Origin of the sequence: Rhizobium sp. EC-SD404 (assembly GCF_902498825.1) — a bacterium.
GTDB lineage: Bacteria > Pseudomonadota > Alphaproteobacteria > Rhizobiales > Rhizobiaceae > Georhizobium.
Map to the genome: position 1 here is coordinate 57,672 of NZ_LR701459.1, position 57,332 is coordinate 115,003.

Annotated in this window: 53 protein-coding genes and 1 tRNA gene (2 of these 54 cut by a window edge); 34 read left to right on the top strand and 20 right to left on the bottom strand. The window is 63.2% G+C overall.

What is annotated here, in order from left to right:
- Positions 1–496 carry the 3' portion of a DUF1028 domain-containing protein gene (locus GC125_RS01360; RefSeq protein WP_151983415.1) on the top strand. It extends 254 nt beyond the left edge of the window, so the window shows 496 of its 750 coding nt (coding positions 255–750); its start codon lies beyond the left edge, outside the window; its stop codon occupies positions 494–496.
- A gap of 41 nt (positions 497–537) precedes the next feature.
- On the opposite strand, the gene GC125_RS01365 is transcribed toward GC125_RS01360, so the two are convergent.
- Both GC125_RS01365 and GC125_RS01370 read right to left on the bottom strand, forming a co-directional pair.
- Positions 538–2,106, bottom strand: a complete 1,569-nt coding sequence (locus GC125_RS01365; RefSeq protein WP_151983417.1) for a phytoene desaturase family protein — start codon at positions 2,104–2,106, stop codon at positions 538–540.
- 6 nt (positions 2,107–2,112) lie between these two features.
- Positions 2,113–2,904, bottom strand: coding sequence for a cyclase family protein (locus GC125_RS01370; RefSeq protein WP_151983419.1), 792 nt, complete (start codon positions 2,902–2,904; stop codon positions 2,113–2,115).
- Positions 2,905–3,046: 142 nt separating this feature from the next.
- Between GC125_RS01370 and GC125_RS01375 the strand changes: the two genes are divergently transcribed.
- The 12 genes from GC125_RS01375 to trhA all read left to right on the top strand — a co-directional run bounded on the left by GC125_RS01375 (position 3,047) and on the right by trhA (position 14,431).
- A complete protein-coding gene (locus GC125_RS01375; RefSeq protein ID WP_151983421.1) occupies positions 3,047–4,615 on the top strand; it encodes a phytoene desaturase family protein in 1,569 nt (522 codons plus the stop codon).
- Between the two features lie 53 nt (positions 4,616–4,668).
- Complete coding sequence (locus GC125_RS01380) at positions 4,669–6,204, top strand: ABC transporter substrate-binding protein (RefSeq protein ID WP_151983423.1); 1,536 nt, start codon at positions 4,669–4,671, stop codon at positions 6,202–6,204.
- Positions 6,205–6,251: 47 nt separating this feature from the next.
- Positions 6,252–7,259, top strand: a complete 1,008-nt coding sequence (locus tag GC125_RS01385) for an ABC transporter permease (RefSeq protein ID WP_199864663.1) — start codon at positions 6,252–6,254, stop codon at positions 7,257–7,259.
- Positions 7,252–8,103 carry an ABC transporter permease gene (locus GC125_RS01390; protein ID WP_151983427.1) on the top strand — a complete coding sequence of 284 codons (852 nt, stop codon included), beginning with the start codon at positions 7,252–7,254 and terminating at the stop codon, positions 8,101–8,103. The genes GC125_RS01385 and GC125_RS01390 overlap by 8 nt, the downstream gene beginning before the upstream one ends.
- A complete protein-coding gene (locus GC125_RS01395) occupies positions 8,100–8,981 on the top strand; it encodes an ABC transporter ATP-binding protein (protein ID WP_151983429.1) in 882 nt (293 codons plus the stop codon). Before GC125_RS01390 ends, GC125_RS01395 begins: the two co-directional genes overlap by 4 nt.
- Positions 8,974–9,765: an ATP-binding cassette domain-containing protein gene (locus GC125_RS01400; protein ID WP_151983431.1), complete on the top strand. Its 792-nt coding sequence runs from the start codon at positions 8,974–8,976 to the stop codon at positions 9,763–9,765. Before GC125_RS01395 ends, GC125_RS01400 begins: the two co-directional genes overlap by 8 nt.
- 163 nt (positions 9,766–9,928) lie before the next feature.
- The gene (locus GC125_RS01405) at positions 9,929–10,729 is read left to right on the top strand and encodes a helix-turn-helix transcriptional regulator (protein ID WP_286165319.1); all 801 of its coding nucleotides are present in this window, start codon (positions 9,929–9,931) and stop codon (positions 10,727–10,729) included.
- Between the two features lie 108 nt (positions 10,730–10,837).
- Positions 10,838–11,482: an acyl-homoserine-lactone synthase gene (locus GC125_RS01410; protein WP_151983433.1), complete on the top strand. Its 645-nt coding sequence runs from the start codon at positions 10,838–10,840 to the stop codon at positions 11,480–11,482.
- Positions 11,483–11,588: 106 nt separating this feature from the next.
- Positions 11,589–11,978 (top strand): hypothetical protein, encoded by a 390-nt coding sequence (locus tag GC125_RS01415; RefSeq protein WP_151983435.1) that lies wholly within the window; start codon positions 11,589–11,591, stop codon positions 11,976–11,978.
- A 66-nt stretch (positions 11,979–12,044) separates the two neighbouring features.
- The gene (locus GC125_RS01420) at positions 12,045–12,281 is read left to right on the top strand and encodes a hypothetical protein (protein WP_151983437.1); all 237 of its coding nucleotides are present in this window, start codon (positions 12,045–12,047) and stop codon (positions 12,279–12,281) included.
- Between the two features lie 12 nt (positions 12,282–12,293).
- Positions 12,294–13,661, top strand: coding sequence for a PepSY-associated TM helix domain-containing protein (locus GC125_RS01425; protein ID WP_151983439.1), 1,368 nt, complete (start codon positions 12,294–12,296; stop codon positions 13,659–13,661).
- A gap of 116 nt (positions 13,662–13,777) precedes the next feature.
- Positions 13,778–14,431 (top strand): PAQR family membrane homeostasis protein TrhA, encoded by a 654-nt coding sequence (gene trhA / locus GC125_RS01430; protein ID WP_151983441.1) that lies wholly within the window; start codon positions 13,778–13,780, stop codon positions 14,429–14,431.
- 8 nt (positions 14,432–14,439) lie between these two features.
- On the opposite strand, the gene GC125_RS01435 is transcribed toward trhA, so the two are convergent.
- The 7 genes from GC125_RS01435 to GC125_RS01465 all read right to left on the bottom strand — a co-directional run bounded on the left by GC125_RS01435 (position 14,440) and on the right by GC125_RS01465 (position 22,211).
- The gene (locus GC125_RS01435; RefSeq protein WP_151983443.1) at positions 14,440–15,150 is read right to left on the bottom strand and encodes an FCD domain-containing protein; all 711 of its coding nucleotides are present in this window, start codon (positions 15,148–15,150) and stop codon (positions 14,440–14,442) included.
- Positions 15,151–15,231: 81 nt separating this feature from the next.
- On the bottom strand, positions 15,232–16,290 hold the full coding sequence (locus tag GC125_RS01440; RefSeq protein WP_151983445.1) for a tartrate dehydrogenase: 1,059 nt from the start codon (positions 16,288–16,290) through the stop codon (positions 15,232–15,234).
- The gene (locus GC125_RS01445) at positions 16,277–17,380 is read right to left on the bottom strand and encodes an isocitrate/isopropylmalate dehydrogenase family protein (protein WP_286165320.1); all 1,104 of its coding nucleotides are present in this window, start codon (positions 17,378–17,380) and stop codon (positions 16,277–16,279) included. The genes GC125_RS01440 and GC125_RS01445 overlap by 14 nt, the downstream gene beginning before the upstream one ends.
- Entirely contained in the window at positions 17,377–18,777 is a 1,401-nt protein-coding gene (locus tag GC125_RS01450) for an MmgE/PrpD family protein (protein WP_151983447.1), read from the bottom strand. Before GC125_RS01450 ends, GC125_RS01445 begins: the two co-directional genes overlap by 4 nt.
- Before the next feature lie 75 nt (positions 18,778–18,852).
- Positions 18,853–19,644 (bottom strand): SDR family NAD(P)-dependent oxidoreductase, encoded by a 792-nt coding sequence (locus GC125_RS01455; protein ID WP_151983449.1) that lies wholly within the window; start codon positions 19,642–19,644, stop codon positions 18,853–18,855.
- Positions 19,628–20,755 carry an AbrB family transcriptional regulator gene (locus GC125_RS01460; protein ID WP_286165321.1) on the bottom strand — a complete coding sequence of 376 codons (1,128 nt, stop codon included), beginning with the start codon at positions 20,753–20,755 and terminating at the stop codon, positions 19,628–19,630. The genes GC125_RS01455 and GC125_RS01460 overlap by 17 nt, the downstream gene beginning before the upstream one ends.
- Positions 20,756–20,786: 31 nt before the next feature.
- Positions 20,787–22,211 carry an MmgE/PrpD family protein gene (locus GC125_RS01465; RefSeq protein WP_151983453.1) on the bottom strand — a complete coding sequence of 475 codons (1,425 nt, stop codon included), beginning with the start codon at positions 22,209–22,211 and terminating at the stop codon, positions 20,787–20,789.
- 362 nt (positions 22,212–22,573) lie between these two features.
- Between GC125_RS01465 and GC125_RS01470 the strand changes: the two genes are divergently transcribed.
- The 3 genes from GC125_RS01470 (at position 22,574) to GC125_RS01480 (ending at position 25,661) form a co-directional block, all read left to right on the top strand.
- Positions 22,574–23,575: a Bug family tripartite tricarboxylate transporter substrate binding protein gene (locus GC125_RS01470; RefSeq protein ID WP_151983455.1), complete on the top strand. Its 1,002-nt coding sequence runs from the start codon at positions 22,574–22,576 to the stop codon at positions 23,573–23,575.
- Between the two features lie 69 nt (positions 23,576–23,644).
- Entirely contained in the window at positions 23,645–24,112 is a 468-nt protein-coding gene (locus GC125_RS01475) for a tripartite tricarboxylate transporter TctB family protein (protein ID WP_151983457.1), read from the top strand.
- A 10-nt stretch (positions 24,113–24,122) separates the two neighbouring features.
- Positions 24,123–25,661, top strand: coding sequence for a tripartite tricarboxylate transporter permease (locus GC125_RS01480; protein ID WP_151983459.1), 1,539 nt, complete (start codon positions 24,123–24,125; stop codon positions 25,659–25,661).
- A 157-nt stretch (positions 25,662–25,818) separates the two neighbouring features.
- Here GC125_RS01480 and GC125_RS01485 read toward each other — a convergent pair whose 3' ends face one another.
- Together GC125_RS01485 and GC125_RS01490 are read right to left on the bottom strand one after the other, a co-directional pair.
- Entirely contained in the window at positions 25,819–27,441 is a 1,623-nt protein-coding gene (locus GC125_RS01485; RefSeq protein ID WP_151983461.1) for a rhodanese-like domain-containing protein, read from the bottom strand.
- The gene (locus tag GC125_RS01490) at positions 27,438–28,385 is read right to left on the bottom strand and encodes an alpha/beta fold hydrolase (protein WP_286165322.1); all 948 of its coding nucleotides are present in this window, start codon (positions 28,383–28,385) and stop codon (positions 27,438–27,440) included. The genes GC125_RS01485 and GC125_RS01490 overlap by 4 nt, the downstream gene beginning before the upstream one ends.
- A gap of 82 nt (positions 28,386–28,467) precedes the next feature.
- Between GC125_RS01490 and GC125_RS01495 the strand changes: the two genes are divergently transcribed.
- The 12 genes from GC125_RS01495 (at position 28,468) to GC125_RS01550 (ending at position 43,860) form a co-directional block, all read left to right on the top strand.
- Positions 28,468–29,583, top strand: a complete 1,116-nt coding sequence (locus tag GC125_RS01495; RefSeq protein ID WP_151983463.1) for a mandelate racemase/muconate lactonizing enzyme family protein — start codon at positions 28,468–28,470, stop codon at positions 29,581–29,583.
- A gap of 154 nt (positions 29,584–29,737) precedes the next feature.
- Positions 29,738–30,688, top strand: coding sequence for a Bug family tripartite tricarboxylate transporter substrate binding protein (locus GC125_RS01500; RefSeq protein ID WP_151983465.1), 951 nt, complete (start codon positions 29,738–29,740; stop codon positions 30,686–30,688).
- A 78-nt stretch (positions 30,689–30,766) separates the two neighbouring features.
- Entirely contained in the window at positions 30,767–31,258 is a 492-nt protein-coding gene (locus GC125_RS01505) for a tripartite tricarboxylate transporter TctB family protein (protein ID WP_151983467.1), read from the top strand.
- Positions 31,259–31,280: 22 nt separating this feature from the next.
- Positions 31,281–32,783, top strand: a complete 1,503-nt coding sequence (locus GC125_RS01510) for a tripartite tricarboxylate transporter permease (RefSeq protein WP_151983469.1) — start codon at positions 31,281–31,283, stop codon at positions 32,781–32,783.
- Positions 32,784–32,788: 5 nt separating this feature from the next.
- Positions 32,789–34,162, top strand: coding sequence for an MmgE/PrpD family protein (locus GC125_RS01515; protein ID WP_151983471.1), 1,374 nt, complete (start codon positions 32,789–32,791; stop codon positions 34,160–34,162).
- Positions 34,159–34,914: an SDR family NAD(P)-dependent oxidoreductase gene (locus GC125_RS01520; RefSeq protein ID WP_151983473.1), complete on the top strand. Its 756-nt coding sequence runs from the start codon at positions 34,159–34,161 to the stop codon at positions 34,912–34,914. The genes GC125_RS01515 and GC125_RS01520 overlap by 4 nt, the downstream gene beginning before the upstream one ends.
- Positions 34,911–35,954 carry an AbrB family transcriptional regulator gene (locus tag GC125_RS01525; RefSeq protein WP_151983475.1) on the top strand — a complete coding sequence of 348 codons (1,044 nt, stop codon included), beginning with the start codon at positions 34,911–34,913 and terminating at the stop codon, positions 35,952–35,954. Before GC125_RS01520 ends, GC125_RS01525 begins: the two co-directional genes overlap by 4 nt.
- On the top strand, positions 35,951–37,120 hold the full coding sequence (locus GC125_RS01530; RefSeq protein WP_151983477.1) for a mandelate racemase/muconate lactonizing enzyme family protein: 1,170 nt from the start codon (positions 35,951–35,953) through the stop codon (positions 37,118–37,120). Before GC125_RS01525 ends, GC125_RS01530 begins: the two co-directional genes overlap by 4 nt.
- Positions 37,121–37,172: 52 nt before the next feature.
- Positions 37,173–38,654, top strand: a complete 1,482-nt coding sequence (locus tag GC125_RS01535; protein WP_151983479.1) for an MmgE/PrpD family protein — start codon at positions 37,173–37,175, stop codon at positions 38,652–38,654.
- Between the two features lie 369 nt (positions 38,655–39,023).
- Positions 39,024–40,424 carry an HlyD family secretion protein gene (locus GC125_RS01540; protein ID WP_151983481.1) on the top strand — a complete coding sequence of 467 codons (1,401 nt, stop codon included), beginning with the start codon at positions 39,024–39,026 and terminating at the stop codon, positions 40,422–40,424.
- 11 nt (positions 40,425–40,435) lie between these two features.
- Complete coding sequence (locus GC125_RS01545) at positions 40,436–41,815, top strand: hypothetical protein (RefSeq protein ID WP_151983483.1); 1,380 nt, start codon at positions 40,436–40,438, stop codon at positions 41,813–41,815.
- Positions 41,797–43,860, top strand: a complete 2,064-nt coding sequence (locus GC125_RS01550) for a glycosyltransferase family 2 protein (RefSeq protein WP_151983485.1) — start codon at positions 41,797–41,799, stop codon at positions 43,858–43,860. The genes GC125_RS01545 and GC125_RS01550 overlap by 19 nt, the downstream gene beginning before the upstream one ends.
- A 5-nt stretch (positions 43,861–43,865) precedes the next feature.
- On the opposite strand, the gene GC125_RS01555 is transcribed toward GC125_RS01550, so the two are convergent.
- Genes GC125_RS01555 through GC125_RS01570 form a run of 4 tightly spaced genes read right to left on the bottom strand, consistent with a single transcriptional unit; the run spans position 43,866 to position 48,416 of the window.
- The gene (locus GC125_RS01555) at positions 43,866–44,705 is read right to left on the bottom strand and encodes an HTD2 family dehydratase (RefSeq protein ID WP_151983487.1); all 840 of its coding nucleotides are present in this window, start codon (positions 44,703–44,705) and stop codon (positions 43,866–43,868) included.
- On the bottom strand, positions 44,702–45,823 hold the full coding sequence (locus tag GC125_RS01560; RefSeq protein ID WP_151983489.1) for a CaiB/BaiF CoA transferase family protein: 1,122 nt from the start codon (positions 45,821–45,823) through the stop codon (positions 44,702–44,704). The genes GC125_RS01555 and GC125_RS01560 overlap by 4 nt, the downstream gene beginning before the upstream one ends.
- A 17-nt stretch (positions 45,824–45,840) precedes the next feature.
- A complete protein-coding gene (locus GC125_RS01565) occupies positions 45,841–47,013 on the bottom strand; it encodes an acyl-CoA dehydrogenase family protein (protein ID WP_151983491.1) in 1,173 nt (390 codons plus the stop codon).
- A 14-nt stretch (positions 47,014–47,027) separates the two neighbouring features.
- Positions 47,028–48,416, bottom strand: a complete 1,389-nt coding sequence (locus tag GC125_RS01570) for an MmgE/PrpD family protein (RefSeq protein WP_286165323.1) — start codon at positions 48,414–48,416, stop codon at positions 47,028–47,030.
- A gap of 127 nt (positions 48,417–48,543) precedes the next feature.
- Here GC125_RS01570 and GC125_RS01575 point away from each other — a divergent pair, with 127 nt between their 5' ends.
- The 3 genes from GC125_RS01575 (at position 48,544) to GC125_RS01585 (ending at position 50,779) form a co-directional block, all read left to right on the top strand.
- Positions 48,544–49,461 (top strand): LysR family transcriptional regulator, encoded by a 918-nt coding sequence (locus GC125_RS01575; RefSeq protein ID WP_151983493.1) that lies wholly within the window; start codon positions 48,544–48,546, stop codon positions 49,459–49,461.
- 82 nt (positions 49,462–49,543) lie between these two features.
- Positions 49,544–50,170 carry a ribonuclease D gene (locus GC125_RS01580; RefSeq protein ID WP_151983495.1) on the top strand — a complete coding sequence of 209 codons (627 nt, stop codon included), beginning with the start codon at positions 49,544–49,546 and terminating at the stop codon, positions 50,168–50,170.
- 21 nt (positions 50,171–50,191) lie between these two features.
- Positions 50,192–50,779, top strand: a complete 588-nt coding sequence (locus tag GC125_RS01585; RefSeq protein WP_151983497.1) for a deaminase — start codon at positions 50,192–50,194, stop codon at positions 50,777–50,779.
- A gap of 90 nt (positions 50,780–50,869) precedes the next feature.
- Here GC125_RS01585 and rpsA read toward each other — a convergent pair whose 3' ends face one another.
- From rpsA to aroA, 3 genes are all read right to left on the bottom strand, one after another.
- Positions 50,870–52,576 (bottom strand): 30S ribosomal protein S1, encoded by a 1,707-nt coding sequence (rpsA, locus tag GC125_RS01590; protein WP_151983499.1) that lies wholly within the window; start codon positions 52,574–52,576, stop codon positions 50,870–50,872.
- A 147-nt stretch (positions 52,577–52,723) separates the two neighbouring features.
- Complete coding sequence (gene cmk, locus GC125_RS01595; protein WP_151983501.1) at positions 52,724–53,368, bottom strand: (d)CMP kinase; 645 nt, start codon at positions 53,366–53,368, stop codon at positions 52,724–52,726.
- On the bottom strand, positions 53,368–54,738 hold the full coding sequence (gene aroA, locus GC125_RS01600; RefSeq protein WP_151983503.1) for a 3-phosphoshikimate 1-carboxyvinyltransferase: 1,371 nt from the start codon (positions 54,736–54,738) through the stop codon (positions 53,368–53,370). The genes cmk and aroA overlap by 1 nt, the downstream gene beginning before the upstream one ends.
- A 231-nt stretch (positions 54,739–54,969) precedes the next feature.
- Between aroA and GC125_RS01605 the strand changes: the two genes are divergently transcribed.
- From GC125_RS01605 to GC125_RS01615, 3 genes are all read left to right on the top strand, one after another.
- Entirely contained in the window at positions 54,970–55,368 is a 399-nt protein-coding gene (locus GC125_RS01605; RefSeq protein WP_151983505.1) for a TIGR02300 family protein, read from the top strand.
- Positions 55,369–55,487: 119 nt separating this feature from the next.
- A tRNA-Ala gene (locus GC125_RS01610) sits at positions 55,488–55,563 on the top strand.
- A 196-nt stretch (positions 55,564–55,759) separates the two neighbouring features.
- Positions 55,760–56,062, top strand: a complete 303-nt coding sequence (locus GC125_RS01615) for a hypothetical protein (protein ID WP_151983507.1) — start codon at positions 55,760–55,762, stop codon at positions 56,060–56,062.
- Between the two features lie 75 nt (positions 56,063–56,137).
- Here GC125_RS01615 and GC125_RS01620 read toward each other — a convergent pair whose 3' ends face one another.
- On the bottom strand, positions 56,138–56,893 hold the full coding sequence (locus GC125_RS01620; protein ID WP_151983509.1) for an SDR family NAD(P)-dependent oxidoreductase: 756 nt from the start codon (positions 56,891–56,893) through the stop codon (positions 56,138–56,140).
- Positions 56,894–56,973: 80 nt separating this feature from the next.
- Positions 56,974–57,332 carry the 3' portion of a FadR/GntR family transcriptional regulator gene (locus GC125_RS01625; RefSeq protein ID WP_286165324.1) on the bottom strand. The gene runs 358 nt beyond the window's last position, so only the last 359 of its 717 coding nucleotides appear in the window; the start codon falls outside the window, past its right edge; the stop codon is at positions 56,974–56,976.

The following is a 57,332-nucleotide window of genomic DNA, read 5'->3' on the forward strand; positions in this document are numbered from 1 at the left end:
CATCGACGCTCAAGGGCGCAATGCGGCTTTCACCGGATCGAAATGCATCCACTGGGCAGGACATCGCGTTGCCGAGAATGTGTCCGTGGCGGGCAACATGCTGACGGGTCCGGCGGTCGTCGATGATACGCTGAAAGCCTATCAGGCTGCTGCCGACAGGCCGTTCGCCGAGCGGCTCCTGATCGCCATGCAGGCGGGAGAAGATGCGGGCGGGGACAAGCGCGGACGCCAGGCGGCGGCGCTCGTGATTTATCGCGACCAGGACTATTCCTGGCTCGATATCCGCGCCGACGACCAAGCCGATCCGTTGAGCGAATTGAGACGGCTTTATGCGGTGGCGCAGGAACGCTATCTACACGTTGCCGAAACGATGGCGACGCGCGAGAACCCGCACGGCATGGTGGATCGCAGCGAGATCGACAGAAAGATCGCGGAACTCGAAGAGACCCGCCTGCGCGAAGGCCGCGCGTCCGCCTCGTACCAGACGACAGCGTGAGCCTCCAATACTGCAACGGATTTACGTAAGTCTTTTCTTACCTATTTGGCGATGCGGTTAGCGACCAGGAAGCCTGAGCCGCCCGAGAGACCCGGTCCCGGGTGGGTGGACGCGCCGATGTGGTGCAAATCCTTGATGCCAGTGGCGTGATTGACCGATCCGGGCAGCGGGCGCCATGCAAAGAACTGGTCGATCGTCGCCGCGCCGCCATAGGGATCGCCGCCGACGAGGTTGACGTTGATCGCTTCCAGATCGGCCGGCGAATAGGCGCGGCGCTTCAGCACGATCTCTTCGAAATTCGAAATGTGGTTCTTCAGGATCGCCTCGATCCGGTCGGCGAAGGCCTCTCTCGTTGCCTCGTTCCAGGTGCCGTCAGTCGCGATCTCACCGGCCGCATCGCCCTTGATGGTACGCGGTGCGTCGGGGATCTGGACCCACAGGATCGCCTTGCCCTCCGGCGCACGGGATGGATCGAGGGCTGCGGGCTGGCCGACGCAGATCGTGGGCGTTTCCGGCAGCATGCCGCGCAGCGCCTCGTTGTGCGACTTGGAAACGGCATCGATGCCGTCGGTCAAATGAACCAGCGCCACCTTGTCGAAGCCATCGGTGGTCCAGCGCGGCGCCGCGTCGAGCGCGTAGTTCAGTTGGAAGTTTCCCCGTCCGTGGGTGTAACTGCCGACGGCTTCGCGCGCGGACTGAGGCGCATCATTGCCGAGCAGCTTGCCGTAAAGCCTGGCCGGCGCGACGGACGCAATGACGGACCGAGTGGCGCGGATTTCCTCGCCGCCTGCCAGGCGAACGCCGACCGCACGGCCGTTTTCGACAAGGATGCGCTCCACATCTGCGTCGGTGCGGACAGTGCCGCCGCGTTCCTCGATCAGCCCACGGAAGGCTAAGGCCGCTTTGCCGGCCCCGCCCTTGACGATCGGCGCGCCTGCCGCCTCGAGCGCGAAGGCGACGATCTTGCCCATCTGGCCGGAATAAGTGTCATCCGGGGAAAGACCGCAATGGAGCGTCCATGGTGCGAAAAGCGCCTGTAGTTCGGGCGCGCGATAGGTCGAGCCGAGCCAACGGCGGGCCGGCATCAGCGCTTCGCCGAGATAGGCGAGAAGGGCGCGCGGGCCGCGCTTCCACGCTTCGCGCGCGATCAGTGTCGCGGTCTGCCGGCTCCACACTTCCCCGCCGAGAAGCCCGAAGAGCAAGGGCGCGTTGGCTTCGATGCCGGTCACGTCGGCCTTGTAGGCGGCGCCGTCACCGGGAGACAACCGGTCGAAGGCCGCAGCGTTTTGCGCGCGGTCAGTCGTGAGGACCGCGCCCGACCCATCCGGACGGATCACGCCCGTCGGGTGCGGCGCATGGCAGAATTCAAGCCCGTGGCGGGCGAGATCCTGACCGAGCGCGGCATGCGCCGGACCGGTCAGGAAGAGAACGAAGGTGGCCGCCATCACATCGTGGGTAAAGCCCGGCAGCGTGGCTTCCGTAGACAGCATGCAGCCGCCGACATGGTCCGCTCGCTCCAGGACGAGGACCTTGTGGCCCTTGCCCGAGAGCATGGCGGCGGCCGTAAGCGCATTGATGCCGCTGCCGATGATGATGTGATCGGCCACCATCGTCGTTCAGTGCTTCGCGACGAGCGCCAGGGCCCGTATCGGGCTGCCGGTGCCTTCAGCGATCTTCAGCGGTGCGGCGATCAGGACGGCGCCCTTCGGCGGGAGCTTGTCGAGATTGCAGAGGCTGGCGAGACCGTACTTGTTGGCCTTGTGCAGGAAGTTGTGCGCCGGAAATGGCGGCTCCATGCCGCCGGCACCGCCCGCATCCGTGCCGATGCACTGTGTGCCCCAGCCGATCGCGCCCTTTTCCAGGATATAGGCGATGCAGTCGGGTGTCGGTCCAGGAGAATGCGGGCCATTCTCGTCCATGTTCAGGAAGGTGTCTTCCGACCCGTTGCGCTTGTCCCAGTCGGTGCGCATCACAACCCATTCGCCCGGCTTGATCTCGCCGTGCTTGGCTTCCCATGCCTTCACGCCTTCGGCGGTCAGCAGGAAGTCGTTGTCGGCTTCGGTTTCAGCCGAGCAATCGATGACGTTGACGGGGGCGACGAAGTTCTGCGGCTTGATCGTGTCGGTATAGCCGTCGGTAAAGTCCTTGCCGGTGATCCAGTGATGCGGCGCATCGAAATGGGTTCCGGAATGCTCGCCGATCTTCAGCCAGTTCCAGGCCCAGAACGGGCCGTTCTGGTCGTATTCGGAGATCTTGTGGATTTCGATCTTCGGCGTGTCCTTCGCGAAGTCCGGCGGCAGCTTCAAGAGCGGGGTATCGGGTCCGAGCGGTGCGGAGAGGTCGACCACCTCAACCTTGCCACTCAGGAGAAGCCCGGCCAGTTCGCCCAATGTATCGGCAGCAGACATCTTCACTGTTCTCCTCTTTGTCAGCGACGGCAGTGACCATCGCCTCATTTTCCAAAGCGCGAAACAAATTTTGCAGGCGCTCCGGCGAGACTAGACGGAAGTAAATGCATCTGCAAATATCTTGATCGGGGATGGTGCCGACATGACTGATGCTGATGCCCTTATCATAGGGGCTGGACATAACGGGCTGGCCTGCGCGGCGCACCTCGCCGCAAAGGGTTGGAAGGTTGCCGTTTTCGAGACGGCAGATCGGCCCGGCGGAGCCGTGAAAACCGAAGAGCTGACCGCGCCCGGCTTCAAGCACGACATCGCGGCGATGAATCTCAGCCTTTTTGCCGGCTCGGCCTTTCACAGAGCCTATGGCAGCGAGCTTGCGGTGCATGGTCTCGAGTTCGCTCCCGTTTCGCGACCCTTCGCGTCCATTTTCCGCGACGGCAGTTGGCTCGGTGTTTCGACCGACATGGACGAGACGCTCGGCTGGATCCAGGCGCGATCCCTGAAAGATGCAGAGACATGGAAGACGCTCGTCGCGGGCTTTCCCAAGCGCGCCGACAGTCTGTTTTCCCTGCTTGGCAGTCCGATGAAGAAACGTGCAATTGCACGTAATTTTCTTGCTGCCTTCCGTCGGGAAGGTGTCGGCGGCGGTCGCGAGCTGCTTCGTTTTCTCCTGATGTCGCCCCGCGCCTGGCTCGACGAGACCTTCGAGAGCGCGGACATGCGCACGATGCTCGCCGCCTGGGGCATGCATCTCGACTTCGCGCCCGATGTCGCGGGCGGGGCGCTCTTTCCCTATCTCGAGGGCATGGCCAACCAGAGCTTCGGCATGGTGATCGGCAAGGGCGGCGCCGAAACCATGATCGCGGCGCTGATCCGGATGATCGAGACGCGCGGCGGATCGATCGAATGCAACGCCCGGGTCGACCGCATCGAGACGAGCGGCGGCAAGGCGACCGGCGTGGTGCTCGCGGACGGTCGGCGGTTTGCCGCCAAGCGTGCGGTAATCGGGTCGGTGGCGCCGAAGGCGCTCGCCCATCTGCTGCCCGAGGGCAGTGGCGACCGCAGCTTCGACGCCAGGATGACCGCGTTCCGCCATGCACCCGGCACGATGATGCTGCATCTCGCGCTCGACGGGCTGCCGGATTGGCCGGATGCCGAACTGCAGCGCTTTGCCTATGTGCACGTGGCGCCGGACATGGACATGATGGCGCGCGCCTATGCGGATGCGACCGCCGGACTTCTTCCGCGCGAGCCGGTGCTCGTCGTTGGCCAGCCGACAACCGTCGACCCGAGCCGCGCGCCGGAAGGCAAGCATGTGCTCTGGGTGCAGGTGCGCATGGTGCCGGCCATCATCGCAGGCGATGCGGCCGGCGAGATCGAGGCGCGCGACTGGGAAAGCGTGCGCGAGCTTTATGCCGAACGCGTGCTCGACATTCTGGAACGCTATGCGCCGGGCCTGCGCGGCAAGATCATCGGCCAAACGGCCGTGTCGCCGCTCGATCTCGAACGCGGCAACGCCAATCTCGTCGGCGGCGACCAGATCTGCGGCAGCCACCATCTGGCGCAGAATTTCATCTTTCGTCCGGCTCCGGGCTTTGCCGACTGGCACACGCCGGTCGGCAATCTGCACCTCGTCGGCGCCGCCACATGGCCGGGCGCGGGCGTCGGCGCCGGGTCCGGCTACATGCTCGCCTGCCAATTGGCAGGTCAATGAGTGACAAACAATGCCGCGCAAACAAGCGGCCGAACACAGGGGAACTTGAAACCATGATCGCCCATCCGAACAGACGAACATTGCTGAAGCTTGCCGGCGCCAGTGCCGCGCTCGCCGGCTTCAACCTGCCGCTCTCGGCCTTTGCACAGGACGCGAACGAGCTTGTCATCGCCTATAACGTCAACCTGCCCTCCTGGGACCCGACGGTCGGACCCTCGGCGGTCAACCCGACGATCCAGGGCTTCTACCAGTCCGTCTTCGACATGTTCATCCACCAGGATCCGGACTTGAGCTTCAAGCCCGGCCTGATCACCGAGTGGGGCTGGAACGACGACAATTCCAAGATCTTCATGGTCGTGCGCGAAGGCGTGAAATGGCACGACGGCAGCGACTTCAGCGCCGAGGACGTCGTCTGGTCGCTGGAACGCGCCGGCAAGGCGGAGACCGGCAACCCGATCCAGTTCACCTGGTCCAAGATCGGCAATTTCACGATCGACGGAAACCGCATCGAAGCCGACGTGCTGGAATTCGATCCGACCATCTTCAAGTGGATGTCGTTCCTGACGGGATACGTTCTGCCTAAGGCCTATTACGAAGAGGTCGGCGCGGATGGCTTCGAGGAAAAGCCGATCGGCACCGGTCCCTATATGGTCGAAAGCTACGAGCGGAACGCCTTCGTGCGCCTCAAGGCCAATCCCGATTACTGGAACGGCGCGCCGGCGTTTGAAGCCGTGACGATCAAGTTCGTGACCGATGCGGCGAGCCGCGTTGCGGAAATCGAATCCGGCAACTCCGACGTGACGCTCGAAATTCCCTACGAGGAATATGACCGCCTGACGGGCGGCGAGTTTGAAGGCGTGGCCGAGCCGATCTCCGACATCGCCATGATCTTCCTGAACGACGTCGAACCGATGCTCGACAAGAACGTGCGGCTTGCCGCGCACATGGCGATCGACAAGCAGCTTCTCATCGATCGGCTCCTGAGCGGCTATGGCGTACCGATCAGCACGCTGCAGACGCCCGAATACATCGCCTATGACGCCTCCATCGAAGTGGCCCATGACGAGGAAGGGGCCAAGGCGCTGCTCGCGGAATCCGGCTTCTCGCCCGAGAATCCGGTGCGCTTCAAGATCCAGACGACGCGCGGCTTCAAGCCCAAGGATTACGAGATGATCCAGGCGATCGTCGGGATGTGGCGTCGCGTCGGCATCGAGGCGGAGATCGAGGTGTACGAGATCGCGCAGCATTTCGAATTGCGCGCCGCCGATCAGCTCGCTCCTGCAGCCTTCTACAATTGGGGCAATGCGGTGGGCGATCCGACGACATCGACCGGCTTCGCCATGTTCGGCCCGAGCCCGCACTCGGTGTGGGACGGACAGGACCTGATGGACCGCATCATCCCGCTCTGGGGCGAGGCGGACGAAGAGGCCCGCATCCAGGGCTGGAAGGATGTCGACCGCTTCATCGCAGAGGAAGGCCTCGTCATTCCGCTTATCCAGTATGTCCAGCCGATCGTCTATCGCCCCGGCCTGACTGTGACGGCGCACGCTTCCGGCGCGCTTCTGCCGCATCTGATCGGGCAGGCGTGAGCGGTTCTCTGCCGACATTGAAGGCCGACGCGTCGGGCTGATCCATGCTGCTTCTTCGCGTCGTCCTTTCGCGCATCCTGACCACGCTGATCACACTGATCGGCGTGGCCATCATCGTTTTCGTCGTGGTGCGCGTCGTGCCCGGCAACCCCATCGCCATGATGCTGCCGCCGGGGGCGAGCGCTGCCGATATCGAGCGGCTGAGCGCACTCTACGGTCTCGACAAGTCGATCTTCGAACAGTTCGTGATCTGGTTCGGCAATGTGCTTCAAGGCGATTTCGGGACCTCGATCTCCACGCGCCAGCCGGTGCTCGACCTCGTTCTCGGCCGGCTTCCGGCAACGCTCGAACTCAGCCTGATGGCGCTGGTCATCGCCGTGATCCTCGGCATGGGCGCCGCGATCATCGGCACGCGCTACCGCGGCCGCCGCACGGAAACGGGCGTCGATCTCGCCAATGGCGTTGGCCTTTCTGTGCCGGATTTCCTTTGGGGCCTGCTGCTGATCATCCTGCTCGGTGTGCTGTGGCCGCTCTTTCCGATCTCCGGCCGCGTTTCGCCGCGCCTCGACCTGCCTTTCTCGACCCAATTCTACCTGATCGAGAGCATCCTCAGGCTGCGCTTCGATCTGACCGGCAATCTGCTGCGCCACATGTTCATGCCGGCGCTCGCGCTTGCGCTGCCGCTCGCGGCCATCATCGCGCAGCTGCTGAAACAATCGCTGAAGGAAACCGTCAATCTCGACTACGCGGTGCTTGCCCGCACGAAGGGCTATTCGGAAACGCGGGTGATCCTTTCGGAAGCGCTGCCCAATGCGCTGTTGCCGACGCTGACGCTGATCGGCGTGCAGTTCACCTTCCTCATCGGCGGCACGGTGATCATCGAGCGGCTGTTCTCCTATGAAGGACTCGGCAACATGGCGGTCGATGCGGTGATCAACCGAGACCTGCCGCTGATCCAGGGCATCGTCATCCTGTTCGCGCTCATCTTCACGACGATCAATCTTCTCGTCGACATGACCTATGCGTTCCTGAACCCGAGGCTCCGACATGCTTGACGGGCGCGGCGCGGTCAAAAGGCGGGCAGGCGCGCGGCTCTGGCTTTCAAGCGGGTGGCTGGCCATCGTTGCGCTCGCGGCAATTCTTGCGCCGGTCATCGCACCGCACGATCCGCTGATGCAGGATCTTCTCTACGGAAGGCTGCCGCCTTTCTGGATGGCGGGCGCGGAACCGGGCTACCTGCTCGGCACCGACAGTCTCGGCCGGGACGTGCTGTCCCGGCTGATCCACGGTGCGCGCATCGCGCTGATCGTCGCCCTCATCGCCGGTATCGGCACCTGCATCGTCGGCTCTGCTCTCGGGCTGATCGCAGGCTATTACCGCGGCTGGGCGGATCGGATCATCAGCCGGCTGGTCGATATCTGGATGGCCTTTCCGCCGCTTCTCTTCGCCATCCTGTTGATCGCCGTCATCGGCACCGGGCTCACCTCGGTCATCATCGCGATCGTCGTCATCGACTGGACGCGCTTTTGCCGGGTGGTGCGCGCCGAGACGCTGAACCAGTCGCAGATGGACTACGTGCACAGCGCCCGCATCGCCGGTTTCACGCGAATGAAGACGATGCTTTCGGAGATCCTGCCCAACGTGCTGCCGACCATCATCGCGCTGCTCAGCCTGGAGATGGGGATCGCGGTCATCGTCGAGGCGATCCTCTCTTTCGTCAATCTGTCGATCTCGACCGACCAGCCCACCTGGGGCGGCATGATCGCGGAGGGCCGGTTGAGCATTCACCAGGCGTGGTGGGTGCTGGTCTTTCCGCTGATTGCGCTTTTCCTCACCGTTCTCTCCTTCGCGCAGTTCGGCGAGGGACTGAAGGACCGCTTCGATCCGGTGCTGCGATGAGTGGCGGCTTTCTCATCATCCGCAATTTGTCCGCCGTTCTGCGCGATACGGGCGAGCGCGTGCTGCGGTCCGTCGACATCGATCTTCAGCCGGGTACGATCCGCGGGCTCGTCGGGGAGAGTGGCGCAGGCAAGAGCATGATCGGCAAGGCGGTGCTCAGCGTGCTGCCGAAAGCGCTCAAGGTCGTCGAAGGCGAAATCCTCATCGACGGGCAGGATCTGCTGAAGTTGAAGGACGCGGACAGGCGGCGGCTGATCGGCGCATCGACCGCGCTCATTCCTCAAGACCCGCTGACCGCGCTCAATCCCTCGCGCCGGATCGGGCCGCAGATCACCAATCGGCTCGTCGACATTCTCGGCTGGACGCGCCGCGCCGCCGAAGCGCGCGCGCTCGAAGTGTTGGAAGAAGTCCAGATCGTCGACCCGCGGCGCGTCATGCGGCAATATCCGCACGAGCTCTCAGGTGGCATGCGCCAGCGCATCCTGATCGCCTCTGCTTTCGCGGCGGAACCGAAGCTGATCATCGCCGACGAACCAACGACGGCGCTCGATGTGACGGTCCAGAAGCAGATCCTGAAGCTGATCTCCAACCTGCAGGCCCGACATGGCACGGCACTGCTTTTCGTGACGCATGATCTCGGCGTAGTGGCGAAGATCTGCGACAGCCTGAGCGTGCTCTACGGTGGCAAGGTCGTGGAAGATACCGACGTAGCGTCGTTCTTCGAAGGTCCGCGCCATGCCTATGGCCGCGCGCTTCTGGCAGCAACGCCGCGGCACACGGACCCGGACGCATCGCTCCTGCCCGTGCCTGACGACGTGATCGCGGCTGTCAGAGCGGAAATCGCGGATGCCGATCGCCAATGGGTGCGCCATGACTGATGCGCTCTACAGGATCAACGGGCTGACGGTCGAAGTGGCCGACCAGACGCGCAAACCGCTCTTCGGCGCAGCACCCGGCCTGCGCATTCTCGACGATCTCTCGTTTTCGATCGAGCACCGCAGCGTGCTCGGCATCGTCGGCGGATCGGGCTCGGGAAAGACCACGCTCGGACGCACGCTGGTGCGGCTCGTCGAGCCAACGGCGGGAACGCTGACCTTCGACGGGCAGGATGTGACCCATCTGTCGGACGACGCGATGCGACCGCTCAGGCAACGCATTCAGCTCATTTTCCAGGATCCGATGTCGGCGCTCAATCCGCGGCTGACCATCGGTCGCATCATCGCGGCGCCTCTGCGCGCCAAGACGAGCGATCCGCGCGTTGCAGAAGCGCTCGACCATGTGGGATTGCCGCGCGGTTTCGCCGGGCGCTATCCGCACGAACTTTCGGGTGGTCAGCGCCAGCGCGTCGGCATTGCCCGCGCGATTGCGATGCGTCCGGATTTCATCGTGGCTGACGAGATCGTTTCCGGCCTCGACGTCTCGTCGCAGGCACAGGTGCTTTCGCTGCTGGCAAACCTGGTGAAGGACCTCGGGCTGACGCTTGCCTTCATCAGCCACGATTTGTCGGTTATCCGGAGGCTCTGCGACCGGGTGATCGTGCTGCAGACCGGCAGGATCGTCGAGGATCAGCCGGTGGCACAGCTCTTTACGTCACCCACGCACGATTATACGCGCCAGCTTCTCGGCTCCATCCCAGAACCGGATCCGTCCGAACGCTGGTAGCTGTCGGCATCGCCTCGAGCAATTTCTGGTCGCCGTCACGCAAGAAGGGCACTGACCACGGCTGACGGTGACCTTCAACGCGATCTTCGATCTCGGCAGCGGAGTTGCAACCAGTATCGCCTCCTGATTGCAAACGATACGGCGGTGAAATCTCCGATCGATCGTGGCTCGACTCGGCCCCGCCGATACGTACAATTGTACGTATCGAGATCCATCCAAGCTGTGGGGCATGGTGGCCGGAGCTGAAAGTGCGCTATCGGTGCGCGCGGCACATGCCGTGCGCATTGCAGAAACGGTCGATGACGCGGTGCGGGCGGTGCGCAGCCATTTCGGCTTCGACCACGCCACATATCATCTCGGATACACGATCGATGCAGCGATCGACGCGCCCTTCGTCAAAAGCACCTATTCGGACGCTTGGATGGGGCGCTACATCCTGAAGCGCTACGTCAATGTCGATCCGGTCGTGCAGCACGGGTTTCGCCGGCAGTTGCCGTTCTTCTGGAGCGAGCTGCCGATGGCGCCTCAAGCGATGGAGCTGATGCAGGACGCCATTGCGCACGGGGTCGGCACGGAAGGCTACACGATCCCGATCATCGATCGGGTGCGCCGATGGGCGCTGCTGTCGCTGACGACGACGCAACTCGATACCGCTCCCTTCCGGCGAATGGTCGAGGCTGAACGTATCGCACTGGCGGAGCTCGCCTTCCTGATCCACGAAAAGGCGATCGGCGAACTGCACGGCACGGACCCCTTGCCCGCACTCGCTGCCCGTGAGCTCGAATGCCTGACCTGGAGCGCGGAGGGCCGGACGTACAAGGAGATCGCACGCCTCCTCGACATCTCGGAACACACCGCACGCGCCTATCTGCGTTCGGCGCGGTTGAAGCTTGGTTGCGGCAGCATCGCAGAAGCGGTCGCCAAGGCAATCCGCTTCAATCTGATCGAAGACCAGAACAGGTAAGACGATACGTACATCGGTACGGACCGCAGCTGGCGGCACGGTCTGTGCGGATTTTCCGACCCGCAATCGAATGCCAACCTCGTTTCAAATTGAAACAGGGGGCAGCGCATGTTTCGGGTACTTCAGGCACCATACCGATCTTCAGATGCAGACAATCTCGATCAGATGTACCGCCTGCGCAAACGGGTGTTCATCGATCAGCTCGACTGGTCGCTGCAGCACTGCCCCGCCGGATTGGAGCGCGATCGATACGATGCGATGGATCCGGTCTATATCGTTTGGACCGACGACCGGACCGGCACCCTGCTCGGCTCGACGCGCCTGATGCCGACGACGGGCCCGACGCTTCTCTACGACGTGTTCGGCGAGACGTTTCCCGATGCCGCGTGCCTGGCCTCGCCGGGCATCTGGGAGGCGACGAGGACATGCGTGGACTGCAAGGCGATCGCCGCCCTGCGGCCAGACATATCGGCCAGCGACGCCTTCGCCACGCTCTGCCTCGCCATCATCGAATGCGGTCGCGCGCACGGGATCCACACGATCGTTTCGAACTACGAGCCGCATATGAAGCGGGTCTACCGGCGGGCGGGGCTGAAGTTGGACGAGGTGGGCCGTGCCGACGGCTACGGCAGGTTGCCGGTCTGCTGTGGAATTTTCGACATCTCACCACCGGTGGAAGCCGCGGTGCGGGAGAAGCTCGGGCTGGCGGGGCCGCTCTTTGCCCCCATTTTTTCAGAGCGCGCAGCCGCTTAAGCCCGCACGCTCGCATCACTTCGGCAACAGCGGCGACGCATTCCACGCGAAGCGAACGGGTCGCAGTGACTGCCACGGGGCTTTGTGGCAGGACGCGTTCATGGGGATGAACTGGAAACGCGTGGAGAGAACCGCGAGGCGGCTGATCGGCAGTCTGCTTCTCGCCTATCTTCTGTTCTTCCAGGGTCTCGTCACGAGCTACGCTCAGGCGACGATGCTCGGTGGGCCCGACCCGGCCACCGTCATCTGTTCGGTGCACGACGCAGTCGTCGACGGCGAGCCACATCCGCTGCAGGATCTAGACCGAGACTGCTGTTCGACGCTTTGCCAAGCTGCATGCGCGACCGGCGCGGCACTTCCCGGCGCCGACGTGGTCGCCTTTGCGCTTCCAGTTCTGGCGGGGCAGACCCATGCCCTGATCGCAGCGCCGCGGGCGCCGCCCAGCCGCTACGGCCTCGTTTCAAAAGCCCGGGCACCTCCTTCACTCTCCGTGTGATCTTTCCAGGTCGCTGGCTGCTCTAGCAGCCGGCTGCTTCTTTCCTGCACATCCTCGGAGAATTCCATGAAACCGACCCTTCTCGGGCAGGCGGCACTGCGTGTCCGCCATTCGATCACCCGTACCAACCTTCTCATCACCTCCGGCGCAACGGCAGGCGCAATCGTGCTCGCGCTTGTCGGCGCCATCATCGCGCACCAGCCGGCTCTGCCACCCATGCAGGCCCGCAGCATCGTCGATGAGAGCACAATCGCACCCGATGCGATGACGATGATCCCCGCCCCCGCGGCCAGCCGCATCTGACGGGAGAGATCGATGACCGACACGACCCTCAGCGCGGCCACGCAGCCGTCGCGCTCTGCCGATCTCTATCGCGCAGTCTGGCGCTGGCACTTCTACGCAGGACTTCTCGTCCTGTTTTTCATGATCACGCTCGCCGTCACCGGCGCGCTCTATCTCTTCCGCGACGAACTGGATGCGATCATCCATGCCGACATGAAGCAGGTCGCGGTCGCGGAAGCAGTCGACCTCACCGCGCCATCGACGATGATCGATGCGGCGCTGGACGCCTATCCCGGCACTGCGGTGAAATTCACCGATCCGGCACGCCCTGATCAGTCCGCCGAAATCACCGTCAACTCCGACGCCGGTCAACGCCTGGCGGTTTACGTGAATCCCTATTCCGCCGAAGTGCTCGGCGCGATGTCGGACCGGGGCACGGTCATGTGGACCGTGCGCTATCTGCACGGTCTGCGCTATTTCGGGCCGATTGCGCGCGGCATCATTGAGATCGTCGGTGGCTGGACGATTCTGCTCGTCGGGACCGGTATCTTTCTCTGGTGGCCCCGCGGGAAAGCCAAAGGGGGTGTCGTCACCGTTCGGGGCAAGCCGAAATCGCGTACATTCTGGCGCGACACCCATGCGGTGACCGGGATCTTCGTCGGCGCCTTCATCGTGTTCCTAGCCCTCACCGGCATGCCCTGGTCGAATGTCTGGGGCGGGACGATCAATGAATGGGCGAACGGCAACAATTTCGGATTCCCGGCGGGTGTGCGTGTCGCCGTTCCGATGTCGGATGAACATCTGCACCATATGGGCCAGACGAGCTGGTCGCTGGAACAGGGGCAGGTGCCGGAAACCGAAGTGCCGGCCGACCGCGCCGTCCCGATCGGTGTCGACCGCGCGGTCGAGACCTTCGAGCGCCTCGGGCTCCATGCCGGCTATGCGGTGAACATTCCCGCCACGTCGACAGGCGTGTTCACCGGTTCGGTCTATCCGGACGATCTCTCGCAGCAGCGCGTCGTCCACCTCGACCAGTACACCGGCGAGCCGCTGATCGACATGAGCTATGCGGATTACGGTCCACTCGGCAAATGGCTGGAGTTCGGGATCAACGTGCATATGGGCCAGCAATTCGGCCTCGCAAACCGGATCCTGCTGCTTGCCGTTTGCTTCGGCATCGTCGCCATGGCGATCTCGGCCGGCGTGATGTGGTGGAAGCGTCGCCCGAGCGGCGGGATCGGCATTCCGCCCATGCCGGCCGACAGGCGGGTATTTCGCGGGCTGATCGCCATTCTCGCGGTCGGCGGCATTCTTTTTCCGCTGACTGGACTGTCGCTGCTGGTGATGCTCGCTCTGGACTGGACGTTCATGCGCATGAGACGGCGGCCCTCAACGCGCTGAACCAGCACGGCCGGGGGTAGGCGTCGCAACCTTCCGGCCGATAGCCTGTTCAAGGTGGCGGCTTGACGTTCAGGAAAAAACGGGGCACCCGGGACATCAAACTGCGGAGGGAGTTCATGTCGGCCAGCCACGAGAACGATCGCGATCACGCAGCCTACCTGGCGGATGGCGCCGTCCATGCAGTCGGTCTCGCTGCTGGCCTGATCGGTGGTGTCGCGCTGGTGGTCATCGCGCTTCAGCACGCCGACGCCCTCCATACGGCAGGCGCCATCATCTATGTGGCGAGCCTGCTTGCCTCTTTTGCCGCATCGGCCGCCTACAACATGTGGCCGAACTCTCCGGTAAAGGGGCAACTGCGCAAGCTCGATCACGCGGCGATCTATGCGTTGATCGCCGGCACCTACACCCCGTTCGCGCTGCAGATCGATACGGTGGGCAACTGGTTGCTTTTGTGGATCTGGGGGCTCGCAGGACTCGGCATCCTGTTGAAGTTTTTCCCCATCGGCCGTTTCGAAAAGCTGTCGGTGCTGCTCTATCTCGCGCTCGCCTGGAGCGGCGTGCTGATCTTCGACGACATGATGGCGATGCTCGGTGCGCAGGTCGTTTCGTTGATCGTGATCGGCGGCCTCATCTATTCGGCCGGCGTCATCCTCTATCTCTGGCGGGGCCTGCGCTTCCAACGCGCGCTCTGGCATCTCTGCGTGCTGGTCGCGGCGGGCTTCCATTTCTCGGCCGTCACGGTGGCGATCGCTGGCCTTAGCAGCACGTAGCCTTCAGATCAGCTGTCGACTTCCACGGTCGCGTCCAACGCTTCCAGCGTCGAGCGGAAACGGATCTTCGAACGCTCCACATGGCGGAAGAAAGCTTCCTGGGCGCGTTCGCGGTTGCCGGAAGCAAGCGCGTCGACCATTTCGCGATGCTCGCGATTGGACACCGACAAGCCGCCCGCCTGGACGAGGCCACGAGCGCGGGCGAGGTGGAGCTTGTTCACGAAGCTCTTGTACTCCTTGACGAGCGTCTCGTTGCCGGTCGAGGTCACCAGATAGTCGTGGAATGCAAGATTGACCGGATAGTACTCGTCGAAATCCTTGCCGGCAGCGATTTCATCCATCTGATCGAGAAACGCGTTCAGCCGCGTCAGCATCTGATCGGTGACGAGATCTGCAAGCAGACGACCCGCCAGACCGAAGACCGCGGCGCGGACATCATAAATTTCCAGCGCTTCCTTGGCGGAAACCGAGCGCACGAAGACACCGCGGTTGCGGATGATGTCGACCAGACCCTTGGCCTGGAGACTGCGCGTTGCCTCGCGCAGCGGGCCGCGGCTTGTACCGAAGCGCGTCGAGATCTGAATTTCGTTCAGCCGTTCGCCTGGCTTCAGCTCTCCAGTGAGGATGAGATGCTCGAGCTCACGTTCGAGCACTCCCGTCAGCGAAGACGTGCGCAAAACCATCAGGTCGCTTCTGTCCGTCTTCATCTGCTGATACATGATCGTTGCCCTGTGACCGATGCTGGATTGTAGGCAATAAACAACGGTCGCGTAAGCTGCAACTGATATCGCAGTCGAGTGTCAGCCAAGGACCTCCAGTAACGCTTCCGTGACCGCCTGCGTATTGGCCTGTCCGCCCATATCCGGCGTGAACGGTCCCGACGCACTGATGGTCTCGATCGCCGCCATCAACTTGTCCGCGGCGGCTTTCTCGCCCAGATGCTCGAGCATCATCGCGCCGGTCCAGAAAGCGCCGATCGGATTGGCGATACCCTTACCCATGATGTCGAAGGCCGAGCCATGGATCGGTTCGAACATGGATGGGCTCTTGGCGGACGGGTCGATGTTTCCCGTCGCCCCGTTGCCGAGACTGCCGGTAAGAGCCGAGGCAAGATCGGACAGAATGTCGGCATGGAGGTTCGTGGCAAGGATCGTGTCGAAATTGCCGGGCTTCGTCACCATCATGGCGGCCATGGCATCGACGAGCTTCCAGTCGACGTCGAGCTCCGGGAATTCCTTCAGGACATCGCGGCAAACCTCGTCCCACAGCACCATGCCGTGGCGCTGTGCGTTCGATTTGGTGACGACCGTGAGCCGCTTTCGCGGCCTGGCCATAGCCGTCTCGCAGGCGAAGCGGCAGATGCGTTCGACGCCGGCGCGGGTGAAGATCGCGACATCCATCGCAACTTCGATCGGGAGGCCCGAATGGGCACGACCGCCAACGCCGGCATATTCGCCTTCGGAGTTTTCGCGCACGATCACCCAGTCGATCTGCTGCCCAAGTTCCTTGCGCAGCGGCCCGACGGTGCCGCCGAGCAGCTTCGTCGGCCGCACATTGGCGTATTGGTCGAGACCCTGACAGATGGCGAGCCGCAGTTCCCAGAGCGTGATGTGGTCGGGAATGTTGGGGTCGCCAACGGCCCCGAAATAGATGGTGTCGAATGCTTTAAGCTGCTCGACGCCATCCTTCGGCATCATCTCGCCGGTACGGCGATAGTAATCCGAGCCCCAGTCGAAGCGGGTGACTTCGACCGAGAACCCTTCGTTTGCGGCCAGCTTCTCGATGACGGCGACACCGGCTTCGATGACTTCCGGGCCGACGCCGTCGCCGCCGATCGCTGCGATCTTATGCGTGCGCATGCGCCTGCTCCATGCCCTTCAGGATGCCGTCGATCATCTGGCGCTGGGTGCCCGTACCGCGAATGTCGGGCGTGCGGGTCGCGGGATCGGAGAGCGCCTGGTCGATGCCGGCCTTCATGATGCGCGACATTTCGAGCGCGGCACCGATGTTGTGGTGGTGGCCCATCCAGTCGAACAGCATGCGTGTTGATTCGATCATCGCGAAGGGGTTGGCGATGCCCTTGCCGGCAATGTCCGGCGCGGAGCCGTGCGTCGCCTGGGCCATCGCGATCGAGCCGCGACCGATGCAGAGGCCCGGCGCCATGCCGAGACCGCCGACGAGGCCTGCCGCTTCGTCCGTCAGGATGTCGCCGAACATGTTGGTGGTGACCACCGTGTCGAAGCTCTGCGGATCGCGAACGAGGCGCATGGCCATCGTGTCGACGATGACTTCGTTGACCTCGACGTCCGGGAAATCCTTGGCGACTTCGTAGCAGCTGTCGACGAACATGCCGCAGCCGAGCTTGTAGACCGTATTCTTGTGAACGAGCGTCAGCTTCTTGCGGCGCGAGCGGGCGATTTCGAAGGCAGCACGTGCGACCTTGGAGGAGCCTTCGACCGTGATGACGCGCACCGAGATGGTGACGTCGTGCGTCGGGCGGAACTCGCCGGAGCCCATCACGACGTTGCGGTCGGGCTGGAAGCCTTCGTTGTTCTCGCGCACGATCACCATGTCGATGTCGTCATGCAGGCAGCCGATGCCCGGGAAGGACCGCGTCGGGCGGACGTTCGCGAACAGATCGAAGCGCTTGCGCAGGATCGGATGCGGATTGATGGCTTCCGGGACCTTCGGATATTCGCGGTGGCCGATCGGGCCGAGAATGAAGCCGTCGAGCTGGCCCAGTGTTTCCAGCGTGCCTTCCGGCATCGTGTGACCATGCGTGTCGAGCGCGCGGCGCCCGATCGGCACGTCGACCCACTCGATCTGCATGCCGGAGGCGGCAGCGGCGGCCTTGGCGATTTCGACCGAGGCCGGCACCACTTCATGGCCGATATCGTCGCCTTCGAGGATGCCGATGCGGAGGGATGACTTCTTCTGCACGTCACTCATTCTGCTGCTGCCTTTGTTTCAGCCGAGCCCGGCACGCTGGCGCGTGCGACTTCGGCGGCATCCTTCAGCTCTTCCAGCTTCCAGGATGTTTCGAGGAGTTTCTTGGTAACCGCGTCGCCGACAACGAGCGCCGACTGGACCGTGAACTTGTGATCGATCTGCTGATCCGTAAGCGGCACTTCCATGGATCCAATGGTGCGTTCCACATGCTTCGAGACGGTCGAGCCGTCTTCGAAGGTGACGAGGATATCGACCGATGCCTCGTGGCAGCTCTTGTCGGCGGTCGCCTTGGTCTTGTCGCGCAGCGCGATGATCTCCGGGTCGCGCACGAGCTCGTCGGTAAAGGCCGTCGGAGCGCCATCACCCTTGAGCAGGGCAGCGGCGGCGGCGTGATAGACGGAGAACTTGCCTTCCAGGCCCGTCTTCGGATCGGTCTTGCCGGTCAGTTCGAGCACCAGCGGATGCGTCGTCAATGCGACCGATTTGATCTGACGGATCTTCTCGTCGCCAAGCTCCTCGCGCAGCTGCACGCAGCCGTCGATCGTCGGGTGGATGACGATGCCGCAGGCGAAAGGCTTGTAGCTGTTGAGCGCCGATTCCCAGCGGGTGCCGAGGTCGTCGACGATCTCGGAATAATCCTGCTTATCGGACATGACGCTGGCGAAGCCGCGCGGCGCTTCGATGGCGCGCTCGGAGCTGTCGTAATTTGCTTCGGCGAGCAGCGCAGCAAACATGCCGTTCTGCGCAGCGCGGCCCGGGTGGAAGCTCTTGGTCATCGTGCCGAACATTTCGCGGAAGCCTGAGGACTGCGTCGCTGCGAGACCGAATGCCCAGCGCATCTGCTGCGCGTTGAGGCCGATGACCTTGCCGACCGCTGCCGCTGCGCCGAAGACACCGGCCGTGCCGGTGATGTGCCAGCCGCGATCATAGTGATGCGGATAGACCGAGTTGCCGATGCGGCACTCGACTTCGACGCCGATGATGAGCGCCGTCAGAAGATCGTAGCCGGAAATCTCGCGCGTTTCGGCAAGGGCGAGAAGCGCCGAGGCGACGGGGCCGGCGGGATGGATGATCGTCTTCAGGTGTGTGTCGTCATAGTCGAGCACGTGCGAGGTGATGCCGTTGACGAGCGCGGCGTGCAGCGCATCGAGCTTTTCCGTGCGGCCGATGACCGTCGAGGTCGCCTTGCCCGAAAATGGCGCGATGGCGGCAAGCGCACGGTCGGCCGTCTCGTGGCTCGCACCGCCGACGGCGCAGCCGACCCAGTTGACGAAAGTGCGCAGGCCTTCGCGGCGCACTTCCGGCTGGATGTCGGATCCTTTGATGTTGACGACCCAATCGGCGAGGATCTGGGTGACCTTCGGGGTGCCGGGAGCAGCTTCCTGATGCAGGCTCATTGTTGTTTCTCCTTAACTTTATTCGTACGCGCTTCCGGGCGGCGAACCGGTGTCCACTTCGCCTGAAGGCGCCTGTTAGAGCAGACCGCGAGCGATGCCGCCGTCCACGTTGATCGTTTGCCCGGTGACGTAGCTGGCGCGTGGGCTGGCAAGCCAGACGACCATGGTGGCTACCTCTTCGGCGGTTGCGAACCGGCCGAGCGGAATGTCTTTCGAAAAGTCTTTCAGGACCTCTTCGCGCGAGCGGCCCTCGTCGGCCGACATCTTGTCGGCGCGCTTGGTCCAGAGCGGCGTCAGCGTACGGCCGGGCGCGACGCAGTTCACGCGAATCTTGCGGTCGGCGAGTTCGGCGGCAAGCGTCTTCGTCAGGCCGAGCAGGCCGGCCTTGTGGACGTTCGAGACGATCTGGTGCTGGTACGGCATCTTGGAAGCCGCAGCACCGAGCGTCACGATTGCCGGGTTCTCGCCCTTTTGCAGGATGGGCAGAAGAGCGCGGATGGCGCGCACCGTCGAGAGGATGTTGAAAGTGTAGTTGCTGAGCCAATCCTCGTCGGTCAGGTCCTCGAAGGACGACCGGATGGAACCGCCGACGGCGGTGACCAGGACGTCGAGCGCATCCCAGCGCTGGCTGACAGCGGAAGCGAGTTCGTCGCCGGCGCCGCTCTGCGTCACGTCGCAGACAAGCGTTGCCGGTTTTCCGCCGACTGCGGTTTCGATTGCCGATGCCGCTTCGGAGAGATTGTCTGCGCTGCGCGATGCGATGACGACATCGGCGCCCTCGCCCACCATGAGGGATGCGGATGCCTGGCCGATGCCGTAGCTGCCACCGACGATGAGTGTGCGACGGCCGTTATACTGAAGGTCCAACGGTCCCTCCCTTCAATTTGAGATAGAGCTTGAAAACGAGAAGCACGGTCGACGACACGACGGCGATCCTCAAGACGTGGAATGCGGTGACGACCTCGGCTTCCAGGTGCATCACCTGCGCCGTCAGAACCATTTCGGTCACGGCGGCAGGGGCAAGTGACAGGAAGCTCGTCGTGAACGGCAGATCGGTCATCAGCGTCAGGACGAAGGCCCCGAACGCGGCGCAGCCGATCATGAATATGGAAACGAGAACAGCGGCGAAGGTGACGCGCGGCAACGCGGCCAGAAGGTCGCGCCGGAACTGGCAGCCGAGCCAGGTGCCGAGCATGATCTGCGCGATGATGATCAATGTCGGCGGAATGGAGACCGTGTAGAGGCCAAGCACGCCGATGATGATGCCCATCAGGATCGGTCCAACCAGCCACGGGTTTGGCAATGGCGTGGGCTTCAGCAGCCGTGCCATCAAATAGCCGAGCAGCAGCGACAGGCCGACCAACAGCCAATTGGAACCGGCCGAGGCCGCATCCGGTGCCGAGCCCTGCTCGCCGAAAATCACAACGAGGAACGGCACGATGGCCACGACGCCGGAGACGCGCAGCGCATGGACGACGGCGACCGAGCCGGCTGCCCCGCCATATTCCTTGGCGACAGTCGCCATGTCGGCGACGCCGCCGGCTGCAGTGGCAAAGAATGCGGTGACGTTGTCGACCTTGGCGAGCGGCTTGAACAGAAACGCCGCCACCATGGTGAAGGCGATGACGTAGAGGGTGCCGGCGACCATCGCCGGCAGCAGGCCCGCCATGGTGGCGAGAACCGCCGGCGTAAAGCGCATGCCGACGGCGACACCGATCGCCACTTGCCCGAGCTCGCGCCCCATCGGCACCAACGCTGATTCGAAGCCCATGATGGAGAAGGCGGCGAGCGCGAAGAACGGCCCGAGCATGAACGGCAGGGGCATGTTCACGACGTCTGCCAGAAACCCGGCAGCCGTCGCGATCGCATAGGTCAGTACGAGCAGGCCCCACCAGCGCGGCTGGCGATAGCGCTTGACCGCGCCGGGCTTGCCGCCCGGCACGGAACGCGGTGCCGCTTCTTTGCTGGCATCGGCCACGTGATGCATCCTGTCCGTTCGAGCGGCAGCGTCAGTTGCTGACGAGGGCCATCAGTCCGCGGATATCGGAAAGCTTTTCGAAATCCGCGACGACGCCGATGACTTCCTTCGCCTTGGCCTGATCCCAACGGGCGAACTCTGCGCATTCGAGGAACTTGGTCGCGACTTCGTCGTAGCTCATCGGGTTGGCCGGGCTGCCTTTGCCGAAATCCGCAAGGCCGGAAATCGTGCGGCCGTCCTTGAGCTTGATGTCGATATAGGTCGTCATCAGGTGGTAGCCTGCGGCTTCGGCGCGGTCGTCGACCACGAACTCGACCTTCTGGATCATCGCCTTGGCGTCGTCACGCAGGACGACTTCGTCGGTGAACTCGTTCAGGCCGGCACGGCCTTCGAGCAGCAGGATCGCCATGCAGAATTCCATGGAGAACTTGGCCTGCAGTTCGTTCTGCGGACGGTGGTGGATGAGCGCGTTCGGCATGTTGTGATTGGTGCCGATGCGGACGTGTTCGACGTCCGCCGCCTTGATGCCGTGCTCCTTGATGAGGCGCAGCATCTCGGTCATGCCCGGATGGGTGAGCGAGCCCGACGGATGCGGCTTGATCGACACGCCGGGGCTGTCGAACGTCCAGGGGTTTCCGAGCTTGCCGGAAATCGCGTTGTGATCGTAGCCGCCGCCCGCTGCGGAGAAGAAGCCGCGCGGCGCTTCGAGGATCGTCGGAGCCGCCGTCCAGCCATAAGAGGCGAACTGCGCGGCGACGATGCCGCTTTCCGACGAACGGCCGGCATGGAAAGGCTTCGTCATCGTGCCGAAGTTTTCGCGAAGGCCTGCGGACTGGCTGCCGGCGATCGAAAGCGCGCGCAGGAGCTGGTCGAGATCGAGGCCCATCAGGCGGCCGGCGGCCGATGCGGATGCATAGGTGCCGCAGGTTGCGGTGGCATGGAAGCCAGTCTGATAATGGCGCGGGTTGATCGCTTCAGCGATCTTGCACTCGACTTCGACGCCGATGTGGTAGGCGAGCATGACGTCGGCGCCCGACGAGCCGAGCGTCTCGCCCATGGCGAGCGCGGACGGAAGAGCCGGGGCGGTCGGGTGCGTCAAAAGACCGTAAACGCGGTCCTTGGCGACGGCGAGCTGCGTGTCGTCGTAGTCATCGGCATGGATACCGACGCCGTTGGCGAATGCGGCAAACCGCGGCGCGACCTTGCGGTTGGAACCGATGACGGTTGCCGAGCCGCTTCCGGCACCGAGATCGTCGAGATGCTGGCGGACATATTCGCCCGACTTCGCAACCGAACCGGAGAGCGCGAGACCGAGACCGTCGAGAATGGATTTCTTGCCGTTTTCGATAACGACGGCCGGCAGGTCCGAAAACTTCACGCTCTGGACGAACTCAGCGACTTCACGGGTGAGCGACGGGCTCTCGATCGGAGCGTTCTTGGCGGCTGCTGCAGTCATCTTCAGATGTCCTCCCTTGCAATTTGCTGGATGAACCGGGAGCTCGCGACACTGCCGCCAAGCCCCACCCGGTCTCGGCCGGCAACAAACGTGAGTTTCTGTCGATTGTCAACAACTTGAGGCGTCGAGCGAGCGGTTCACGAACAACCGTGTGGCCCGGGGCTCGCGGTTCCCTACAATCATGGGGGAGAAATGCCGTTATCGACCAATATTGCGCTGCATCACAGCCATATTGCAGCGCAATCTGAAATATTGTTGACAGTCGACTAACGCGGCCATAGCTTCTCGGACGGCTTTGGGAGGATGACCGTAAGGCCCGAGCCAGAAGAAGGCAAAGAGCTGAAATAGCTCAGGAGGACACAATGAATTCAAAAATTTCACGCCGTAAGGTTCTGCAAGTTGCGGGCGGTGGCGTCGCGATGGCAGCTTTTGGCATGCCCGCGATCCTGCGCGCTCAGAGCGCTTTCCCTGACCGTCCGATCAACATCGTCGTGCCGTTCGATACGGGCGGCTACAACGACCGACTGGCCCGTGCTTTTGCGCCCTATCTGCAGGAAGCTCTCGGCCAGCCGCTGACGATCATCAACCGCGGCGGCGCCGGTGCGTTGCTCGGTCACACCTTCTTCCTGCAGCAGCCGGACGATGGCTACACCATCCTGTGCACGTCTGCTGCTCCCTACATTCCGCTGAACATACTGACGCAAAACGCCGAGTTCACGCTGGAAGACTTCTACATGGTCAACCTGCCGTCGCAGGATTACACGCTGCTCGCGACCAATGCTGAATCCGATATCCAGACGATCGACGACGTCATCGCTCGCCTCAAGGAAGATCCGGGCAGCATGTCGGTCGGTCTTCAGCCTGCGTCTGCAGACCTCGTCAATTTCAGCATTCTTTGCGAAGCAAACGATATCGATTTCAATGCGACGCGCATGGTCACCTATGATGGTGGCGGACCTGCTCGTAACGCCGTAGCCGGTGGCGTCGTGGACATTGGTCTCGTCGGTGGTGAGGGCTTCCTGCCGCTTGCAGACCAGATCCGTCCGCTTCTGACATTCGACAGCCGCCAGCGCGACAATTGGGAAGGCGCGATCGTGACCGACGTTCTCGGCGCCGAAGCCGATTTCGTGGTCGGTTCGCAGCGTGGTTGGGGCCTGCACGGCTCGATGCAGGAATCGAACCCGGATGCATTCCGCATTCTGGTCGAAGCCATCGAGACGGCTTCCAAGAATCCCGCAGCGATCGAGGCTCTCACGACGCAGCAGCTCGCGACCGACTGGTACGGCCCGGAGGAGTCCAACCAAATGCTCGCACGCACCTCTGCTGTCATGGAGCAGTACATCGACCTGCTCCAGGGTCAGTAATCATCTGCAACTTCATCGAGAGCCGTCCGCATCTGCGGACGGCTCAGTCGTATCAGGGAGAGGACTCCGATGAGCACCAAACCGGGACGGAGGGTCGTGTGGGGTCACCTGCTGCTCTTGACCGTCATCGTGGGCGTGGTGATTGCCTACCTGCTTGACGCACGCGGCGTATCCACGCGCGTCAACAACCTGCTGCTCGTGCAGCCAGCCGCTATTCTCGCACTCATCCTGGCAGCTCTGGTGCTGCCCGGCATCTTCCCCAAAAGAGGTTCTCCGGAAGAGGACGAGCTGCCCAAGGAAACGAAGGGCGATCTTCTGCGCGTCTTCGCCTTGATTGGCGCCTTGGCCTTTCTGGCATTCTCGCTCGAAACCATCGGCTTCGACATCGCGACATTCATCTTCATGGTGGTCGCTTTGGCCATCTGCGGCGAACGACGTATCTGGGTGAACCTGCTGTTCAGCGTGGTCTTCACCGTTTTCCTGATCTACGGATACGGCACGATCACGCCGTTCCCATTCCCGCTGACCATCCTGTGAGTATGGCGCCATGATCGAAATGTCCTCAGTCTATGGAGCGTTCGCGCTCCTCTCGTCCGACATCAACGCCTGGCTCTACCTGTTGCCGGGACTGGTCATCGGTCTGGTGTTCGGCGCAATGCCAGGCATCTCCATCACGATGGCCATGGCATTCGCACTTCCGGCCACGCTGTACATGGATTTCCTGCCGGCGATCGTGTTCCTGACCGCCATCTATACCGGCGCCGGCTTCGGCGGATCCGTTCCCGCGGTGCTCATGGGCATTCCGGGTACGTCTTCGGCCGTCGCGACGACGTTCGATGGTTACCCGATGGCTCGCAAGGGCCAGCACAACCAGGCGCTCGGCGTTGCGCTCGCGTCATCCGTCTTCGGCTGCCTGCTCAGCTACGTCTTGCTCTTCTTCCTGATCGCCCCGGTGTCCAGCGTCGTGCTCAAGCTCGGTCCACTGGAAATGTTCGCCGTGGCTGTCTGGGGCATGCTGCTTCTCGGCTCGCTGGCGGGCGCACATATGAGCCGTGGTCTGCTGGCCGGCGTGTTCGGCGTTCTTATGGGAACGGTTGGCATGAACACGGCGGGCTTCATCCGTGGCACCATGGGCGTTCCATGGTTGCTGGACGGCGTGCCTCAAATCCCTGCGATGATGGGTCTCCTGGCCGCCAGCCAGCTCATCGGATTGATCAACACGACCTATCTCATCGAAGACGAAGCCTCGCGGAAGATCAGCTTCGCGAAGATCGTCGAGGGCCTGAAGCTCACCTTCACCTACCCGACGATCATCCTTCGCGGTTCGGTGATCGGTGTCGTCATCGGCGCCATTCCCGGTGTCGGCTCGTCGATTTCCAACCTTCTTTCCTATTCGGAAACGAAGCGGAACGCCCCCGACGGGGATACGTTCGGCCAGGGCAATCCGAAAGGCGTCATCGCAGCGGAATCGGCCAACTCGTCGTCGGAAGGCGGCGCGATGGCAACGATGCTTGCGCTCGGTATTCCCGGCGGCGGCGCGACGGCGATTCTGCTTGCCGCCTTCGCGATGCACAACATCGTCGGCGGTCCGAGCTTCATCGCCAACAACAAGGACATCGTCTACGCGGTCATCTTCTCGAACTTTGCCCAGGCCATTCTTCTTCTCTTCGTCGGCCTCGGCTTCGTTTACTTTGCAAGCTACGTCGTGCGTGTTCCTCTGCGGTTCCTCATCCCGAGCGTGCTCGTGGTCTCGACCTTCGGCGCCTATGCGATCGAAGGAAGTTCGGCGGGTCCGATCACCTTGTGGATCTTCTCGGTGCTTGGCTGGGCGATGGTGCGCTACGGCTATCCGGTCGCGGCAGCCGTCGTGGGGCTTCTGCTCGGGAGCCTGCTTGAAGGCAACCTGCTGCGCACGAACCAGATCAGCGGAGGCGACTTCATCAGCTACGGGCTTGAGCGACCGTGGGCGCTTCTGATCTTCGCGCTGATGATCGGGTCGATCGTCATGCAGGCGATTTCCAAACGGAAAAAGCTGAAGCAGGCCGCTGAGAACTCCGAGTCCCGGTCAGCGTCCGAAGCAAGCTGACCACATCTCTGCCGGCGCGCCTGACCCCGGCGCGCCCTTCTCCACCCGGCCGTTGCGACGGCCGGGTTTTTTGCATCCGCTTGTCAAAACAGCCCGCAAAAAACCCGCCGCGGACGCATGTCCGAGCAGCGGGTTGGAAGGTTCTGGAGTGGTGGGGTTAGGCGTTTGGCGCCGTGATGCGGTAGTCTGCCTTTTCCACCGCGTCCATCTGCGCGATCAGGCCGGTCTCCCATTCGAGATAGCGGCGTGACGCTTCGAGATTGTCGTCGTGGCGATCGTGCACGAAGAAGAGATGGTCGATGGCATCGGCATCCGACGGTTCGCCGGGTGTTTCGACGATCGGCGAACCGGCTTTCGCCAGAGCCGCATGACCGCCTTCGACGACGCGGATGTCCTTTACACCTGCCTTGCGCAGATCCTCTGCGGCCCAAGCGGCCGCATCGATGTCATCCGCGACAAGATAGACGCTTTTGCCGGCGATCGCTGCCGCCAGGTGTTCGGCGCGTGGACGAACCAGCCAGTGCGCGCCTTCCACATGGGCCTTGCGGTAGTCGAGCGACCCGCGCATGTCGACGAAGACCGCCTCTCCGAGAGCGACGCAATATCGGGCGCGCACCGGATCGATCGTTTCGAGCGGCTTCGGCTTCGGGAGCGTCGGACGTGTCCCTGCAGCTCCCTGAGCATGGAGGCGCTTAAGCGTTGCGCGCACTGCTTCGTCGAGGATGCAAACATAGGGCTGGTACCCAAGCTGGTGCAGCCAGAAGGCCGCAAGTGCGGCGCGCATGCCGCCATCGTCCAGAAGGACGATGCGCGCATTGCGGACGGCAACCCATTGATCGGTCGCCTGGACCAATTGACCCGAGAGAGCATGGACGGCGCCGGGGATCGGATCGCCTGCCGCCTCCTCGGTCGAGCGGACATCGAGGAGATAGGTCGTCGCGTCGGGTTCAGCGAGAAGCGCTTCGACGCGCGCGGGATCGGCGGTCTCCAGACCGTACTTGCGGACGAGCGTCATGGCCGTGTCGCGGCTTTCGTCCCGCTGCGCCTCGCTTAGAACGGGATAAGGGGCCGCGCGGTTTCCTCGCTCCAGCTTGCCACCGGACAAGGCCCAGCCCTGGGTTCCGTTTTCGAGCGCCATGACGGGTCCCGCATGGCCCGCAAGCATCACGCCGATCGCGCCGATGATGCCGCGCGTGCGGCCGGCGCAGGTGATGACGATCGGCGTTTCACCGTCGGCGAGCGCGGGAAGCCGGTGCGCGAGTTCACCGTTCGGCAGGCACTCGGCGCCCGGCACGCGCATCTTCGCGTATTCCGAAGGGGGTCGGGCATCGTAGAATTGAAACGAGCGATCCTGCGCCTTCCAGGCTGCCAGTTCTTCGGGCGTGATCATTTTGGGATGCCAAATGCCCTCGGCGATTTCGCCGAGCACCTTGGATGGGACATTGACGCCCTTGTAGACCGGGAAGCCTGCCGCGGCCCAAGCCGGCATGCCGCCGTCGATCAGCGCGACGTCGCTGTAGCCCATATCCACGAGCCGCGCGCCGGCGCGCTCGGCGATGCCGTCACCGTCATCGACAAGAAGCACGGGCACGGTGAGGCGCGGGATGAGATCGGGCACGCGGGCTTCAAGACGGGAATAGGCGCAGGGGATGGCGAAAAGCGCGTGCCCTTCGCCGAATTGCCCTGCTTCGCGCACATCGAGAAAGGCGATCTCGCCCGAGCCGTGAACCTGCCGGCGCGCTTCTTCAGCGCCGACGCGCTTGACGCTGCCTGCCCTCATGCCGCGCTGTCCGCTTCGTAATGCGGCTTGCGACCCGTGAAGAAGTCGAAGAACAGCGGATAGATGATGTCCGGGCGATGCTCCGCCGGATAGTGGCCCGTCGGCACGCCAAAGCCGGCGACATCATCGGCCCACTCGCTCCAGGCTTCGACCGGCTTGAAGTGGCGGCCGCAATGGCTGTTCGTGCCCCAGATCACCATCACCGGGCATTCGATCTTGCGCTTGCCGTAGTCGGCGGTGTCCATCGCAAGGTCGAGCGTCACCGTCGCGCGGTAATCCTCGCAAACCGAATGGATCTGCTCGGGCGTCGTGCAACGCACATATTCATCCATTGCTTCCTTGGTGAATATCTCCAGGCCGACGCCCTTCTTGTTGAGTTTGTAATGGATGTAGTAGTCGAGATCGGCGCAGATCAGCCGCTCCGGGAACGGCGCCTTCTGCGCCATGAAGAACCAGTGATAACTCTCCAGGCCCCAGCCGAGCGACACGTTGTTCAAAACGTGATGCGTCGGCACGATGTCGAGCGCGCAGAGGCGTTCCACGCGTTGCGGCTGGTCGAGCGCCATGCGGAAGCCCACGCGGGCGCCACGGTCGTGGCCTGCGATCTGGAACCGGTCGAACCCGAAATGATCCATCACGTCGAAATTGTCTTCGCCCATGGCGCGGAACGTGTAGCCCGCGTGGTCGTCGCCGCCATCGGGCTTGGAGCTGTCGCCGTAGCCTCGCAGATCGGGCGCGATCACCGTGAAGGACTTGGCCAGCGTCGGCGCGACTTTGTGCCAGCTGACATGTGTCAGGGGATTGCCGTGGATCAGAAGCAACGGCGGTCCTTCGCCGCCGATCGCGACGTGGATTTCGGCGCCGCGCGTCTTGACGGTCTCGGTGCGGAATCCGTCCATCAGCCGGTTTGACTGGACGAGCGTCGGCAAAGCTTCCTGATTCATGATCACATCCTCCCATTTTGTCGATTGTCTACAATAATGAAGTCCGCTAGACAATGGCGCAGATGACAAGGGGAGGTGCGTCGTGATCATTCAAGACATCAAAGCCAGCCTGCACGGATTCTCGATCGAGATTCCGCTTCTCGAGGGTCGCGTCCAAGGCTACGGACGCGAAGAGCAGACGCATTTCGTTTTCTGCCAGGTCGAGACCGACGAAGGCATCGTCGGTTACGGCTTGACGGGACATTTCCTGTCGCGAGCGGTGATCGTGGCGCTGGAGAAACACATCCTGCCTTGCGTGAAAGGCATGGACGTCCGCGATCTCGAAAAGATCCACCAGCGTGTCTGGCAGAAGCTCAACCCCCGCGCCATGAGCGGCACGATCTCGATGGCGCTTTCCTGCCTCGACATCGCATTGTGGGACATCATCGGCAAAAAGGAAGGCCGCTCGATCGCAGCAATGCTCGGCGGCGCGCGCACCGAGGTGCCCTGCTACGTCACTTTCGGCTTTCCGCAATACGACATCGACCTGCTCGGCGAAGCGGCGAAACTGCATGTTGCGAACGGCTTCAAGGCCCTGAAATCGGTCGTTGCGGTCGACAAGGGTGGCTGGCGCGAGGATGCGCGCCGCGTGAAGGCGATCCGCGATGCGGTCGGCTCAGAGATCGACCTGATGATCGATGCCAACTATCTCTTCAATCCGGTCGAGGCCAAATATCTCTGCCGCGAGATCGAGGATTGCGGCATCACCTGGTTCGAAGAGCCGCTAACGCAGAACGATGCGCGCGCGCTCGGCGACCTGCGCCGTCACACGAAGATCCCGATCGCAGCCGGCCAGATGGAAGGCCATCGCTGGCGCGTGCGCGAATTCGTCGAGCACCAGTCGCTCGATATCCTGCAGCCGAACGTGACCTATTGCGGCGGATATACCGAGGCACGCAAGATCGCCCACCTCGCGCAGATCTACAACATGCCGATCGCCAATGGCGGCGGCTGGCCGCTGTTCAACATGCACCTGCTCGCTGGCATGATGAATGGCTGGATCGTCGAGTGGCATCTGGGCATGGTCGCCGTGGGCGAAATGATGTTCACGGATGCGCCGAAGCCGGTCAACGGCATGATCAAGATCCCCGAGCGGCCGGGCCTCGGCCTCACGCTCAACCAGGATGCGTTCCGCGAAACGCGGGTGGCGCTCGACTGAGCGTCACAGGCAAATATATTGTTGACACTTTACAATTGCGGGGCCTAGTCTCCGCCAGGCTTTGGGCGACTGTAAAAGCTGATCCCGAAGACCTGCCAAGAACGGCTTCGTCCGACGGACGATCAATGTCCGTCGGCACTCTGGGAGGATTGCTATGACACGACTGCCACTTTATGCGGCGGCCAGCGCCGCGTTCATCCTGAGCGGCACAGCCGTTCAGGCTCAGGAGTATCCCGTCGAGACGGTCACGCTCATCACCCATTCCAGCCCCGGCGGCGGCAGCGACGTTTTCCTGCGGGAACTGTCGCGCTATCTCGCCCCCTATCTCGGCGCGAACGTGATCGTCGAGAACGTCAGCGGCGGTTCGGGCGCATCGGCCATGGCGCGCCTCGCGCAGGCCCCGGCGGACGGCTCGATCTTCTATGCCACGACGCCGACCTTCATCTACACGTCGCTGCTTTCAGATCCGGAATACAAGTACACGGATCTGGAGCCGCTGGTGAACTTCTTCATCGATCCGGAAGTCATCTACACGGCTGCCGACAGCGAATTCGAAACGCTCGAAGACGTCATCCAGTTTGCGCGCGACGGTCGCGGCCAGTGGGGCGCTGCGAACCCGGCATCGCTGGAGCGCCAGGCCCTGGAGCAGCTTAAGACAGCCGCCGAGGTCGACGCTGCGGTCGTGACGCATGAAGGCGGCGGCGATCTGATGATCAATGTGCTGAACGGCACGCTGCAGATCGGCGTCGGCGAAGTGCAGGAAATCCAGTCACAGCTCGAAGCCGGCGAACTTCGCCTGCTCGCCACGTTCAGCGACGAGCGGCTCGACTCGTTCCCGGACCTCCCGACGGTGGCCGAAAGCGGCTACGACGTCGTGGTGCGCAAGTTCCGCGGTCTTGCAGGCCCGCAGGGTCTGCCGGACGACGTGATCGCAGCCTGGGAAGCAGCCACGCAGGCCGTTCTCGAAGATGAAGAGTACAAGGCCGCATATGAAGCGAACAACCTTCGCGCCGAATTCATCGGCCATGACGACTATGTCGCGTTCATCGAGCAATTCGGTACCGAGACGTCGACGTTCCTGAAAGATACAGGCGTCATTGAATAAGCCAATTGGCTTTCGGAGCGGCGCCTTTCGGGGCGCCGTTCCTTTTTCCAGTTCCTGCTTCCAGGGTGTGAGACCGTCATGTTGACCCGAGATTTCGTCGGTGGTGTCGCGACCATCGTGATCGGTGCCGTTTACCTGTACTTCGCCTATCAGCTGCGCGTCAGCGCGCTGGACGACAGCATGGGTCCCGGTGGCCTGCCGCGCATCTACGGATGGCTGCTCGTCGGCCTGGGAGCGGTCCTGATCATACAAGGCGTTTTCGCGCGAAGGCTCGCCGCACCGGCTGGATCCGAGCCCGTCAAAGGCGAGTGGGAAGGACAGGGGCGTAAGATCGCCTATGCGTTCGGACTGCTCGTGATCGCGATGGGCTATATCTTCATCGTTGAAAGCGTCGGCTATCTGATGTCCATCGGACTTTTGATCATCACGACCGCGCTTTATCTCGGCGCCGGCTTCTCGGGCCGCCTGATCGGCATCGGCCTCTTCGGAGCCGTCTTCCTCTACGCGATGTTCGTCACCCTGCTGGGCGTGCGCATGCCGGCCGGCGTGCTCGCGCCGCTTGGGCTTTGAGAGCGATTAAGGACGACTGACCATGGAAACGATCGCACTCACGGCTGCCTATCTTCTGGATTGGCACATTCTTCTCGCCGCGCTGGCAGGCGTCACCTGGGGCATCATGGGCGGTGCGCTGCCGGGGATCTCGCCATCCATCACGATGGCCCTGCTCCTGCCCTTCACCTACACGATGGATCCGACCGGCGCGATCGTGCTGCTCGCCTCCACCTATATCGGCGCGGAATATGGCGGCTCGGTGCCTGCCATCCTCATCCGCACGCCCGGCACCAACGCGGCCGCGGCGACCGTCATCGACGGTTACGAGATGAACCTTCAAGGGAAGGCGGGCCTCGCACTCGGCATCTCGCTCACCTCCGGTTTCTACGGCAGCATGTTCGGCCTGGTCATGCTGATGGCGCTTTCCGGCCCGCTGGCCCTCGTTGCGCTCAACTTCACGCCGATGGCGTATTTCGCACTCGGCATTCTCGGTCTTTCGGTCATCGCGACGCTGTCGGGTGAAAACCTCGTTAAGGGCTTCATCGCTGCCATTCTCGGCCTGATGATCGCGACCATCGGCAGCGATCCGGTCACGGGCGGTACGCGGTTCACCTTCGGTTCGTCCGAGCTGCTCGGTGGCATCGAGCCGGTGATGATCATGGTCGGTCTCTTCGCCATGAGCGAACTTTTGATCCAGGCCAGCAAGCGTGGCGCCGACGAACGCGTGACGTCCCGCCCGCGGATTCAATTCCCGGACTGGAAGCTCACGAAGCGCTTGATCCCGGCGCAGATGATCGGCAACGGCATCGGAACGTTCGAGGGCGTCATGCCCGGTGCCGGCGGCACGATCGCCTCCTTCATGGCTTACAACGAAGCGCGTCGCTGGTCGAAATATCCGGAGGAATTCGGCAAGGGTTCGCCCGAGGGCATCGCCGCGCCGGAGACCGCGAACAACACCGTTGCAGAAACCGCGCTGGTGCCGCTGCTCTCCTTCGGCATTCCGGGTTCGAACTCCACCGCCATCCTGCTCGGCGGCTTCCTCATCCACGGCATCGTGCCGGGACCGATGCTCTTCGAGCGCTCCGGCGAAGTGGTCTACGGGCTCTATGCCGGCCTGTTTGCGGCGACGATCGGCATGGTCATCATGGGCTTCCTGATGCTGCCGGTCTGCATCTGGCTGGTGAACCGGCCGCGCCCCTATCTCAATGCGTTCATCCTGGCGCTGATCCTCTCGGGCATCTACTCGATCCACAACGAGACCTTCGATCTCGGCATCATGCTCGCGGCCGGCGTGCTCGGCTTCTTCATGCGCATGCTGCGCTTCCCGTTCCTGCCGACGGTGCTTGGCCTCGTGCTCGGCTACCTCGTGGAAAGCAACTTCCGACGCTCGCTGGTGCTGTCGGGAGACGACTACATGATCTTCGTGGACGACCGGATTTCGCTCAGCCTTTTGCTGCTCGCCTTCCTGTTCATCGCCGGTTCGATCGGCAAGCACGTCTACGACGCCTTCTTCCGCAAGCCCAAGCCTGTTTCCGAAAGCTGACACCCATGAAGCACGACACACCGACCCAATCCGTCTCCGAACGGCTGGCCGCCTGGGGCGTTTCGATGAGCCCCGAGAGCCTATCGGACGCAACGCGCACCAAGAGCCGGGACATTCTCGTCGACATCGTCGGGCTCTGCGTCGCCGCACGGCATACGGACTACGTTGCAGCGACCAAGGCGGCGTCGGAGCCGGGCGACCACATCGTGATCGGCCATGCGGAGCGCGTCTCGGCATCGAGCGCAGCGCTCATCAACGGCACGGCCGCGCATGGCGAGGATTTCGACGACACGTTCGAAGGCGGACCGGTGCATTCGGGCGTCGTCATCGTGCCTGCACTGCTGGCGGCTGCGCAGAAATACAAGCTCTCCAACGACCGGGTGATGCTCGGCATTGCGGCCGGTACGGAACTGCTCTGCCGCTTGGCGCTGACGCTGCCGAAGGCCGTACACAAGGCAGGCTTCCACCCGACCGCGGTTCTCGGCACCTTCGCCGCGACCTTCGGAATCGCGGTTGCGCGTGGCGCCGACGAGAAGACGATCGTCAACGCTCTCGGCATCGCCGGCTCCACCGCGTCCGGCATCATCGAATATCTCGGCGACGGCAGCTGGACCAAGCGCATGCATCCGGGCTGGTCGGCGCAATCGGCGCTGCGCTCCTTCGCGATGGCCGAAGCCGGCTTCTTCGGCCCGCGCATGGTGTTCGAGGGCACGCATGGCGCATTCAAGACCTTCGCGCCGTCGATCGAGCCGAAGACCGACAAGCTGTTCGAAGCGCTCGGCGAGACCTTCGTCATGGATACGATCACCTTCAAGCCCTACCCATGCGGTACGATGGTGCAACCCTATATCGACGCGGCCATGAAGCTGCGCGCCAAGACCGTGAGGCTCGACGGCATCAAGCGCATCGTCTGCAAGACGGCGGAAGGCATCGTGCACCGCCTGTGGGAGCCGATCGAACTGAAGCGCCGCCCGCCCACCGCCTATGCGGCGAAGTTCTCGACCCCATTCGGCGTCGCGCTCGGCCTTACGCGCGGCCATGCCGATCTCGGCGATTTCACCGATGATGCGATCGAGGATGCCGAATTGCTGCGGCTTTGCGCGCTCGTCGATTTCGAGATCGATCCGAATAACCCCTATCCGGCGGCTTACACCGGCCATGTGCGCATCGAGTACGAGGACGGCAGCATCGAGGAGGCCGATCAGGGTCACATGCGCGGCGGCTCGGAAGAGCCCCTGACGCGGGAGGAGATCGACACGAAGTTCCGCGCCAACGTCGCCTTCGGTGGCCATGACAATGCCGATGCCCTGTTGACCGCCTGCAACGAGATCGGAGCGATGAAGGGTGGATACGAACTGATTGCGGAGCTTGCGAAATGACCAGTGAAGACCTTAAAGGCCGCGTCGCGCTCGTCACCGGCGCCTCGCGCAACATCGGCCGCGCGATCGCGGTCGCGCTTGCCTCCCGTGGTGCCGACATCGTCGTGCATGTTGCGCGCGACACGAATGCCGGCGCCGAAACCGTCGCGGCGGTGGAAGCGCTCGGCCGCAAGGCGGAACTGCTTTCGGGCGACCTTTCGGATCCGGAAACGGCGCGCGGCGTCGTCGCCGACGCGGCGGCTGCCTTCGGCCGGCTGGACATCGTCGTCAACAACGCAGCGATCCGGCCGGAAGCGGCTTTCGGCGACATCACCTTTGCCGATTGGCGCCAAGTGATGGGCGTTGCGCTCGACGCGGTCTTCCTCGTCAGCCAGGCAGCGCTGCCGCATCTTGAAGCGAGCGACCAGGCGGCAATCATCAATCTCGGCGGTCTCACCGGACACACCGGTGCTGCGCACCGCGCCCATGTCATCACCGCGAAAGCCGGTGTCGTCGGGCTTACCAAGGCGATGGCGCACGAGCTGTCGCCGAAGGGCATCACCGCCAACTGCGTGGCGCCGGGCCTGATCGACACCAAGCGCGTCTCCAACGAAGGCGCCGCACCGAAGCATCACGATACGCGCAAGACCCTGGTCGGTCGCCGCGGCACACCGGAAGACGTGGCCGAAGCGGTCGCCTATCTCGCGGGCAGCGCCGGACGCTACATCACCGGAGAGACGCTGCATGTGAATGGTGGCACCTACCTTTCATGACCCTTTCCGCCAACCTGCAGCTTGCGGGGGGCATCCTCGCCTCGGCCATCTGCGGGTGGCTCGCGTCGCTCACGGGGATCCCGCTGGCCTGGATCCTCGGTGCGATGGCGGGAAGCGCGATCTACGCGAACACCATCGGGCTTGGCGGCAAAACCAAATATGTGCGGCGGCTCGGACAGCTCCTGATCGGTGCTGCAACGGCCGCCGTCCTCACACCGAACATCCTCGGCGAGCTTCTCTCCTATTTCCCGGCAATGGTGGCGGCCGCCATCGTCGCCAACGCTCTCGGCGTGCTGCTGGCGTTTCCGCTGGCGAAGATCGCCAATGTCGATCGCAAGAGCGCGCTTCTGTCGACACTGCCGGCCGGCATGTCCGAGATGGCGTCGCTCGCCCGCGAAACCGGCGCGCAGGCCGATGTGGTCATGGTCGTCCACACGTTGCGCGTGGTGATGATCGTGGTGCTGGTGCCGTTTCTCTTCGGGATCGACCGCAGCGCCGTGCAGGCAACGATCGATCCATCGGCGAGCATTATCGCGCTTTTCGCCTGCCTCGTCGGCGGGCTTGTCCTGTCGATCGTCACGTCGAAGCTCGGCGTCCTCAATCCCTGGGTGATCATGCCCATGGCCGTCGGCATCGTGCTCGTCTCCTTCGAAGTCTCGATCGCCCAGATGCCCTGGGGTGTGCTGGTCGTTGCGCAGATCCTCATCGGCTTCTCGCTCGGCGCGCGGCTGAAGAAGGAAGATTTCGCCCGGGTGCCGCGCGCAGCGCTTGCCGCGGTCATCTGCAGCGGCGGGCTGATCGCGATCATGATCTTTGGTTTCGTGCCGATCCTGCAGCTCTTCGTCGATGAGAGCCCTATATCTCTTGCCCTCGGCGTCGCGCCCGGCGGTCTGGGCGAGATGATCGCTTCGGCCAAGGCACTCGGCGCTGCCTCGGCCATAGTCGCCGGTTTCCAATTCACGCGATCCTTTCTCACCAATGTGATCGCGCCACCCCTCCTCATTCGTTTCGCCGCCAACACGAAAGGCCCCAAGACATGAAAATCGTCGACATCCGCGAAGCGGTCGTCTCGATCTCCTCGCCCATCCGCAATTCGTTCATCGACTTCTCCAAGATGACGGCGAGCGTCGTGGCGGTGGTGACGGACCAGGTGAAGGACGGCAAGCCGGTCGTCGGCTACGGCTTCAATTCCAACGGCCGTTACGCGGCAAGCGGGCTGTTGAACGAACGCTTCCTGCCGCGCCTGCGCGAAGCCAATCCGGAAAGCCTCATCCGCGACGACGGCACCAATCTCGACCCGCACAAGATCTGGGCGACGATGATGGTCAACGAGAAGCCCGGCGGCCACGGCGAGCGGTCGGTTGCCGTCGGCGTCGTCGACATGGCGGTGTGGGACGCGGTGGCCAAGATCAACGGCGTGCCGCTCTACAAGCATCTGGCCGACACGTATGGCGACGGCACGCATGACGACTCGGTCTTCGTCTATGCCGCCGGCGGCTACTATTATCCCGGCAAGGACGACACCCAGCTGCAGGACGAGATGCGGCGCTACCGCGCCATGGGCTACGAAGTGGTGAAGATGAAGATCGGCGGCGCGCCGCTCGACGAGGACATCCGCCGCATCGAGGCCGTGCTGGAAGTGGTTGGCGAAGGCAAGTATCTCGCCGTCGACGCCAATGGCCGCTTCGACCTGGAAACCGCGCTCGCCTACGGCGAAGCGATGAAACCCTACAACCTCTTCTGGTACGAGGAAGCCGGCGACCCGCTCGACTATCACATCCAGAACGAGCTTTCGAAGATCTATCCGGGTCCGATGGCGACCGGCGAGAACCTCTTCTCGCATCAGGATGCCCGCAACCTCGCGCGCTATGGCGGCATGCGGCCCGATCGCGACTGGCTGCAGTTCGACTGCGCGCTGTCCTACGGTCTCGTCGAATATATGCGGACGCTGGAAGCGATCGGCAAGGAAGGTTTCTCCAACCGCAATTGCGTGCCGCATGGCGGGCACCAGCTGTCGCTGAACATAGCAGCCGGCCTGAAGCTCGGTGGCAATGAAAGCTATCCGGAGGTCTTCAAGCCGTTCTGCGGCTTTGCCGACGGCATCAAGGTCGAGAACGGCCGTGTCGGCCTGCCGGACGCACCAGGTATCGGCTTCGAGCAGAACTCGGCGCTGATCAAGGCCATGCGCGACGCGACCAACACATAAGCGGGCGGCTTACCCGCTTGCCGAAAGACTTCAGAATGAGGGAGGAAACCCCATGAGCAACCCCGCGCGCCAGCCTGACACGCAAGCTGCCACGAACACCGACCCCCACGCCCATCTCGCCGGCCTCACCAAGGCCGCCGCGTCGTTCGTCGCCAACCACCGTTTCGAGGACCTCAACGACGAGACCTTGCGCATCGCGCGGCGCTGCGTCCTCGACGGCCTGGCCGTTGCGCTCGCCGGATCCGAACAGCCGGGCATGGCGCCCCTTGGCGCCTATATCGACAGCCTTGGCGGCACGCCGCAGGCGCGGTTGATCGGGTATGCGTCGCGCAATGTGCCCGCCCATCTCGCCGCGCTCTGGAGCGCGACCGCTGGCCACGCGATGGACTGGGATGACACGCAGCTCGCCGAAGGTCCGGGCCGGCCCTATGGCCTGCTGATGCATCCGACCATGCCGCCGCTGGTCGCCGCACTGACCATGGCCGACCTGGTCGCCGGCGAAACGGGCAAGCCCGTCGACGGCAAGACGCTTTTGACATCGTTCACGGCCGGCTTCGAAGTGGGTTGCAAGATCGCCGAGGCGATCAACCCGGATCACTACATGCGCGGCTTCCACACATCCGGCACGATCGGCACGTTTGCGGCCGCTGCGGCGGCGGCCAAGATGCTCGGCATGGACGAAGAAGACGTGGCGAAGACGCTCGGCGTCGCGGCTTCCATGGCTTCCGGCATTCGCGCGGGCTTCGGCACGATGACCAAGCCGATGCATGTCGGTCGCGCCGCCGAAAACGGCATCACAGCGGCTCTTCTCGTGCGGCACGGCTTTTCGGCCAATCCGGAAGCGCTCGATGGCCGCTGGGGCTATCTCGCAATTGCCGGGCCCGGCGGCGAACCGGCACTGGTGAACGACAAGTTCGGCAAGCCGCACACGATGGAAAGCCCCGGCGTCTCGATCAAGCCATACCCTTCGGGCGTGCTCACCCACCCGAGCATGGACGCCCTGCTTTTCCTGATGCGCGAGAACGGGCTTGAGGCGAAAGACGTCCATTCCGTGAAACTCAAGGCCGGCAGCAACGTGCTCGGCCCGATCCGCTTCCGCATTGCCCGCACCGAACTGGAGGGCAAGTTCTCCTTCGCCTTCCTGCTGACCGCGATCATTCTCGCCGGGCGCGCCGGCAAGGCGGAATTTACCGACGAGTTCGTGTCTTCGGCCGCATCGCAGGACATGCAGTCCCGAATCGAGACGGAATTCGACCAGTCGATCGAGGACATGGGATGGGATCGCATCCGTTCGAAGATCGAAGTAACGACGACCGACGGCCGCATCATCGAGCGTTGGGCAGACGAGAACTACCGAGGTAGCCCACACAATCCCCTCTCCGATGCGGAGCTGGAAGGCAAGTTCCGCGACTGCGCAGAAGGCTTGATCGACAACGCGCGCATGCAGCAGGTCTTCGACATGGTCTGGACGCTAGAGAAGAGCGCGGATGTGGGCGCTATCTTCGACTTGCTCGACTGGAACGGCGCGCGTTGATGCAGCAACCCGCTTGCGACATTACGCGTGGCAGGTACCCCATATGCCACGCGTACTGACGTTATGTTTAGACGAAAACCCTGCAAGATGCTTAATCGCATATTAATTAGTCAGATCCTGCCCGATATAGAAACAAAGCGCACTTTTTGCGCTCATAAATATCGCATCAGTACATAGGATCACGTCTAATACCAATCGAAGATTGTACGATTTGATTGTATAGTCGGACCTTGGTCCGCTTTACCCCAAGTTAAAAAAGGATTAATAGCTCGCCTTAAGCGGAGCGCTGCTGCTCAGACCCGCCAAGAGGTCCCGCTTGGAAACGCCTTTCAATTGGCCTCGGATGATTCGAGACGGAGATTGAAAGTTATGACGAGTTCTAAAATCGGCGGCACGTCCGACCATCGTGTCCTGGGCATCGCGCGCGCATTCGGCTTCATCTTTGCTGCAGCGTTGGTTTCGACCATGGCCTTCGCCATGATCCCGAACCAGTTCTTCATCGTCTCCGAAAAAGCGGTGGTGAACGCACCCGTGCATCTCATCACATCTCCTATCTACGGGCGGATCGACGACATCCGGCTGGAAGTCGGCGCTGCCGTCGAACCAGGCTTCGTGGCCGCCGTGATGTCGAACCCGAACCAGGACCAGACCTCCGTGGTCGGCCTGCGATTGGAGAAGCTCGATATCGAGGAGCGGCTGAACAACGAGCTGGCCGCGCTCGACCAACGCCGTGACCGGTTGACGCTGATCGACATCCAGATCACCGACGTCAAGCGTGGCGCGTTGGAAGAACTCGCCTCCATCGTCGAGGGTGCCAGCTCGAACGTTCAATATTTCCAGGCAAAGGCGAGCGAGCAGCAGGCGCTGGTCGAACGCCAGCAGATCCTGCTGGAACGCGGTGTCATTAAGGCCGAGAGCATGGAACCATTGCTCCAGCAGCGGGCGGCGGCCGAGTTCGAATTGCAGGGTGCCGAAGGCGAACTGAAACGGCAGCAATTGCTGCGCTCGCTTTTCGAGCAAGGCATCTTCACCGGCGGCCAGAGCGCCACCAACATTTTATCGCTGGAACTGCAGCGGAAGACCCTTGCGGTGGACGTGGAAGAAGCCGAAACCGAAATCAGCCAGATGGAGCGCCGGCTGACCGAACTGACCCAGTTGCTCGATGGCGAACAGAACCGTCTCGGTGGCATCGGCGCAGCCGAAGTCATGGTCGAAGCATCCGGCCAAGTGGTCAGCGTCGAAGCCGCCTATGGCAACTTCCTGACCCAGGGCCAGCCGATCGCCCGGTCGCTCGATTGCAACGAAGCCTTCGTCGCCGCCGTCTATTCGAGCCGTGATGTGGCCGACATCGAAATCGGGACGCCGTCGCTGGTCAACATCCGCAGCATCGGGCAGCAACGCCAGGGCCGCGTCTCAAAGATCGTGCGCTATTTCGGCAAGGGCGGCGAAGACCGCTACTTCGAAGAGCTTCCCGAAGCCGAGGGACATGAGGTGTATGTCCTCGTCGAGCTCGACAGCGAAGCCGGAGACGGCGAAGGCTCCGGGCTGGTCGAGGACGATCAGTCGAAGTTCTTCGGGTGCCATGTCGGCGAGGATGTCGTGGTTTCGCTCGGCGAGCCGATGATCGAAAAGCTGGTGCGCTATTCCACCGACGTCGCGGCGGTCGTCGGTCCCTATCTTCGGCTGGACGGCGTTCTCGGCTTTGCCCAGGCGGCGGCCGACAGCGACCAAGAAGCTGTTGCCGCAACGGTTGCGCGCGTCAACTATTGAGGCGCGCTCCAATGTCGACGGCTAAGCAGGATCGTCGCGGCTCGGCGCGCTTGATGGGGAGATCGGACGCTGGTCGCCTTCATCCATCGGTGGCAGCTGCTTTGTCGTGCCTGCTTGGGGCGAGCACGGCGCTCGCTCAAGACGCACCCGGTGACGACACCACTTCCATGCGCGAAAGCGTCGCCTGCTCGGCCTGCGCTGCGCTCGACGCGCTGATGCCGGATGGCGAGGGCCCGTATTTCTACCGCAGCTTCGAAGCGGCGAATGCCGGCTCGCGGCTGCATCCCTCGCTGGAAAACACTGCGTTCACCTACGACAACGCGCTGGCCGCAATTGCGCTTTATGCATGCGACAAGCCGGAAAAAGCGCGGCGTGTCGCCGACGCGCTGATCGTCGCGCATGCCACCGACCGGCATTATCACGACGGGCGACTGCGCAATGCCTATCGGTCGGGTCCCGTGTCGCAGGCGGAGGAAAGCGTGCTGCTTCCCGGGTACTGGGACGCGAACGCCAATCTTTGGATCGAGGACGGCTACCAGGTCGGCTCGGCAACCGGCAGCACGGCATGGGGCGCGCTGGCTCTGATGACGGCCAATGCGGAAGAGGGCGAACCGATCTTCCTGCAGACTGCGATGGACGTCATGGATTTCATCAACGCTCAGACGCGCGATCCGGCGGGCAAAGGCTATTTCGGTGGCTTCTTCGGCCATGAACCCGCGCCGCAGTTGCAGACCTGGAAATCGACCGAACACAATATCGACGTCTACGCCGCCAATCGCTGGCTCGAAAGCCTCGACGGCGGCGCCGGTTGGGCGGGGGCCGCAGAAGGCGCCGATGCGCTTCTCGAAGCAATGTGGCGGCCCGACACCGGCAGCCTCCATATCGGAACTCTGCCCGACAGCGACACGCCGAACCTGACGAGCTCCGGCCTCGACGCACAGCTCTGGGCGCCGATCGCGACTTCCCGCTTCGCCGATCGCGCCGACGAGATCATGGCCTGGACCGAAGAAAATCACGGCATTGGAGGGCCAGCTGTCACGGGCTTCGACTTCAACGACGATCGCGACGGCATCTGGCTGGAGGGCACGGCGCAGGCGGCGCTCACCTACCGGTTGACCGGCGCTGCAGACAAGGCGGAGCCGCTGTTCGCGACGATCGCGGAGAATTTCGCAACCAGCGGCCTCGTCTACGCCACCGCCGACGAGGAACTCACGACAGGCCTGAGCGTGGGGCCGGCGTCCCAACCGGGCGATTTCAAATATTACCGCTTGCCGCATGTCGGCGCGACCGCGTGGGCGGCGCTGGCCGCGCTCGACTGGAACCCCTTCACCGGGCGCAGGGAGAGCGCCGCAACACCCCTGGAGCCACCTTCATGTCGCCCGAAACCGTAACGCTCAGCGACGCGGGCCTTTTCTCCCTTATCGCGGCTGTGCTCGTCCTCGCCTGTGCTTTTCTCCTCGACAGCAACAAGACGCTCGATCGCGTCGTCTTCGGCACAATCGTCATCGTGATGATCGGTAATTATCTGCTGTTCCGCCTCTCCGATACGCTGCCCCAGTTCGAGTGGAGCGCGTATGCGATCTGGCCGCGCATCTATCTCGCCTTCGAGACGATCATCGTTTTCTACACGATCCTCTCCATCGTGTTCTTCTTCAAACGAAGCGACCGGACGGCGGAGGCGAATGAAAGCCAGCGCGCTTTGGAAGAAGCCGCCGGGCGCGGCGAGGCGGTGCCGGGCGTCGACGTCTTCATCTGCACATACAACGAAGACCTTCTCATCCTCGAACGCACAATCCTTGCGGCAAAGGCAATCGATTACCCGAATTTTACCGTCTACGTGCTCGACGACGGCAATCGCGCCTGGCTCGGCGAATTCTGCGCCAAGGTCGGGGTGCATCACATCACGCGGGCCGACAACAAGGGCGCCAAGGGCGGCAATCTCAATAATGGCCTTGCGCGATCGGCCGAGATTTCCAATGCGCCCTTCGTGCTCATCCTCGATGCCGACTTCGCGCCGCAGTCGCCCATTCTCAAGCGGACCGTCGGCCAGTTCTCCGACGAGACGATCGGCGTCGTACAGACACCGCAGTTCTATTACAACGCCGATCCGGTCCAGCATAATCTCCTCGCCAAGGATGCGTGGGTCGACGACCAGCGCATCTTCTTCGACGTGATGCAGCCTTCGAAAGATGCGTGGGGCGCAGCGTTCTGCGTCGGCACGTCCTGCGTCGTGCGGCGCGGCGCGCTCGATCTCATCGGCGGCATGCCGCATGAGACCGTCACGGAGGATATCCACCTCACCTACCGGCTGCTTCAGAAGGGCTTCAAAACGCGGTGGCTGAACGAGCGCCTGTCGGTGGGCCTTTCTGCCGAAAGTCTCTCGGGCTATATCACGCAGCGCTGCCGCTGGTGCCTCGGCACGATCCAGGGGGCGCTTCTGAAGGATGGGCCGTTCCGTGGCTCAGGCTACAACTTCACCGCCAGGCTGCACTATTTCCACGGCCTGCTCTTCTGGTTCTGCCGGCCGTTCATCCTGATGCTGCTCGCCGCGCCGATCCTTTATTACTTCATGGGGCTGCCGGCTATTTTGATGGAGCCGGCCGCTTTCTTCCTCTATGCGCTGCCGACGGTCGCAGGGATGTGGATCTTCCATGCGTGGGTGTCTGGACGGCGCTCGCTGCCGCTCTTCACCGAAGTCTCGCAGATGGTGGTCGCCCTGCCGATCACGGTGGCCATCGCCCACGCGATCGTCAGGCCCTTCGGCCGGCCGTTCAAGGTGACGGCCAAGGGCGAGGACCGCAGCAAAGTGCAGGTGATTTACCCGCTGGCGCTGACCTTCTTCGCGATCATCGTTCTCACCTTCATAGGCATGGTGCGCGGGCCGATCCTCAACACCCACAACGATCTCGACGCCTTCTCCATCGCCTGGGGACTTATCGTCATGGTCTACGCGTTCGTCTCGCTGCTCGTCTGCATCGAGTTGCCTCGCCCGGCAGCCGAGGACGTGCGATTTCCGCTCAACCGCGCGACGAGAATTGCGATCCCCGGCATCACCGAGATGGGCCGCGTCGTGACCATATCGCCCTTCGACGCTGAACTCGTGCTCGAACGGGGCGCCCTTTCTGCCAAATCGAAGGTGGGGGATACGATGTGGTTCTCGCCCTTCGATGGGCTGATCCTGGCGGGGCGGGTGCTGGACCGTGCCGTCGACGCCAATATGGTGAGGGTGGAGATCGTCGCCGCCTGCGAGCGAAACGGCGCAGTCACCTACGATGCGGCCGATGTTCGCCACATCGTGATCGGTTGGCTCTTCAGCAAGACGCCGATCAATGTCGCGCCGACGGCCTCGCTCGGACGGGCGTTGGCAAGCCTGCTGCGGCGCATGTTCGGTCGCGCCGCAACGCTGATCAAGACGGCTGCGCCATCGACGCCGTGAGGCGGTCAGAAAGTCGCCTGCGCCTGCATCGTGGTGCGCCCCTGGCGGTCGGCGCACCAGAGATCGAAGCCGTCATCGGTGTCGTCGGCGTTTACCGTGAACGGCGGGCCGTGGAAAAGGGGCGACACGCCGCGATAGCTGAACGTGGCAACGGGGCGACCATCAGACAGTCGCGCGGCGAGATGCAGCATCAATGTCGCCTGCAGAGGGCCGTGGACGACGAGGCCGGGATAGCCTTCCTCGCTGCGGGCGTAATCCACATCGTAATGGATGCGGTGGCCGTTGAAGGTCAGCGCCGAATAGCGAAACAGCAATGTCGTCGTCGCATCGACGGAAATGCTGTGGGCGCCGACGCGCGGCTGATCCGGCACGGGGGTCGGCTTTGCGGCATCCATCGGGCGGTAGACGATATCCTGGCGCTCCGACACCGCGACCTCGCCATCGGCAATGATGTCGTGGGCGACCGTCACGAAGACAAGTTCGCCGCTGCGACCCGTCTTATGAACGATATCCGCGATGCGCGACCGGCGCGTTACCACATCGCCGGGCTTCAGCGGCCGCAGGAACGTCATCGCCCCGCCTGCCCACATGCGGCGCGGCAAGGGAACGGGCGGCAGGAAACCACCGCGCGCCGGATGCCCGTCCGGCCCCAGGCCCTCGGGCGCAACGGCGGGCGGCGCCAGGCACCAGTGGATGGCGAGCGGCGCGGCATCAGCCTCACGGTGCAGAGCACGGCCGATCGTCGCCTCGAAGCGCTCGATCAACGCCTTCGTCACGGTTTCGACCTGCGCTTCCTCGCGCCCGATCCAGCCGCGCAAATGATCCATATCGACGGTTTCGGTCATCGATCGTCCCCTTCGGCAAACTCGGCCCGGACATTCTCGGTATCGCGGCCAAGTTCGGGCACGGGCCCGCCTTTCACCCGCCGCCGGACAGGCGACGCGACCGGCTCGAACGCGCCACCCGGCACCACGCCAGCGACACGGCGCAGGGCGGGATGCGCGGCGAGATCGGCGACGGTCGACACTTTCGACCAGGCAAGCGCGTTCGCTTCGAGGAGCGCGATCGCCTCGCTGCGCGTCATCGCCCCGAACACCTCGTCGAGGATGGCGCCGAGTTCGCGGCGATGTTCGACGCGGGTGGGATTGTCGCGGTATCTCGGATCGTCGACGAGGTCCGGCCGCTTGAGCAGGGCGGTGCACAGTCGCTTCCACTCGCCGGGATTCTGCACGACGATGACGATCTCGCCGTCCGAGCATGCGACGCTGTTATAGGGGAAGATCGCCGCGTGGCTGAGGCCGGTGCGGGGCGTCGCCCGGTTGGCATAGACATGGTGGAAAAGCGGCACGCTCATCATATCGGCCATGGCGGCGAACATATCGATCTCGATCGCCTGCCCCTTGCCGGTCTGGGAGCGCTCGATCAGCGCCTCGAGGATCGCCGCATGGGCGTTCATGCCGGTCTGCACATCGGCCAAAGACACGCCGACCTTGACCGGCGTATCCGCCGTTCCGGTGACGGCGCAGATGCCGGCTTCGGCCTGGATCAGCATGTCGTAGGCGCGCATGGCGGCATAGTCGCTGTCCTGCGGATAGCCGACGATGTCGAGCGCGATCAGGCGGGGATGGCGCGCGACGAGGTCCTTCGCACCGAGGCCGAGGCGCTCGGTCGCGCCGGGCGCCAGGTTCTGCACGAAGACGTCGGCCTTCGCGATCATGCGTTTCAGAAGCGCGAGATCGGCCGGGTCCTTGATATCGAGAACCGTGCTTTCCTTGCCGCGGTTGAGCCAGGCGAAATAGGCACTCGTGCCATGCACCGCCTTGTCGTAGTGGCGCGCGGTTTCGCCTTCGGCCCGTTCGACCTTGATCACCCGCGCGCCCGCATCCGCAAGGCGCTGCGTGCAGGTGGGCGCGGCGACGGCCTGTTCGATCGAAACGACCAGCAATCCATCCAGCGGCAACATGAAACCTCCTCCCGCCGTCAATAGGAGCGCGGCATGCCGAGAACATGCTCCGACACATAGCTGAGGATGAGGTTGGTGGAGATCGGCGCCACTTGGTAGAGGCGCGTTTCGCGGAACTTGCGCTCGACGTCGTATTCCTCGGCGAAGGCAAAGCCGCCAAAGGTCTGGACGCACGCTTCGGCCGCAGCCCAGGATGCTTCGGCAGCAAGCATCTTCGCGATGTTGGCCTGCTCGCCGCAATCCTCGCCAGCCTCGAACCGGCGCGCTGCTTCATGCACCATCAGTTCGGCCGCGCGCATCTGGGCATAGGCGCGAGCGATCGGGAACTGGATGCCCTGGTTCTGACCGATCGGGCGACCGAACACCATGCGTTCGTTGGCGTAGCTCGAGGCCTTGTCGATGAACCATTTCGCGTCGCCGATGCATTCGGCGGCGATCAGGATGCGCTCGGCGTTCATGCCCGAGAGGATGTAGCGGAAGCCCTTGCCTTCCTCGCCGACGAGGCTTTCGGCCGGCACCACGACATCGTCGAAGAACACTTCCGTGGTGGAGTGGTTCATCATGGTGCGGATCGGCTTGATCGTCATGCCGGCTTTCAGCGCCTCGCGCATGTCGACGATGAAGACCGACAGGCCATCGGTGCGCTTCGTCACGTCTTCCTTCGGCGTCGTGCGGGCGAGAAGCAGCATCAGGTCTGAATGCTCGGCACGCGAGGTCCAGACCTTCTGGCCGTTGATGACGTAGCGGTCTCCATCGCGCCGGGCGAACGTCTTGATCGAGCTCGTATCGGTGCCGCTGGTCGGCTCCGTCACGCCGAAAGCCTGGAGGCGCAGCTCGCCGGACGCGATGCCCGGCAGGTATTTCTCCTTCTGGGCCTCGTTGCCGTGCCTAAGCAGCGCACCCATGATGTACATCTGCGCGTGGCAGGCAGCACCGTTGGCACCGGCGCGTTGCACTTCCTCCAGGATCGCCGCGGCGGCGGAGAGCGGCAGGCCGGAGCCACCGTAATCTTCCGGGATCAGCACCGACAGATACCCGGCATCGGAGAGCGCCTTCACGAAGTCGGTCGGATAGGCATTCTCGCGGTCGAGCTTGCGCCAGTATTCCGGCGAGAACGTCGCGCAGAGCCGGCGCACGCTCTCCCGGATCTGGGTGATCTCTTCGCTTTCAGGCAGGTCCTTGATCGTCATGAGATGCGTCTCCCTCAGCCAGCCGCGATCAGCGGCCCCATTATGTTCAGTTCGCCGATAGCCCAGAGGCGCGGCAGAAGCTTCGTTATTTCAGCCGGGTCGGTGGCATTCGAGAACCGGGCAAGCCCGATCACCTTCGCCTCGATCTCACCGCGGCTCAGCGTGTTGCCGGTATCACCCTTGGGCTCATCCACGCGCGCATCGACGGTTCGCCCGTCCCTCGTTGAAACCCGTACCTTGCCAATCCAGCGCGCCGGATAGGCACCGTCCACCTCCGGATCGAGCACCATCGTGACGCGCGCGCGGAAATCCGCGACATCGGCACGATCGAATGCCTCGTCGAACTCCGTCATGCCGGCGCGGCCGTGGGCAGCGATGAGACCGAGCGTCGTTCCCATGGAGAACTTTGCCTGGTGAACGCTCTTCGGCGTCACGACCGGACCGAGCACATCGATCGCGCCCTGGTGCACGAAGGCCGTGACGGACGCGATATCGGCCATGGCGAGCTTCTGTTCGGTCATCGCTTTCAGAAGCGCATCGGCCGCAGGGTGGGTATGGCGGCAGGACGCGTGGAATTTGAAGGAGGTTTCGGCCACCGCAAATCGCGATCCCAACCGGTCGACGAGGCGGCTCGGATCGGCGTCGCTCGACATGCCGGCGGCAAGCCCTTGCGGGCCTTCCAAGATGCGGGATGCACCGGTGAAGCCATCGCGCGCGAGATAGGCTGCAGTCAGCCCGTTCGCGGCGGCTTTCGCCGTGTGCAGGGGCTTGGAATCGGCGCCGTCGCGCAGGAACTCCCAGAGCCCGGCGGCCTGCGTTCCGGCGGACCCAAATGCGTGGTTCATTTGAGCCGGCGTCAGGCCGAGCAGGCGGCCGGCGGCAGCAGCGGCGGCAAAGGCCCCGGCGGTGCCCGTCGTATGGAAGATCTTATAGTGCGACCGGCCGAGGAACTCGCCAACCCGGATCCCGACTTCATAGCCGGCTATCGATGCCGCCAGAAACTCTTTGCCCGATGCGCCGGTTGCCTGCGCGACAGCCAATGCTGCCGGGAACACGACAGCCGCCGGATGGAAGACCGAGGCATTGTGGACATCGTCCTGCTCGGCGACATGGGACGAGGCGGCATTGACCATCGCGGCGAAGAGCGGCGACGTGCGGCCGCGGTCGATCAGCGTCTCGCACGGACCATCGGCCGGGCCCATCACCTTAGCAAATGCGGCGATCGCCTCGACCGGCGCAACACCTTTTCCTGCAAGTGCCGAACCAACCCAATCGACGAAAAGATCTTCCGTCCGGGCGACGATATCGGCAGGCACGGCATCGAGATCGAGCTCCGAGGCGAAAGCGGCGAGCGTCGCGCTTTCGCCGGCGCCGTCTGCTGCCATGGTGTCGTGCGCTGTCATTGTAACCGTCCTCCGTGCCAACGACAGCTAGCAAGCCGGTGCGCAGTAAGGCAATTCGCCATTGCCAAAGCCCGGCTTTGCCTGCATCGAAAGGGCGGTTGTCACGCGGCGCGAAATCCGGAGCCCCATGTCCCTACCGCGATACGATTTGACCGATCTCAGGCTCTTCATCCACGTGGCGGAAGCCGGCAATCTGACGCGCGGTGCCGAGCGGAGCCATTTGTCGCTCGGCGCAGCCAGCCTGCGCATCAAGAACCTCGAAGAAACGCTCGGCACGCCGCTGTTGCGGCGGATGAGCCAGGGGGTCGAGCTGACGCGGGCCGGGGAAACGCTGCTCGACCATGCGCGCATGATCCAGCGCCAGACGGAGCGGCTGCATGGCGACCTGCAGGCCTATTCCACGGGTCTCAAGGGTCGGGTCCGCATTTTTGCCAACACGACGGCTATTACCGAGATCCTGCCGGCAGCGCTCGGCGCCTATCTCGTCCACCATCCGATGGTGGATGTGGACCTCGAGGAGCGGCTGAGCCCGGAAATCGCACGCGCCGTCGCCGATGGCGTCGTCGATATCGGCATTCTTGCGGGTACCGTTCCGGCCGAAGGGTTGGAAATGATCCCGTACCAGCGTGATCGGCTCGTGCTCGCGACACCGCTCGGCCACGGTCTTGCCGGCCTCGGGGAGATCGCGTTTGCACAGGCGATCGCCGAAAACTTCGTGCTGCTCCATGCCGGCAGCGCCATCCACGGCTTTGCCGAACAGATTGCCTCCGACATGGGCACCAGCCTTGCCATCCGGATCCGCGTTTCGGGCTTCGAGGCCATGTGCCGCATGATCGAGGCAGGCGTCGGTGTCGGCCTCATTCCCGAAACCGTGGCGCGAAGGCTTTCGAAGAGCCACGACATCGCGCTGGTTTCCCTTTCCGACGGGTGGGCGACGCGTGAATTGAAGATCTGCCTCAGGGACCGCAACGATCTGCCTGTCTTTGCGCGCGAACTCGTCGACTTCCTGATCCGCCACAATGCCGAGGCATCCTCGCCGCTTTAAGTTCCCCGTTTGCCACTTGGAGCCGGCGTCGCTATAGGCTGAACGCTGACGAACACGGCAGGCGACAGGGCAAGAGGATCATATGGCTGGGAATATCAGGCTGCATCGCGGCGACATCTCGATCGAGGATGCGGCACGCTATACCGGCGCGATCGCGATCGACACGGAAACGCTCGGCCTCGTGCCGCGCCGCGACCGGCTCTGCGTCGTGCAGCTTTCGCCGGGCGACGGCTCGGCCGACGTGATCCAGATCGCAGCCGGCCAGAGGGAAGCGCCGAACCTCGTGGCACTTCTCGCCAACCCCGCGCTGCCCAAGATCTTCCATTTCGGGCGCTTCGATATCGCCGTGCTCTTCAACGCTTTCGGCGTCACCTGCGCGCCGGTGTTCTGCACCAAGATCGCCTCGCGGCTGACGCGCACCTACACAGACCGACACGGCCTGAAGGACAATCTGAAGGAGCTGATGGAGGTCGACATCTCCAAGCAGCAGCAATCGTCCGATTGGGGTGCCGAGACGCTGACGGACGCTCAGCTCGAATATGCCGCCTCCGACGTGCTCCATCTGCACGGCCTCAGGGACAAGCTCGCCGCACGGCTCGAGCGGGACGGACGCCAGACGCTTGCCGAGGCGTGCTTCGAATTCTTGCCGACACGGGCGAAGCTCGATCTCATCGGCTGGGAAGAAACAGACATCTTCGCCCATAGCTGACCTGAACGACAGGAGCCGACCATGAACGAGGATCGCCTTGCCAGGCGGCTCCTGGATGTGATCGAGACCGACATCCTGCCTTTGACCGAGCGCGGCGTCGCCGAAGGCAACAAGGTCTTCGGCGCGGCGATCCTGCGCAAGTCGGATCTATCGCTCGTCATCGCCGAAACCAACAACGAGACGGAAAATCCGCTGTGGCACGGTGAAGTCCACACGCTAAAGCGCTTCTACGAGATGGCAGAAAAACCGCCGACGGGCGACCTGATATTCCTCTCGACGCACGAGCCCTGCTCGATGTGTTTGTCGGCGATCACCTGGGCAGGCTTCGACAATTTCACCTATTTCTTCAGCCACGAGGATTCGCGCGACAGTTTCTCCATCCCGCACGATCTGAAGATCTTGAAGGAAGTCTTCCGGCTGGAGCCGGGCGGCTACGCGCGCGACAATGCGTTCTGGAAATCGGCACCGATCGCCGCTCTGATCGCCGCAGCGCCCGAGGCTGAGCGCGCCGCACTGGAAGCGCAGGCTGCCCGGATCACCGAGCGCTATGCCGCTCTTTCCGCGCGCTACCAGGACGGCAAGGCCGACAACGTCATTCCGCTGAATTGAATTTTTGGCACCACCGACCTGAAACGAAAAAGGCCCGCGAAGATCGCTCTTCGCGGGCCTTTGTCTTTGAAGTGGCCGAATGGCCGAGGCTTACTTGTCGTCGCCCTGCTTCTTGAGCGCGGCGCCGAGAATGTCGCCGAGCGAAGCGCCCGAGTCGGACGAACCGAACTGCGCGACGGCTTCCTTCTCTTCTGCGATCTCGAGAGCCTTGATCGACAGCGTGATCTTGCGATCGCGCTTAGAGAAGTTGACGACGCGTGCGTCGAGCTTCTGGCCAACCGAGAAACGCTCCGGACGCTGATCGTCACGATCGCGAGCGAGATCGTTGCGACGGATGAACGATTCCAGGTTTTCGTGGTCGACGAGACGGACTTCGAGGCCACCATCGGTCACTGCGGTGACTTCCGCGGTTACGACAGCGTTCTTGCGCAGGTCGCCGGAAGCTGCGGCATCGCCGACGGCATCCTTTCCGAGCTGCTTGATGCCGAGCGAGATGCGTTCCTTCTCGACGTCGACGTCGAGAACCTGGGCCTGAACCATGTCGCCCTTGTTGAACTCCTCAATGACCTGCTCGCCCGGACGGGACCAGTCGAGGTCGGAGAGGTGAACCATGCCGTCGACATCGCCGTCGAGGCCAATGAACAGGCCGAATTCGGTCTTGTTCTTGACTTCGCCTTCGACGACCGAACCGACAGGGTGCTTCTGAGCGAAGACATCCCACGGATTTTCGAGCGTCTGCTTGAGGCCTAGCGAGATGCGGCGCTTCTGCGGGTCGACTTCGAGAACGACCACGTCGACTTCCTGAGTCGTCGACAGGATCTTGCCGGGATGAACGTTCTTCTTCGTCCAGGACATTTCCGAGACGTGGATGAGACCTTCGATGCCCGGCTCCAGCTCAACGAACGCACCGTAGTCGGTGATGTTCGTGACAGTGCCCGTGATGCGCTTGCCGGTCGGGTACTTGGTGCCGATGCCATCCCACGGATCCGCCTCGAGCTGCTTCATGCCGAGCGAGATGCGGTGCGTTTCCTGGTTGATGCGGATGATCTGGACCTTGACGGTCTGGCCGATCGACAGGATTTCCGTCGGGTGGTTCACACGGCGCCATGCCATGTCGGTGACGTGCAGCAGGCCATCGATGCCGCCGAGATCGACGAACGCACCGTAATCGGTGATGTTCTTGACGACGCCTTCAACGACTTGACCCTCTTCGAGGTTCTGGACGATTTCCGAACGCTGCTCGGCACGCGACTCTTCGAGAACCGTGCGGCGCGAAACGACGATGTTGCCGCGGCGCTTGTCCATCTTGAGGATTTCAAAGGGCTGCGGGTTGTGCATCAGCGGCGTGACGTCGCGGATCGGACGGATGTCGACTTGGCTACGCGGCAGGAAGGCGACAGCGCCGTCGAGATCGACCGTGAAGCCGCCCTTGACCTGGTTGAAGATGACGCCTTCAACGCGCTCGCCGGCCTCGAACTTGACTTCGAGCTTGACCCAGCTCTCTTCGCGGCGAGCCTTCTCGCGCGACAGAACTGCTTCGCCAAGCGCGTTTTCGATGCGCTCGACATAAACTTCGACTTCGTCGCCGACCTTCATCTGGCCGTCGCGGCCCTTGGCGCCGAATTCCTTCAGCGGGACGCGGCCTTCGACCTTCAGGCCGACGTCGATGATGGCCATGTCCTTCTCAATCGCGGTTACGATGCCCTTGGCAACGTAGCCTTCCGCGAGATCATTACCGCCAAAGGATTCTTCGAGGAGGGCTGCGAAGTCCTCCCGCGTGGGGTTTGCTACTGACATTGAGTGCTCCTGGTGACCGGGCCGCAATCTTCATGCTGGCCTGGCACGCGCCGGTATCTTGTGTTGCGATCATTCCAGGAGTGACCTGGCCTTGTCGCCCGAAGGCGGTGGCCAATGATCCGGCGCAGTGGTCTCTCGCGGAATGGCTTAACTTGGTTCCTTGCGCGCCAACGCCCCATCAATGAGGATTTGGGCAGCGCGAAACGCGGCCTCTATACTCATTTCCGACGTATCGAGCAAGTGCGCGTCGTCGGCGGGGCGCAGCGGCGAATCCACGCGGCCCATGTCGCGGGCATCGCGGCGGCGAATGTCGTCCAGAACGTCATCATAAGAAAGGCTGCCGCCGGCCTTGCCGATCTCCTCGAAGCGGCGCCCTGCGCGCACGCCGGGCGAGGCCGTGACGTAGAGCTTCAGATCGGCATCGGGGCAGACCACCGTGCCGATGTCGCGCCCGTCGAGCACGACGCCGGGCTCGCGGCCGGCAAAGCGGCGCTGCGCCTCCACCAGCGCACGGCGCACCGCCGGCATGACGGCGACCTTCGACGCGGCCTCACCGATATCGTGCGCGGCGAGCACCGAGCGATCCAGGGCGGCCAGATCGATGAGGCCGGCGCGTTCGGCGGCGAGTGGCTCGTCATCGAGTGGCAGGTCGGCGTCGAGAAGCGCCTTGGCGGTCGCGCGGTAGGTCAGGCCGGTATCGAGATGGTGGAAACCGTAGCGCTCGGCGATCCTGCGGGCGAGTGTTCCCTTGCCGGAAGCGGCCGGGCCGTCGATGGCGATCGTGAATCCCATCAGGCCGGCTCCTCCACGCCACGCTCGATCGTGGCGCCGAGGCCAGCCATCAGATCCATGAACTCCGGAAAGCTCGTCGCGATCATGCGCGCATCATCGACGGTGACCGGGTGTTCGCTGGCAAGTCCCATGACGAGAAAACTCATCGCGATGCGGTGATCCAGATGCGTCGCGACCGCGTTGCCGCGCGTCGAACCGATGCCCTTGCCGGACGGCGTCCCGCGCACGGTCAGGATCGCCTCGCCTTCGGTGCAATCGACGCCGTTGAGGCGCAGGCCGGCGGCAACGGCTGCCAGACGGTCGCTTTCCTTGACGCGCAATTCCTCGATGCCATCCATCACCGTTTCGCCCTCGGCAAAGGACGCCGCGACGGCAAGCACCGGATATTCGTCGATCATCGAGGCGGCGCGGTCGGGCGGCACGACGACACCTTTTAGCTCGGAATGGCGCACGCGCAGGTCGGCGACGTCTTCGCCGCCGGCGGAACGCGGATTGAGGATGTCGATCCTACCGCCCATCTCGATCAGCGTGGTGATCAGCCCGGTGCGGGTCGGGTTCATGAGCACGTTCATGATGGTGACGTCGGAGCCCGGCACCAGAAGCGCCGCGACAAGCGGGAACGCCGTCGAGGACGGATCGCCCGGCACGTCGATGACGCAGCCCTTCAGTTTCGGCTGACCCTCGATACGGATGTGGCGTATTCCGTTCGCATCCGTTTGAATGTCGAGCGACGCACCGAAGCCGGCCAGCATCTTTTCGGTATGGTCGCGCGTCATCACCTTTTCGGTCACGGTGGTGACCCCTGGAGCATTCAGGCCGGCGATCAGCACCGCCGATTTTACCTGCGCCGAGGCCATGGGTACCGTGTAGTGGATCGGCGCCGCGATGCGCGGGCCGCGCAGCGTCACCGGCAGCTTGCCGCCTTCGGCCGCCTTTACCTGCACACCCATGAGCTTCAGTGGATCGAGGACGCGCCCCATGGGCCGCGCCGACAAGGACGCGTCGCCGATGAAGGTCGTTTCGAAATCATAGGTGCCGGCAAGGCCCATGGTCAGGCGGCAACCGGTGCCCGCATTGCCGAAATCGAGCGGCGCCTTCGGCTCGAGCAGGCAGCCATTGCCGGTGCCTTCGATGATCCAGACATCGCCGTCCTTGCGGAGGGATGCGCCCATGGCGCGCATGGCGTTGCCGGTCGCGATGACATCTTCGCCTTCGAGAAGACCGGTGATCCTGGTCTCACCCGCTGCCAGACCTCCGAACATGAAGGAGCGATGGGAAATCGACTTGTCTCCCGGAATGCGCACGGTGCCCGAAAGCGGATCGGAACGTCGCGCCGTTGCCGGGATTGCGCCTTGGCTGCCATGTGCCATCGTGGATCGACCCTCTCATCTGCGATTGCCGGTCGCGCGATATCACAGGGCAGCGCGAGCGTCATCCGCCCATGCAGCAAAATAAGGGGCGGCGACGGCGCGGAAACGCACGGTAGATAGGCTTTGACACGGCGTGGCAACATCATTATGGGGACCGCACATCGCAAATCGACGCGCCGGTCTTTGGGCCGGCTGACTGGCGACAGTCCCCAATCCATCGAGAGGTTCGCCGTGGCTAAGCCCGAACTTGGAACGAAACGCGTCTGTCCCGAAACGGGCCGTAAATTCTATGACCTGAACCGCGATCCGGTCGTGTCGCCCTACACCGGCAAGAGCTATCCGCTGTCCTACTTCGAAGACACTGCGGTGGCGAAAGTCGTCGAGGCGGAAGAGGAAGAGGACGTCAAGGAACTGGATACCGAAGGCAACGAGGCGGAGACGGTGCCGCTGGAAGATGCTGACGGCGATGCGGCCGAGAAGGACGATATTCCGGAAATCGACGGCGACGAGGAAGAAGTCGAAATCGACGACGATGACGACGATACGTTCCTGCCGGACGACGACGATGATGACGACGACGACATGAGCGACCTCATCGGCGGCGTGAACGAGGACGAAGAAGAGAGCTGATCTTTCAGCTTTCGTCACATCCTTCCGGATGTGTTCAAGAAATTCGACGAGGTCATCTTGATCTCGTCGGAAACCGGACGTAAGAAGCCGTCCACGACCCGCTACGGCGGTTTGCGAATGGGGCCATAGCTCAGCTGGGAGAGCGCCTGCATGGCATGCAGGAGGTCAGCGGTTCGATCCCGCTTGGCTCCACCAACCACCGATCTCGATTTTCTTTAGAAATCGGTAGGTAATGATACGTAATCAACAGGATTACGGCATCCTTGTCCCTTGACCACACCCCGCTGCAAATCCATCGTCGCACAAGCTAGAAGCGGTATCGTCGCCATGGTTCGCGGTGACAACAACCGACATCGCATCGCAGGTCGTTTTATTGGGAGACGGCACTGGCATGAGACTTATGATCGATCGTCAAGTGCGTCTGATCGGCGCCAGGATTGCTGTTCGCGATGGCCAGCATGCGCGCAGTGCGCTCGAGATCAGGGTCGCCACAAGGCTGATCCGACGGATCTGCAGGCCCATCCGCGATCCCGTATCGGCAGAAACGATGCGCACCACGCTTCTGGACGCCTATGCCAATCTGACGGCGGCGATCGCTCTAGGCCTCGATCCAGAACAGATCGCCGCGATGGAAAACGAGTTCATCCTGCTCGTCATCGAGACTCAGGCACGCGCCAAGCGGGACATGCACTAGGGTCTCATTTTTCCGAATCACGCGTTTGTTCTGCCGCGTCTTCCGACTGGGGTTGTGGCTGGGTGCGCTTAGACGTCAACGCATCAGAATGCCGCCATTGATGTCGATCGTCGCGCCGGTGACGAAGCCCGCCGCGTCCGAGGCAAGATAAACTGCCAGCGCGCCTACTTCCGACGGATCGCCGAAGCGCTTCAGAGGCACCTGTGCCGCGACGCGGGCAACCCGGTCCGGTGGCGCAAGCGCCGTCTGCTCGGTCTGGATGGGCCCCGGCGCGATGGCGTTTACGGTCACGCCGCCTTCCGCAAACAGCTGAGCGAGATAGCGCGTCGCCCCGATGATGCCGGCCTTCGACGTTGCGTAGTGCAGGCCCTGGACGCCGGGTCCGCCGCGCTGACCGGCGACGGAGGTCATGTTTATGATGCGGCCGAACCCACGCTCCAGCATGCCGGCAGCCATCACCTGCGTCGTCAGGAACTGCGAGCGCAGATTGACGGCCATCAGGTCGTCCCACTCGTCGATCGAGAGATCGAAGAAATCGGTGGCGCGCGTGAGCGCGGCGTTGTTGACGAGGATGTCGACCGGGCCGAAGCGCTCGCCGCAGAGGCCAGCAGCCTTTTCGATCGAGGATCTGTCGCGCACGTCGATCGGCACGGCGAACGCGTCATCTCCATTCAATCCGGCGACGACGCGCTCGGCCTTGGCGATATCGATATCGGCGAAGATCACCCGATGGCCGGCACCGTGAAGGGCTTTGGCGATGGCGGCGCCAAGCCCCTGTGCCGCGCCCGTGACGAAAGCGACACGCCGAGCTGTTTCTTCACCGTTCGTCATCAAGCGATCCAATCTGGCAAGATTTCAGCCGCAAAGCCGGTGCTGCAGGCGAGCGGCGTGTGCCGCGTCCTGCCTCTATCTCAACGCGGGAGGCCGCGCTCCATGAGATTTTGCTCCACCGCGCGAAGATGCAGGTACATTTCGCGCCCGGCACCTTCGATGTCGCGCTTTTCGATCGCCTCGATGATCCGGTCATGCTCGGCAAAGGAATGGTGATTGTCCGGCGGGCGATCCGTTTTGGTACGCAGCATGCCCCAGACGACGGCGCGGCGCACCGCATTCAGCGCGTCGAACAGCGCCAGCAGCAGCCGGTTGTCGCTCGCTTCGGCGATGCGGCGGTGAAGCTCGTTGTCGGCGGTCTCATATTGCCGCCAGGTGGCGGCCTGATGAGTGCGGTTGACGCAGCGGCGCAGCGCATCGATGTCGACCGACGTCGCGT

Bases quoted from the DNA above. Each gene is read 5' to 3' on its own strand.
- GC125_RS01365 (WP_151983417.1), bottom strand. From the start codon at position 2,106: ATGGTGGCCGATCACATCATCATCGGCAGCGGCATCAATGCGCTTACG.
- GC125_RS01370 (WP_151983419.1), bottom strand. From the start codon at position 2,904: ATGTCTGCTGCCGATACATTGGGCGAACTGGCCGGGCTTCTCCTGAGT.
- GC125_RS01375 (WP_151983421.1), top strand. From the start codon at position 3,047: ATGACTGATGCTGATGCCCTTATCATAGGGGCTGGACATAACGGGCTG.
- GC125_RS01380 (WP_151983423.1), top strand. From the start codon at position 4,669: ATGATCGCCCATCCGAACAGACGAACATTGCTGAAGCTTGCCGGCGCC.
- GC125_RS01390 (WP_151983427.1), top strand. From the start codon at position 7,252: ATGCTTGACGGGCGCGGCGCGGTCAAAAGGCGGGCAGGCGCGCGGCTC.
- GC125_RS01395 (WP_151983429.1), top strand. From the start codon at position 8,100: ATGAGTGGCGGCTTTCTCATCATCCGCAATTTGTCCGCCGTTCTGCGC.
- GC125_RS01400 (WP_151983431.1), top strand. From the start codon at position 8,974: ATGACTGATGCGCTCTACAGGATCAACGGGCTGACGGTCGAAGTGGCC.
- GC125_RS01410 (WP_151983433.1), top strand. From the start codon at position 10,838: ATGTTTCGGGTACTTCAGGCACCATACCGATCTTCAGATGCAGACAAT.
- GC125_RS01415 (WP_151983435.1), top strand. From the start codon at position 11,589: ATGAACTGGAAACGCGTGGAGAGAACCGCGAGGCGGCTGATCGGCAGT.
- GC125_RS01420 (WP_151983437.1), top strand. From the start codon at position 12,045: ATGAAACCGACCCTTCTCGGGCAGGCGGCACTGCGTGTCCGCCATTCG.
- GC125_RS01425 (WP_151983439.1), top strand. From the start codon at position 12,294: ATGACCGACACGACCCTCAGCGCGGCCACGCAGCCGTCGCGCTCTGCC.
- trhA (WP_151983441.1), top strand. From the start codon at position 13,778: ATGTCGGCCAGCCACGAGAACGATCGCGATCACGCAGCCTACCTGGCG.
- GC125_RS01435 (WP_151983443.1), bottom strand. From the start codon at position 15,150: ATGTATCAGCAGATGAAGACGGACAGAAGCGACCTGATGGTTTTGCGC.
- GC125_RS01440 (WP_151983445.1), bottom strand. From the start codon at position 16,290: ATGCGCACGCATAAGATCGCAGCGATCGGCGGCGACGGCGTCGGCCCG.
- GC125_RS01445 (WP_286165320.1), bottom strand. From the start codon at position 17,380: ATGAGTGACGTGCAGAAGAAGTCATCCCTCCGCATCGGCATCCTCGAA.
- GC125_RS01450 (WP_151983447.1), bottom strand. From the start codon at position 18,777: ATGAGCCTGCATCAGGAAGCTGCTCCCGGCACCCCGAAGGTCACCCAG.
- GC125_RS01465 (WP_151983453.1), bottom strand. From the start codon at position 22,211: ATGACTGCAGCAGCCGCCAAGAACGCTCCGATCGAGAGCCCGTCGCTC.
- GC125_RS01470 (WP_151983455.1), top strand. From the start codon at position 22,574: ATGAATTCAAAAATTTCACGCCGTAAGGTTCTGCAAGTTGCGGGCGGT.
- GC125_RS01475 (WP_151983457.1), top strand. From the start codon at position 23,645: ATGAGCACCAAACCGGGACGGAGGGTCGTGTGGGGTCACCTGCTGCTC.
- GC125_RS01480 (WP_151983459.1), top strand. From the start codon at position 24,123: ATGATCGAAATGTCCTCAGTCTATGGAGCGTTCGCGCTCCTCTCGTCC.
- GC125_RS01485 (WP_151983461.1), bottom strand. From the start codon at position 27,441: ATGAGGGCAGGCAGCGTCAAGCGCGTCGGCGCTGAAGAAGCGCGCCGG.
- GC125_RS01490 (WP_286165322.1), bottom strand. From the start codon at position 28,385: ATGAATCAGGAAGCTTTGCCGACGCTCGTCCAGTCAAACCGGCTGATG.
- GC125_RS01500 (WP_151983465.1), top strand. From the start codon at position 29,738: ATGACACGACTGCCACTTTATGCGGCGGCCAGCGCCGCGTTCATCCTG.
- GC125_RS01505 (WP_151983467.1), top strand. From the start codon at position 30,767: ATGTTGACCCGAGATTTCGTCGGTGGTGTCGCGACCATCGTGATCGGT.
- GC125_RS01510 (WP_151983469.1), top strand. From the start codon at position 31,281: ATGGAAACGATCGCACTCACGGCTGCCTATCTTCTGGATTGGCACATT.
- GC125_RS01515 (WP_151983471.1), top strand. From the start codon at position 32,789: ATGAAGCACGACACACCGACCCAATCCGTCTCCGAACGGCTGGCCGCC.
- GC125_RS01520 (WP_151983473.1), top strand. From the start codon at position 34,159: ATGACCAGTGAAGACCTTAAAGGCCGCGTCGCGCTCGTCACCGGCGCC.
- GC125_RS01525 (WP_151983475.1), top strand. From the start codon at position 34,911: ATGACCCTTTCCGCCAACCTGCAGCTTGCGGGGGGCATCCTCGCCTCG.
- GC125_RS01530 (WP_151983477.1), top strand. From the start codon at position 35,951: ATGAAAATCGTCGACATCCGCGAAGCGGTCGTCTCGATCTCCTCGCCC.
- GC125_RS01535 (WP_151983479.1), top strand. From the start codon at position 37,173: ATGAGCAACCCCGCGCGCCAGCCTGACACGCAAGCTGCCACGAACACC.
- GC125_RS01540 (WP_151983481.1), top strand. From the start codon at position 39,024: ATGACGAGTTCTAAAATCGGCGGCACGTCCGACCATCGTGTCCTGGGC.
- GC125_RS01545 (WP_151983483.1), top strand. From the start codon at position 40,436: ATGTCGACGGCTAAGCAGGATCGTCGCGGCTCGGCGCGCTTGATGGGG.
- GC125_RS01550 (WP_151983485.1), top strand. From the start codon at position 41,797: ATGTCGCCCGAAACCGTAACGCTCAGCGACGCGGGCCTTTTCTCCCTT.
- GC125_RS01555 (WP_151983487.1), bottom strand. From the start codon at position 44,705: ATGACCGAAACCGTCGATATGGATCATTTGCGCGGCTGGATCGGGCGC.
- GC125_RS01560 (WP_151983489.1), bottom strand. From the start codon at position 45,823: ATGTTGCCGCTGGATGGATTGCTGGTCGTTTCGATCGAACAGGCCGTC.
- GC125_RS01565 (WP_151983491.1), bottom strand. From the start codon at position 47,013: ATGACGATCAAGGACCTGCCTGAAAGCGAAGAGATCACCCAGATCCGG.
- GC125_RS01570 (WP_286165323.1), bottom strand. From the start codon at position 48,416: ATGACAGCGCACGACACCATGGCAGCAGACGGCGCCGGCGAAAGCGCG.
- GC125_RS01575 (WP_151983493.1), top strand. From the start codon at position 48,544: ATGTCCCTACCGCGATACGATTTGACCGATCTCAGGCTCTTCATCCAC.
- GC125_RS01580 (WP_151983495.1), top strand. From the start codon at position 49,544: ATGGCTGGGAATATCAGGCTGCATCGCGGCGACATCTCGATCGAGGAT.
- GC125_RS01585 (WP_151983497.1), top strand. From the start codon at position 50,192: ATGAACGAGGATCGCCTTGCCAGGCGGCTCCTGGATGTGATCGAGACC.
- rpsA (WP_151983499.1), bottom strand. From the start codon at position 52,576: ATGTCAGTAGCAAACCCCACGCGGGAGGACTTCGCAGCCCTCCTCGAA.
- cmk (WP_151983501.1), bottom strand. From the start codon at position 53,368: ATGGGATTCACGATCGCCATCGACGGCCCGGCCGCTTCCGGCAAGGGA.
- aroA (WP_151983503.1), bottom strand. From the start codon at position 54,738: ATGGCACATGGCAGCCAAGGCGCAATCCCGGCAACGGCGCGACGTTCC.
- GC125_RS01615 (WP_151983507.1), top strand. From the start codon at position 55,760: ATGAGACTTATGATCGATCGTCAAGTGCGTCTGATCGGCGCCAGGATT.
- GC125_RS01620 (WP_151983509.1), bottom strand. From the start codon at position 56,893: ATGACGAACGGTGAAGAAACAGCTCGGCGTGTCGCTTTCGTCACGGGC.